This is a genomic window from Marinobacter sp. DSM 26671 (assembly GCF_900112835.1).
Lineage (GTDB): Bacteria > Pseudomonadota > Gammaproteobacteria > Pseudomonadales > Oleiphilaceae > Marinobacter > Marinobacter flavimaris.
This window is the reverse complement of record NZ_FONF01000013.1, coordinates 1-57,150: the sequence shown is the minus strand read 5'-3', so window position 1 is coordinate 57,150 and position 57,150 is coordinate 1. Positions and strand designations below refer to the sequence as shown.

Genomic DNA, 57,150 nt, shown 5'->3' with positions numbered 1-57,150 from the left:
CCTGCCTACCACGCCAATGCGGATGCCGGGGTAGCGATCTGCACGGTCCTCTTCTTCCCGCTCCTCTTCAGAGGGCAGCAGGATTTCAAGCATGGAGCGGATTCCGCGGTTGTGGGAGGCTGCGATCAGGAACGTGGATTCAAAGCCAAGGCTGTAGAAATCCGACGCGGCGATGTCCGGATCTTGTCCATCGGTCTTGTTCACGACCAGATGCGCCTGCTTGCCCGAGCGGCGCAGACTGTCTGCAATCAGCTCATCGCCTGCAGTAAGGCCGGCCCTGCCGTCCACCAGGAATAGCACGATGTCCGCTTCTTCTACCGCCTGCATTGACTGGCGGGCCATTTCAAGATCAAGGCCCCGCTCGTCACCGGTAAGACCACCGGTGTCTATGACGATGAAGCGCTGCCCCTCGTAGCTGCCCTCACCGTATTTGCGGTCACGGGTAAGCCCCGGAAAGTCCGCAACCAGGGCATCCCTGGAACGGGTCATCTGATTAAATAATGTCGATTTGCCGACGTTAGGGCGTCCGACAAGGGCAATAACTGGGGTCATAATGGGGGATCAATCCTGCGGCTTAACCTGGAATACGGCCATCTTTCCGCTGTTGCCAAAAACCAGCAGGTTACCATTGGCGAGGCGCTGTGCCGGTACGCGGATACCCTCATCGTCGAACTCCAGCTGGCCAACCAGCTTGCCATCCTCACGGTCAATGACATGCAGGTAGCCTTCAAAATCGCCGACCACCAGATAGTCTTCATAAACTATTGGCTGGGTCAGCTGCCGCCAGGCCAGACGATCCTGGGTCCAGACTTCCCGACGATCAGAGCCTCTCAGAGCAACAATGTCGCCATTGGCCGAGGCCAGATAGATCTCGCCGCCACCAATCATCGGGGAATAGAGGCTGGATGCCTTCCGGCTCCAGATCTCCTGCCCGGTACGAATATCAACGAGGGCAAGTTTGCCCTGGTAGCCAACCACCATGACGGCGGTCTCAATGACCAGGGGCTGCCCCGTCACGTCAACCAGCCTTTCAAGCTCGGTGCGCCCCTGAGGCTGGCCCACTTCATACTGCCACATGGGTTGCCCCGAGGCTGCCGCCAGAGCGATCAATTTGCCACTGGCAAAGGAGGCAATGACAACGTCTCCACCGACCAGCGGCGCCGCAGCAGCCCTCATGGACAGAACCGGAACCGTGCCGTCGTACTGCCAGAGTTTCTCACCATCGGTGGCACTGAATCCCAACACCTTGCCGTCCGTCGTATGGGCCACCACCAGGGAGCCGTTGGACTGGGGCGACGACAGTACTTCGGTGGGCAGCGACTGGCGCCACAGCTCGGAGCCGTCCTCACGGGATAGCGCCACCAGATCGGCGTTCTCGGTGGTCAGATAGAGGTTCTGCCCATCGCCACCGAGGCCCGAGAAGATGCGCTCTTCAAATTCAGATTCCCAGACAACCTTGCCGGAATCCGAGGCCACGGCGTAAATCTCACCATTCGCCGATGCGGCGTAGATCAGATCCCCGGTATTCAGAGGTGCCAGGTAGAGAAAATCACCATCATGACCGTCGCCCACGGACATGCTCCAGACTCTCTTGAACTCGGCAGACGTCTCAATCTCGGGAACCGGAACAGGTTGTTCGAACGTATCGGTCGCGCTACAGCCGGAAAGTGCGGCCAGAAGAGCCAGCCCCAGGAGAAGTCCGCGCTTTGAGATGCTGTCGCGGAGAACCGGCATCAGGCATCCTCCCCGACACCGAGGTCTGCCAGTTTCAGCTCCAGAATACCGCTACGACCCTGCTGGCTCTGTTCACGGGCGGCAAGGTAGGCCTCACGTGCGCCCTCCCGGTCACCCTGCGCCAGCAGGATATCGCCACGGAGTTCGGAGTACATGGCATCAAACGCATCGGCATCACCGGCGCCCTCGATGGTGGCCAGAGCAGCCTCGTACTGGCCTGCGGAGAATTGGGCACGAGCCAGACGATTACGGACCACAAGCGCCAGTGCCTCATGCTCTCCGGTTTTTTCCAATGCCCACTTCAGGGAATCAATGGCGGCTTCGGCGTTACCCTCCTGCATCAACTGCTGACGGGCGAGGATCAGGTTACCGTAGACCGCATAGGCGCTATCCGTGTAGTCCTCCCGCAGGGTCTGCGCGACGAAAGCGACGGTCTCGCCGCTGGTTTCATCGGCCTGGTCACTAAAGGCATTGAGGAGGTTGGCAAACTGGTTGGCTGCCTCGGTGCGTTGCTGCGCCTGATGGTTCTGCCAAGCCTGCCAGCCGAACACAATGGCCAGGGCTGCACCAATGCCGATCAGCAGAGAACTGCCGTTTTTCTTCCACCAGTCCTTGATCGCCTGGACCTGTTCTTCTTCGGTGCGCAACTCTGCCATGGGGACTCCTGTTGTCGAATTTTTGCTTTTGTATCAGTAAATTTGGTCAGATTCAGTTGGCCAGCGCCGCTGCCAGAGTGTCCGCAAGCTTGTCCTGGGCGATCTCCGCCTGCGGCTCGTCGGCTCGCAAGGGTTTAAGCCCGGCGGTGCCGTTGGCCACTTCGTTCTCGCCCAGAATCACCGCGTACCTGGCACCACTGCGGTCTGCCTTTTTCATCTGGCTTTTGAAACTGCCACCGCCACAATGGGAAACAATCACACGCTCTGGCAGGGCTGCCCGGAGCTGTTCAGCCAGAACGAGCGCAGGCGCCAATGCGCCCTCGCCCATCGCCGTTACGTAGACATCGGCATTGCTGTTTACGTGCTCAGGAACCAGTTCCAGCGTTTCCAGCAGCAGGATAAGGCGCTCAAGGCCCATTGCAAAGCCCACTGCAAAGGTCGGCTTGCCACCCAGCTGTTCCACCAGGCCATCGTATCGACCACCTGCACACACCGTACCCTGGGCGCCGAGGCTGTCGGTAATCCACTCGAACACCGTCTTGCCGTAGTAATCGAGGCCCCGCACCAGCGCTGGATTCACTGAATAATTCACCCCTGCAGCCTCAAGAAGCGCCTTCAGGCGCTCGAAGTGCTCGCGGGATTCTTCGTCGAGATAGTCGTCAAGGCTGGGCGCGTTTTCGAGGATTTTCCGCGTGGAAGGATCCTTGCTATCCAGAATGCGCAGGGGGTTCGATTCGAGGCGACGCTGGCTATCGGCATCCAGGTCTGCCTTGAACTGACCGAGGTAATCCACGAGGGCGGACCGGTAAACCCGACGGGACTCCGACGTTCCGATGGAATTGATCTCAAGCCGGGTATGCTCGGCAAGCCCAAGCTCTTTCCAGAGCCTTGCCGTCAAGATGAGCAGTTCGGCATCAATGTCCGGACCGTTCATGCCAAAACATTCCACGCCAATCTGATGAAACTGGCGATAGCGGCCTTTTTGCGGACGTTCGTGCCGGAACATCGGGCCGGTGTACCAGAGACGGCGGGTCTGATTGAACAGAAGACCGTGCTCTTCGGCGGCCCGAACACAACCGGCGGTGCCCTCCGGGCGGAGGGTCAGACTGTCACCGTTGCGGTCTTCAAAGGTGTACATTTCCTTTTCGACGATGTCGGTCACTTCACCAATCGAACGCTTGAACAGATCGGTCTGTTCCACAATCGGCATGCGGATTTCCTGGTAGCCATACTGGGCCAGTACTCTGCGAACCGTGGATTCCACAAACTGCCAAACCGGCGTCTGCTCCGGCAGGATATCGTTCATCCCGCGAATTGCCTGAATCTTTGCCAATGTTAACCCTTAACTTTTTCTGGATGGTTATGCCGGGAACTGGAAACAATCAGTTGTCTGACCGGGCAATAATCGAATCTTCCTGTTCCTTGCGCCGTGCCACTTCCTCGCGAATCAGGCGCTCCAGATCATCCGTCAATGTCGCGTTGTCCAGCTTCTGGTTCGGCTTTCCCGCCATGTAGAAGAGGTTCTTGGGGCTCCCGCCGGTAAGTCCGAGATCCGCCACTTTCGCCTCACCCGGACCGTTTACGATGCACCCGATGATCGCCACATCCAGAGAATCGTTTACATCCTCCAGACGAGCTTCCAGATCATTCATGGTCTGGATGACATCGAAATTCTGCCGGGAACAGCTGGGACAGGCGATGAAGTTTATACCGCGACTGCGCAGGCGCAGGCTCTTCAGTATATCGAAGCCCACCTTGATTTCCTGCACGGGGTCCGCTGCAAGCGATACCCGGATGGTGTCACCGATGCCGTCCATCAACAGCATGCCAAGGCCAATGGAGGACTTCACGGTTCCGGATCTCAAACCACCGGCCTCGGTGATGCCAAGGTGCAGGGGCTGCTCAATCTGCTGGGCAATCTTACGGTAGGCATCGACCGTCATAAACACTTCCGACGCTTTCAGGCTAACCTTGAAATCCTGGAAGTCATGACGATCCAGGATATCGATGTGGCGCATGGCGGACTCCACCAGCGCGTCTGCCGTCGGCTCGCCATATTTGCGCTGGAGAGACTTCTCCAGCGAACCGGCGTTCACACCAATGCGAATGGGAATGTTGCCGTCCCGGGCCGCACTGATCACGGCACTGACGCGGTCATCGCGGCCGATATTGCCAGGATTGATCCGGAGACAGTCAACACCCAGTTCTGCTACCCGAAGAGCGATTTTGTAATCGAAGTGGATGTCGGCAACCAACGGCAGGGAAACCTGCTCCCGAATCTTCCCGAACGCCTCAGCGGCGTCCATGGACGGAACGGAAACACGCACTATGTCCGCACCTGTCTCCTGCAATGCCTTGATCTGGCCAACGGTGGCCTCTACGTCACAGGTTTCGGTGTTGGTCATGCTCTGCACCGCAATCGGCGCGTCACCACCCACAGGAACATTGCCCACCATGATCTGGCGGGATTTGCGTCTGATAATCGGGGAATCCTGTTTCATGTCTTACTGACCGATATGGAAAATTTGATCAAATTTCAGATTGTCAGGGTGAATTCTGACCGGTTGTTAACAACCCGGTAGCCACCGATATCCACTGGCTCGCCCTGGAAACGGATGGATTCAACCGCATCGACTGCGCCAATCACAACCCTCAAGGGCGTCGGCCCCTCGATATCAATCAGATCCCCGTTACGCTGGAGCGAATTCACCAGGCGGTTACCGGCTGCGTCACTGATCTGCACCCAACAATCGTCACTGAAGCGAATCTGGAGTCGACCGTTGTCCGAAGCATCCGACAGCCCATTCGGGTCTTCCAGAACCGGCTCGGGGGTCTGGACGACCGCAGGAATCTGATCGGTAACAGGCTCGGTTGCATCAGCCGCGCCATCGTCCGTAGCCAGTGTGTTTTCAGGCAACTGATTTTCACCAACGTCAGTTTCAGGCGCTTGAGCCTCAGTTTCTGTTTCAGACTGCTGCACGGTAGGCGCCTCCGCCTCCATAACTGCCGATTCCGACTCTTCAGCACTGGCAACAAGCACAGGTTCGGAGCGCTCTGGCTCGGCCAACGCAGCCGATTCCTCGGCTTCAGCAGGAGCAGGCTCCTCCGGCACTGATTCCGGTTCTGTCGTCGGCTCGGAAGGCGCCGGGCCCTGTGAAGGAGCCAGAAAGGTGAAAGCAAGGTATCCGGCAATGCCCAGCACCACCAGGAAAAACAGAGCCTTGGCAAGCTGACGTTTACGACGTCTGCGACGTTCGATGTCTACCAGCGGATTGGCTTCCTGCTCCTGTTCCCGCTGTTGCCGAATGGGTTCCAGTTCCTGGTCGAGGTCGGCAATCACTGCATCTGCGTCCAGCCCAACCTGTTTTGCATAAGCCCTGACATACCCTTTCAGAAAGAGTTCACTGTCAATCTGGCTGTAATCTCCCGACTCGATCGCCTGGATTACCGAAGGACGCAAATGCTGCGCTGCTGCGACATCACCGGTACTCAGACCGGTTTTCTCCCGTGCCTTTTGAAGCTGCCGCCCTACGGGCTCCTTCATAGCTGGCTGTGAGTTTTCTTCAGTTGCCATTAGAAATCAGCACCTTATATTGTTGGTATTCGACTGACTCCGGAAATTTGTTTCTGAGTTGAAGCGCAAGGCTCGCCTCCTGGTTTTCATCACTGTAGAAGCGGGCAATGCGGATTCCGGTAAGAAGGCTCTCCGGTGAGTGGACCAGACGCTGATTTCGCTGCATCAATGAAATCAGTCGCGAGTAATAGCGTGCCGCGTCGTCGTAGTCGCCAGTCTCTACGGACACCCGGGAGAGCGCCAGCAGGGAACGTGCATCGCCTCGTGTCAGCTCCACTGCGCGGCGATAGGATGTGGCCGCAGCTTCCAGTTCTCCGAGGCGCTCCTGGGTCATGCCCAGGTTAAAGAAAACCGAGCCGCGATCCTGATAACCGGTATCCCGGGACGCAGCACGGAATTGATCCCGCGCGTCTTCCATCCGGTTCTGGCCGAACAGGAAAGCTCCGTAATAAACCCGCGCCCGTGTGTACCCTGGATCCTCGGAAATAGCCTGTTTGAAATTACGCTCAGCCAGTTCTGGCTCACCCTCGGCGTTATAGACAAGCCCCATCGCAGCCCTGGCGCCCGGGTCATCTGAATCCAGTTTCAATGCCCTGTCGAGGTGATGGCGTGCACGTTCAAGATTGCCCTGCCCAATATAGGCCGTGGCAAGTTTCACATAGTTATCGAGCGCTTCCTGCTGATCTGCTTCCCGTGAAAACCGACTGTCGGTAGTGGTAACGCAACCTGTAACCAGCAGGGTCAGCAACAGGGTGGCCAACACGAATGAACGTCGGTTTGCTGGTGGTGTTATCACGGGTGTCCCCTTCCTCGATTGGGCTGCAAGACGTATCTGGTTCAGGGATTCACCTGCTGAACCTGAATATACCGCTGACTCCGCCGGGTTCTGTCCTCGACCCGCCCGACCAGTTGCCCACAGGCGGCGTCAATGTCATCGCCCCGCGTGGTTCTGATGGTGGTGATGTAGCCAGCTTCGTTAAGAACGTTCTGGAACCGCCGCGTGGCATTCATACTCGGTCTCCGGAAATCGCTCTCCGGAAACGGATTGAAGGGAATCAGGTTGATCTTGCACGGAAGATCCCGCAACAGCACCGCCAGTTCCCGGGCGTGCTCGGGCTGATCGTTCATCCCCTCGATAACGGTGTACTCGATTGTAGCCTTACGCTTGTCTGGCAAACGGGCGAAATACCGCTTGGTGGCCGCAAGCAGCTCTGAGATCGGGTACTTTTTATTCAACGGAACCAGTTTGTTACGCAGTTCATCATTCGGGGCATGCAGGGAAATGGCCAGTGAAACATCGGTAACTTCCGACAGGCGATCCAGCGCGGGCACCACGCCAGAGGTACTGAGGGTCACCCGGCGCTTGGAGATCCCGTACGCCAGATCCTCCATCATGAGGTTCATGGCGTCCACGACATTGTCAAAATTGAGCAGGGGCTCGCCCATGCCCATCATGACCACGTTGGTAATCGGCCGATCGGGGCCCGGCTCAAACGGCATGAAGGCCTTGCGCGCAACCCACACCTGGCCAATGATTTCCGCCGCAGTCAGATTACGGTTAAAGCCCCGCTTGCCGGTGGAGCAGAAGGTGCAGTCCAGGCTGCAACCAATCTGTGAGGAAACGCAGAGTGTGCCGCGTTCGCCATCGGGAATCAGTACCGTCTCCACGCTGTTGCCGTTATCCATGCGCATCACCCACTTGCGGGTGCCGTCTTTGGAGGTTTCGTCGTACACCACCTCAGGACCACGGATCTCGGCAACCTGCTTCAGCTTTTCCCGAAGCGCCTTGCTCATATTGGTCATTTGATCGAAGTCATCGGCGCCACGCTGATGGATCCACTGCAAAACCTGAGTGGCACGGAAACGCTTCTCTCCCAGGGACTCGAAGAAGGCCTCGAGCTTTGCTTTTGGCATTCCCAGGAGATTGGTTTTTTCAGCGGCCGCTGTCATTTCATAACCTCGATCAGATAATCAATTCGGAGGCGACCGGATGATCGCCCCCGATCAACGCAATCAACCCCTCGGGCAGATCTCGTTGTCATTGAAGAAGTAAGCGATTTCGCGCTCGGCAGAAGCCGCGGAATCAGAGCCGTGAACGGCGTTTGCGTCGATGGACGATGCGAAATCAGCGCGGATAGTGCCCGCCTCGGCTTCTTTCGGGTTGGTCGCGCCCATCAGGTCACGGTTTTTAAGGATCGCGCCTTCACCTTCCAGAACCTGCACAACCACCGGACCGGAGGTCATGAATGCAACCAGGTCGTTAAAGAACGGACGCTCTTTGTGCTCTGCGTAAAAGCCTTCTGCCTGCTCCTGGGTGAGGTGCATCATCTTGGCAGCAACGATGTTCAGCCCAGCTTTCTCGAAGCGGCTGTAAATTTCGCCGATCACGTTCTTTGCGACCGCGTCGGGCTTGATAATCGAGAGCGTGCGCTCAGTTGCCATGGTATTTCTCCAGTTTGTGGATGGTTAAAATTCTGGCCTGCGATTATACGCAGTCCGGGGCAAACTTCCTACCGCACTGCGCGGAGGCGACTAACAACATCAACTATTTGCGCGCTGGCAAACGCCACTTCCTCGTTCGTGGTGTAGCGGCCGATGGAAAAGCGCAGCGCACGATGGGCCTGCTGTTCACTCAACCCGATGCCACGAAGCACATATGAGGGCTCTACCGTGGCTGAAGCGCAGGCCGAACCGGAGGATACCGCCAGATCCCGAAGGCCGAGCATGAGGGACTCCGCATCGACGCCTTCAAAGGAAAGATTCATTATGCCCGGGACGCGCCGGGATTCACTGCCGTTGAGAGTGACACCCTCGAGAGGCCGGAGCCCCGAAAGAAACGCCTCCCGCAGGGCTTCCAGCTCCTCCACTTCCTGTTCAAGCGCGGATTGGGCGATCTCGAACGCCTTCCCCATTCCGACAATCTGATGGGTGGGGAGCGTTCCGGAGCGCATTCCTCGCTCATGGCCACCACCATGAATCTGCGCCTCAATACGAACATCTGGCGACCGCCTGACGTACAGGGCGCCGACGCCCTTCGGGCCATAAACCTTGTGGCCGGAAAGCGCCAGCAGATCCACCGGCATGGAGCCAACATCAATTGCCATCTTGCCGGCGGCCTGGGCGGCGTCTACGTGAAAAAGAATGCCTCTCTGGCGCAATTCGGCACCAATGGCGGCAATATCATTGATTGTTCCAAGCTCGTTGTTCACCAACATCAGGCTGACGAGCACGGTATTTTCCTTGAGCGCGTCCAACACCTGATCAAAACCGATGGTTCCGTCGGCTGCCGGCTCCAGCCAGGTGACTTCAGTACCCTGATGCTCCAGCCACTTGCAGGTATCAACAACCGCTTTGTGCTCGATCCTGGAGGTAACGATATGAGCGCCCTGCCGGCCGGCAACCGCCCCTTTGATGGCGAGGTTGTCTGATTCCGTTGCCCCCGAGGTCCAGACAATCTCCCGCGGATCAGCGTGAACGAGACTGGCGACCTTCTTGCGTGCAGCTTCCACTGCGGCTTCTGCCTGCCAACCATAGGCGTGGGTGCGGGATGCCGGATTACCGAATACACCATCCAGCGTGAGGTATTTCATCATTTCATCAGCAACGGCTGGATCAACGGGCGTGGTGGCCGCGTAGTCCATATAAACGGGCTTTTTCATGGATTCCGGAAACTTGTTGGTGTCAGGCCGGCGCCTGATCGGACAGGCGTTCGGTATTGATGGTTTCAGAGCCACTGTCGGACTGGCGGCGATTTTGCCGGTCCGCAACCTGGCGAATTTCATGCTTCCTCATCAGATCTCCGAGACTGATCTCGCTGAGAAACTGATGAATCTGATCACTGAGATCAGACCAGAGGTGGTGGGTCAGACATTTCTCGCCATTCTGGCAATCGCCTTTGTTGCCGCACCGGGTGGTATCCAGCGATTCGCTGACGGCATCAACAACTTCGGCAATGTAGAGATCAGCCGCAGGACGACTGAGCCTGTATCCACCACCGGGACCGCGAATACTGACAACCAGTTTCTGGCGGCGGAGACGGGAGAAAAGCTGCTCCAGGTAGGACAGTGAGATTTCCTGACGCGCCGATATATCGGCCAGACTCACCGGCCCCTGGTCTCCATGCAGAGCCAGATCCAGCATTGCCGTAACGGCATAGCGGCCTTTGGTGGTCAACTTCATAGCGTCAGCCCCATGGCGGGATTGAATCTCAAAAATGCAGAACAGAGTATGAATTGACCAACCATTTCAGTCAAGTATTCAGCGCCGCACCTCTTCGTCGTCTCGCACGCAATCGAAATCCTCCTCGTGGAGCGGTGGCAGTTCGCCATTCTGGTATTCACTGTTCACCTTGCGCAACGCCTTGCACATATTCTCTATGCGGTCATCCACGGCATGCATGTGATCAAGCAACGAGCGCATGGCCCGTGCGACGGGGTCCGGCATTTCTTCTGTAACGCCGTATGCATCGAAGCCCATTCGCTCTTCCATCTCCTTGCGGCGGGCATCGTCTTCGCCCTGGCGTTTGACAATAACGCGGCCAGGGATACCTACAACGGTTGCTCCCTCTGGCACTGCCTTGGTAACCACCGAGTTTGAACCAATCTTGGCACCCTCGCCTACTTCAAAAGGCCCCAGAATCTTGGCGCCGGCACCAACCACCACACTGTTGCCAATCGTGGGATGCCGCTTACCCTTGTTCCAGCTGGTTCCGCCCAGCGTAACGCCCTGATAGAGGGTTACGTCGTCGCCAATCACCGTAGTCTCACCAATAACAACACCCATGCCGTGGTCGATGAAGAAGCGACGACCAATGGTTGCACCCGGATGAATCTCAATGCCGGTAAGCCAACGGGCGATCGTCGAAATGGTCCTCGCAAGCCATTTCAATCCCAAACTCCACAACCAATGGGAAAACCGATGGAAAAGCAGTGCGTGCAAACCGGGATAGTTGGTGAGCACTTCAAAGGTATTCCTGGCGGCGGGGTCCCGATGGAACACGCTGTTAATGTCTTCCCGCAAACGCTCAAACATGGCCATTGTCCTGTTCCGTCGCCGCAGTATCGGCCTCGGTTGATTTGCTGTTGTTCCGTGTGCCCGACGCTTTCTGCACAGCGGTGAGGATGCCCCGGAGGATATTGATCTCCATCTGATCAAGTCTGGCTCGCTGGAACAGCCGCCGCAAGCGCGTCATAAGCTGCCTGGGGTTCTCCCGCCGATGGAAATCAACATCGATAAGCACCTGCTCAAGATGCCCGAAGAAGCCCTCAACATCGTGGACTTTCGCCGGCGGCACATCCCATCCTTCGTCCCCGGGCCGGGTCATCGACTTTAAGTATGGGCTTCCCTCACCGCATTCAAGGCTTCGGAGGTAATACATCCGCAATTCATAGCACATGACCTGCACCGCCATGGCCAGGTTGAGAGAGCTGTAATCGGGATTGGAGGGAATATGAATATGATAATGACAACGCTGCAGCTCATCGTTGCTGAGACCATGGTTCTCCCTGCCGAACACCATGGCCACCGGGCCACTGCCGGCGTGCTCTGCGGCCGCGGCCGCAGCCTCGGGCGGGGCGCACACCGGCCAGGGGACTTTTCTGCCCCGGGCACTGGTACCCATTACCAGAACGCAGTCGGCAAGCGCCTCATCGAGCGAAGACACCACGTGGGCGCTATCAAGCACATCTGAAGCCCCCGCCGCACGGGCGTATGAAGCCTCGTCCGGAAACGAAGACGGGTTGACCAGCCACAGGTTGCCGAGCCCCATATTTTTCATGGCACGGGCGACTGCGCCGATATTGCCTGAATGGGATGTCTCAACCAGAACGATCCGGATCTGATCCTGGAATGTTTCCGTCCCTTCCTGTGGAAGTGCGCTTTTATGCATTGTTAGCAGGCCCAAGGTTATTGATCAGGGCGGCAATGATAGCAGAAAGCAAAGGCACCCTGCCCCTCCGGAGTACCCGTAACCTCTGGTTATTCGTGCTATTGCTGAGTCAAAAAACATACAAGCGGGGTGATCTTTTGCTATGATACCCGGCCTTCACACACCCGGATAATGAACACTCAGATGCAACCAGCTATTAAAATGGCCCTGCGCGTCGCGCGTCAGGGGTCTGATTATCTGAAAGCCCATTTCGAGCGCCAGGAACCTACCGGCAAGGACGACTCAGAACGCCGTCGTCAGCTGGAACGGGTTGAGCAATCTATTTATGACAATTTTGCCGAACAGCTCGAAAAAGCCTACAAGGACCACAGCATCGCGCCCCTGAACGAAGCGGATGCCGGAACCAGCGAAAAGAGCTGGCATATTTTCCCTGTCCTGGGCCGTGAAAATTTCCTGCGGGGCATTCCGGAGTTCGCTCTGGCCCTGTCCCAGAAAAAGAATAACCGAACTGAAAACCTGCTGCTGGTTAACCCCGTTACCGGCGAGGAATACTCGGCCAGCCGAGGCCATGGTGCGGCGCTCAACAGCCGCCGCGTGCGCGCTTCGGAAATCAAGCTTCCGGAGAAAGCCGCCATCGCTACCAACCTGCTGGACCAGGCTCGAAAGAGCGAGGATCCGATGCTCTGGGGCGAAATGGCCGCTGTACTGGCCAGGGATTCCGGTATGTTCCGTACCTCCGGCTGCGTGGTGCTGGATATCGCCCGTGTGTCCGCCGGATTGATGGACGCAGCCATCATCTTCCGTCCGGAAGCAGCCGAGCTGGATCTTGGCGTCACTCTGGCCATGGAATCCGGTGCCCTGACCGGTGATTTCTCGGGCAATCCGTCCACCGGGAACGCCCGCCAGCTGGTGGTTGCAAACCCGAAGCTGTTCCGCGAAGTGCTCAAGGTCCTGCATCCGTTCCGGGGCCGTCTGCCCCGCTGAACTCCCGGGCTCTCTGAGACACAAAAAAACCGCCACATTGTGTGGCGGTTTTTTTATGCCCGGAAATCGGGGAACAACTACGATTACATCCGGTTCAGCCACTCCGGCGGCTGCTCTTCTTCTTCGGCATTTTCCGCGCCTTCTTTTGCCGGCACGATCAGGTCATCTCGAGACACGCCCATCACCATCAGCAGATTCGCAGACACGTATATGGAAGAGTAGGTACCGACGACCACACCAATAATCAGAGCCAGGGCGAAGTTGTTGATTGCCTCACCACCCAGGAAATACAACGCAAAAAGCACGACAAGCGTTGTCCCGGATGTATTGATGGTGCGTGCAATGGTCTGATGAATGGATTCGTTGATGATATCCCAGGGCTCACCCACACGCATTTTGCGGAAGTTCTCCCGGATGCGGTCAGCAACAACGATGGTATCGTTCAAAGAATAACCAATGACCGCAAGCAACGCAGCCAGAACGGTAAGATCGAAGGTCCACTGGAATAACGCAAATACACCCAGAACGATAATGACGTCGTGAGCCAGAGGCACCACCGAGGCAATACCGAATTTGAACTGGAAGCGCATACCCACGTAAATCAGCACCACTGCAAGGGCAATCAGCAATCCGAGGCCACTGTCCTCCTTGAGCTCCTCACCAACCTGGGAACCGACAAACTCGGAGCTTACCAATTCCAGCTCCGCGCCCCCCTCCTCGAGGGTTCGGGTAACTTCAGGTGCCAGCTGATCATTGTCAGCTTCAGCCATGCGCACCAATACCGTGGTGTCAGCCCCGAAGTTCTGAACAGAAAACTGTTCGTAGCCGGCAGCCGTCAGCCTGGAGCGGATTTCATCCAGTTCCGGAGCCTCTGCATATTCAAATTCAACAGAGGTGCCGCCGGTGAAATCCATACCCAGGTTCAAGCCACGGATGGCCAACAGCGCGATAGACACAACGATCAGCGAGATGGAAATTACGGAAGCAATCTTCCGCAAACCCATAAAATCAAACGGTTGCTTTTGATCTTCAGACATTGGCGAGCTTTCCTCCGATCGACAGCTTCTCGACCCTGCGGCCGCCGTAAATAATGTTAACGATGCTCCGGCTGACCATCAGGCCAGAGAACATCGACGTCAGAATCCCGATGCAGAGTGTCACCGCAAACCCTTTCACGGGGCCGGAACCCATTGCGAAAAGAATCACGGCAACCAGCAATGTGGTGATGTTTGCATCAAAGATGGAAACAAAGGCTCGGGAATAACCGGAGTTGATGGCCGTCTGGGGCGGCACGCCCGATTTCAGCTCTTCCTTTATCCTCTCAAAGATAAGCACGTTGGCATCCACCGCCATACCGACGGTCAGAACGATACCGGCGATGCCTGGCAGGGTCAGTGTCGCCGAGAGGATCGACATGCACGCAACGAGCAGCATCAGGTTCAGTGTCAGCGCAATGTTCGCTACCACGCCAAATCCGCGGTAGTAGACAAGCATGTAGAGCAGCACCAGCCCGAAGCCAAGCGCAACGGACATCATGCCGGCGTCTATATTTTTCTGGCCGAGGCTCGGACCAATGGTCCTCTCCTGAACAAAATACATCGGGGCGGCAAGTGCACCGGCGCGCAAGAGCAGCGCCAGTTCTGCGGCTTCCGGAATGGAATCAAGCCCGGTGATCCGGAAACTGCTGCCCAGAGCGGATTGCACTGTGGCAAGGCTGATTATGCCTTTCTCCACAACGCGGTTCTCCACCTCCTGAGGCTCGCCGTCTACCATTCTGGTTTCGGTTTCCGTGCGGTACTCGATGAACAGCACGGCCATCCTGCGGCCAATAGCATTGCGGGTGGCCCGGTTCATCAGGTCGCCACCGACGGAATCCATGGTGATATTGACCTGGGGTTGGCCGTTTTCGTCAAACGCCTGCTGGGCATTGGCCACGTTGTTACCGGTCGCGATCACCTCCTGCTCGAGGCGCGCGGTGCGCTGTGGCTGATCCCGGAAACCAAACTCCTCGGTCTCGCTGCTGGGGGCGTCCTGGCGGGCCTCCATGCGGAACTCAAGGTTCGCGGTTGCACCAAGTACGCGCTTGGCCTGTGCGGTGTCCTGTACGCCAGGCAACTCAACAATAATCCGGTCGGCACCCTGTTGTTGAACGAGGGGCTCAGCAACACCGAGCTCATTCACCCGGTTACGGATCGTTGTGAGGTTCTGCTCCAGAGCATAGTCCTGAATCGCAGTGACCTCAGCCTCGGAGAGCGTCAGGACGAGGAGGAATTCATCACCCTCGGTCTGCTCATCGAGAAGGAATTCGTTGTACTGGTCACGCACCATGTTGAACGCTTCGGTGCGGGAGGCTTCATCACGAAAGCTGAGAACGATCTCGCGGTTATCCTGAACATCTCCGCCACGATAGCGGATCCGCTCTTCCCGCAACTCCCGCTTGATCTGGCCAGACATGGCATCCAGACGCTGGCTGACTGCGGTTTCCATGTCGACTTCCAACAGGAAGTGGACACCGCCACGAAGGTCCAGACCCAGCTTCATCGGGCCGGCACCCAGGCTCTTCAGCCAACCGGGCGTGGAGGCGGCCATATTCAGTGCAACCAGGTATTCGTTTCCAAGAGCAGCCTGCACCAGGGGACGGGCCTGCAATTGGTCTTCAGAGTTGGTGAGACGGATCAGAGCATCCCGATCCTGAAGAGTACTGCTTTTCACCTCGATGCCCCGGCTTTCCAGCACACCAACGGCCCTGTCGAGCACACCGGCATTCACCGCGGTGCTACTGCGGGCGCCGGTAATCTGGATGGCGTAGTCGTCGGGGAAGAGGTTGGGCAAAGCGTAGATAAACCCGATCACGAGCGCGACCAGGATAACCAGGTTTTTCCAAAGCGGATACTTGTTCAGCATGGGATCCCTTGTAGCCGGCCTAGCGGCCAGACTTGGTGTTTCAGCCAGGAAGATTCAAACCGGCCACCAGGGATGGCCGGCTAAATGGCCCCCGCTCAGATGTCCTTGAGCGTGCCCTTCGGCAGCGCCGCAGCAACGGCTACTTTCTGGACCTTGATCTCTACGTTGTCAGCAACTTCCACAACGATGAAATCGTCAGTCACCTTGGTAATTTTGCCGGCAACACCACCAGAGGTCACAACTTCATCACCTTTATTCAGGCCGGACATCAGAGCCTTGTGCTCTTTCGCACGCTTGGACTGCGGGCGCCAGATCAGGAAGTAGAAAATCAGGATGAAGCCGGCGAAAAAGATCACCTGGCCCATAACACCCATTCCCTGAGCAGCCGGGTCCTGCGCCATGGCAAGAGCAGGCATCAGAGCCAAAAGGCCGGCAACGAGCATTTTAATAGCTTTCATTGAATATCTCCGTTGGTTTAGCGAATAGATCAAACATTGCCCAGGGGCGGAACGGTCTCTCCGCGCAGAGCATAGAAGTCGGTTACAAAGTCCGACAATGTACCTGCTTCAATGGCCCCACGCAATCCAGCCATCAGGTTCTGGTAGAACCGGAGGTTGTGGATGGTATTCAGTTGTGAGCCAAGCATTTCTCCACATTTATCCAGATGATGAAGATAACTTCTCGAAAAATTCTTACAGGTATAACAGTCGCAGCGATCGTCCAGCGGCGCGGTGTCATGACGGTGCCGGGCATTGCGGATTTTTACGATCCCGGTTGACGTAAATAGATAGCCATTCCTGGCATTGCGGGTAGGCATTACACAGTCGAACATGTCGACACCGCGACGTACCGCCTCGACGAGATCTTCCGGCCGGCCCACGCCCATCAGGTACCGCGGCTTGTCTTCCGGCATTTTCGGCGGCAAGTGGTCGAGAATCCGGATCATGTCTTCCTTGGGCTCGCCAACCGACAGACCGCCAATGGCGTAGCCATCGAAGCCGATCTCTGTAAGCCCTTCCAGAGAGCGGTCCCTCAGGCCTTCGTACATACCGCCCTGAACGATGCCGAACAACGCCGCAGGATTCCCCTCGTGGGCATCTTTGCTCCGTTGCGCCCATCGCAGCGACAGTTCCATGGAATCTTTTGCCTGACGCTCGGTGGCCGGATAAGGCGTACACTCGTCAAATATCATAACGATGTCCGACCCGAGATCCCGCTGCACCTGGATCGCAATCTCCGGTGACAGCTCCACCGGCGAACCATCTACCGGAGAACGGAAGGTAACCCCGTCCTCGGTGATCTTGCGCATCTCACCCAGACTGAACACCTGGAAACCGCCGGAGTCGGTCAGGATAGGCCCATGCCATTGTGTGAAATCGTGAAGGTCGCCATGGGCCTTGACCACCTCAGTACCGGGCCGAAGCATCAGGTGAAAGGTGTTCCCCAGGATGATCTCTGCCCCGATTTCATGGATATCGCGGGGCAGCATACCCTTCACCGTGCCGTAGGTGCCGACAGGCATGAATGCAGGGGTTTCAACGGTGCCCCGTGGGAACGTCAGGCGGCCACGACGGGCACGCCCATCCTCTCCCAGTTTTTCGAACGACATGAAACAGGTTTGTGTCACAAGGCCTCCCCGGCATTATCGGTACCGGCTTCATTGGATTCCACGGCTGAGCCCAGCAACATGCCACGGCTGGGTTCCTGCCCGGTAATAAACATGGCGTCGCCGTAACTGAAAAAGCGGTAGCGTTCCTTTACCGCTTCCCGGTAGGCCGCCATCACATTGTCATAGCCGGCGAACGCACTGACCAGCATGATCAGGGTGGATTCCGGCAAATGGAAGTTCGTAATCAGGGCATCGACGGTCTGGAAGCGATACCCCGGGTAAATAAAGATATCGGTCTCACCAGTGAACGGCCGCAACCGACCGCCCCGACTGGCAGACTCAAGGGAGCGAACTGACGTGGTGCCTACCGCAACCACGCGCCCTCCCCTTGCGCGGGTCCGCTCGATCGCGTCAACGGCGTCCTGGGGGACATTCACCACCTCGCTGTGCATGGTGTGATCTTCGATTTTGTCCACCCGAACCGGCTGAAAGGTCCCGGCACCCACGTGCAACGTCACAAACGTGCTTTCAATTCCACAGGCGGCCAGTTTTTCAAGCAGACTCTCATCGAAATGCAGCCCCGCCGTCGGTGCAGCAACGGCGCCGGCCTCCCGGGCATAAACGGTCTGGTAACGTTCCCGATCAGTGGATTCGTCCGGTCGATCAACGTAAGGCGGCAGTGGCATATGGCCAATGCGCTCCAGCACGTCGAGCACTGGTTCCTCAGCTTCACACACCAGATGAAACAGCGCTTCTTCCCGGCCCGACATACGCATGCAGGTACCGTCCTCCAGAATAATCTTCTGGCCATCCTTCAAAGCCTTGGAGGCACGAACATGGGCGATGATTTCATGCTCTCCAGTCACCCGCTCAACCAGCACTTCAACCTGGCCACCGGTTTCCTTTTTGCCAAAAAGCCGCGCCGGTATCACCCGTGTGTCGTTGAACACTAACAGGTCGCCGGGCTGAAGCAGGTCAGGAAGTTCACTGAAAATCCGGTGATTGAGCTTTCCGGAGAGACCATCAAGACAAAGTAGCCGGGACGCGCTGCGATCTTTGAGCGGATAGCGGGCGATCAATTCGTCCGGCAGGTCAAAATGAAAATCGGAGACATTCATGGAATGGACTGTTAACGACGCCGAAGGAAAGAAGATGGTAGCGGCGGGCGGACTCGAACCGCCACGGGTTTTACCCCAACGGATTTTGAATCCGTCGTGTCTACCAATTTCACCACGCCGCCATCGGAGAGTGGTGGGGATTATACTGAGCTTAATCGCGAAAGCAATAAGCCAGCGGACACAACTGCCCGCTGGCTCGGATATTTACAATCTGTCGAACAATGACAGTTGCGAAACCTGCGCAAACGACTGCTGAGCCGCCTGCAGCACGAAGCTCTGGAAACTCAGGTTACTGATCGCTTCTGCGTAATCCACATCCTGTAATTGGGACCGGATTTCATTGGTATACACCGAAGAATCCTCAAGGAAGGTCTTGGTCGATTCCACCGCGTTCATCCGGCCACCCAACTCCGTCTGCTTGAGGATAATGCTTTCCTGGGCGTTATCGAGGTTGATCAGGGAATTAGCAATCAGGTCGTCGTACTGGGCCTGCCCATCCGGACTGCTCTTGTCGATGTTGTTCAAACCGGAAATCAGGTTCTCAATGGTGCCGAACACCGACTGTTTTTCGTTGATCTTCAGCGTAAACACATCCCCCGCACCAGGCACAGCATCAGTAATTGTTGCCTCTACACCCGCAACTGTGAACGGCTCGCCGCTCTCGTAAACAAGGGGATCAACCGACAATGGATTTCCTTGGCTATCAAACGCCCTTAACTCCGGTGGATTCGGCGCTCCAACGTCGACGACCTCCACTGTAATATCGTCCGGGAACGAGTTGGGGTAGGCGGCAGCCAGATCTGCCTCGTTAACCAGCTTGACGCCTGTAATAGAAGCGCCCGGCGTGCTCACCGTGCTGTGTTCGCCGGTGATGGCCGCAGGAACTCTTACGAAAATGTCCTTGCCGTTATCGCTGATCGGAACGGTGACACCATCATCAATTTCGAGGACTCGCTGGCCCTCGTCGCCCTGGTAAATCCAACTGCCTGAGGGATCCTGCTCAAAGGCCTTTACCGAGCCCTGGAATCCACTAAAGATGTATTCGCCGGAGGCATCACGGGTATTGGCAATATTGGCGAGCTGCCCCAGGCGTTCCTCCAGCTCCGAAGAAATCGACCGCCGGTCGTTGGCCGACAATGACCCATTACCCGCCTGAACCGTCAGCTCCCGGATCCGCTGAATCACATCGATCGAACTTGAAAGAGCATTTTCTTCCTGTTTCAGACGGTTGTCCGCCAGGTCGACGTTGCGCTGATAGGTTTCAACCCGCGAAAGCTCCTGATCCAGCTTCAGAATGCGCGCCGCAGCGACCGGATCGTCGGAAGGTTTGTTTACCCTCTGGCCAGTCGAGATCTGTTGCTGGGTGTTATTCAGGCTGGTATTGAGCTCCTGGAGCCGATTAATACCGCCTGAAAAAATCTGCTGTGATGAAATTCTGATCATGTCACATCACCTCAACCGTTACCGGAAACTCTGTAACAGGGTATTGAACAAATCCTGGGCTACCGACATTACCTGGGCCGAGGCATTATAGGCGGCCTGATACTGGATCAGGCGCCCGGCTTCCTCATCCAGGTTAACGCCGGATACAGATTCCCGCTGATTGGTCGACTGCTCCAGAAGGGTTTTGCCGGCATCCACATCCAATTGGCTCTGGCGTGTTTTAACACCGATATCCTCAACAAGCCCCGCATAGCCTTCGGAAAAGTTCTGGCTACCACCATTCAGCGTGTTGGCCGTGCCAAGCGCCGCCAGCAGTTCCGCATTCCTGTTGTCCGAAACACCGTTGGAGTTGTAATTGATCTCGAAGGTGTCACCGTCAGCCGGCTGGCCCGTTATCTTGAACTGAAAACCCTGGTACTCGGCACCATCCGCCGGATTGTCGCTGAACAGCTCATTGGCAACGCCCGGCGTGTAGGGCCGGTTTGCCGGACCTATCGGGTTTCCACCGCCGTCCGTAACCGTGAACACCAGGCCGGTTCCCGGATCGTCGAATGTTACGGTAATTGGCCCGTTCGCCAGTTGCCCGGTCGATTGGAACGCGGGCAACAGGGAGTTGGTGAACGGGTTCCTGACGTTAAGCATGGTGCCCTGATCAATCTTGCCGGTTCCGATATTGTCATCGCCGGTGGTAGCACGAACCGGACTTGCGAAAGCCAGATCCTCCTCCCGATTGACCACCAGCCCAATGCTCTCCGCCGCATTCCGGCTTGGTTGAATCAGATATTTGTCTCCGGCATTGAACGTGCCGCCCTCCACCCGGATGTTGAAACCGGGCATGGAAATCTCAGACTGGGGCGGATCGGGCAACCGGCCCTGATTGACGGTTCTTCCAGTACCCTGATCAATCAACTCGTAGCTTCGCCCATCGCCACTGAACTGGAGAGTCCAGCGGCCTGCCGGAAGCGCCGAACTGTCGGTTATCTCGACGGCCAACTGTCCGTTGGTCGAGGGCGCGTTATTTCCGTTGGGGACCACGCGGCTCCGTTGCGCCTCGAGCGAATTGATATCTGTGAAGAACAGCCCACCGAGTTCGCCCTCCAGATCCATCCCGATTTCATGCTGGTGATTCATGGTGTCGGAGAGGGCAATGGCAATCCTGCCAAGCTCATCGAATGCCGGTTTCAGACCTTCGGTATCGAAACGCAGGAGGCCACCCAGCTTGCCGCCGGTGATCTGTTCATCAATATTGAGGAGGCGTCCACCGTTGCTCAGTGTGAACTCCAGACGTGTCGGATCTTCGGCATTTTCCCGGGTGCCGAGGGTCGAAGCGTTACTGCCAACCACCAGGGACAAACCGTTCGACAGAGACACGTTAACCTGGCTACCGTCTGCCGGGCTGACTTTTATGCTAATAAGCTCCGACAGCTGCCGCAGTTTCTCATCCCGCTTATCCAACAATTCATTGGGCATTTGCCCCTGGGCAATGCCGGGTGATTCAGAAATCGCCAGGTTCAGCTCCGCAATGCTTTTCAGCAGGGTATTCGCGTCTTTCACACCCTGCTGCATCTGGGTCTTGATGGATTCCCGCTGCTGGATGAATTCCTGGTTCAGGGCCTGGAAACGGTTTACAACCTGCTGTGCCTCACTCAGGACCAACTGGCGCTGTGGCAAGGAAGTGGGATCTTCCGCGGCATTCTGAAGGCTCGCAAAAAAGTTGTTCAGTGCATTGCTGAGGCCGGTAGATTCACCCCCGAGCAGGTTATCAAGCCTGGTCAGCTCCGAATTAAGGGCCTCCTGCTCTCCGTACAGGGTGCTGTCTTCACGCACCTGTTGAACCAGGTATTCGTTGGCCAGGCGGCGAATGTCCGCCACGTTCACGCCGCTGCCTATGGTGCCGGCACCAGTGCGCTGGCCTTCCTGGGTTTCAAACAGCACTTCCTGGCGGCTGTAACCCGGCGTGTTGGCGTTGGTTATATTGTTGCCAGTGGTGTTCAGTGCGGCCTGTTGACTGAGGATGCCGGTCAGACCAATACCTATGAGCCCTGCCATAAGCTTTACTCCTTCATCCCGTCACTGCCCATGGACAGCGTCATCAGTGAGTCACGGTTCATGATCTGGCGGATCTTGTTGCCGTAGTTGGGGTCGGTTGCATAGCCGGCTTCCTGCAGCTTCTCTGCGAAAACCTCAGGCTGGTCTGCTACCGACAGGACGTCCCGGTATCGGGGGTTGGATTCCAGGAAAGAGACATAATCCCGGAAGCTGGATTCGTAATCCCTGTAGGCCCGGAAGTTGGCCTGCTCTTTCATGGGCAGCCCTTCCCGATATTCCGTGGTGGTAATGGAGACCGCATCACCCTGCCAGCGGCTGTCGGCCTTGATGCCGAAGAGGTTAAAACTGGGCTCGCCCTGCTCCCCACGGATCATATGCCGGCCCCAGCCTGTTTCCAGGGCCGCCTGGGCTACCATCAGTTTCGGGTCTATTCCCGAGTCCCGGGCAATCCGTTCGGCCACCGGCAGCAGCTCTGCCACGAAATGCTCCGGAGATTCGAATTGATGCGGCAAGTCCGAGGGTGTCGACGTCACTGCTGAAGGCGCTTTCTGTGCAAAAGACGTTACCTCCCGAACCCGCTCGGGTAGCTCGGCATTCAGGGCGGGCAGGCTTCGGTCGTAATCCGCAAGGCTCGCCTTGTGGCCAGCGAGCCTGCCTCCTTCATCGTTCATGCCGGGAATCTGTTTGCTCAACTGCCGGACCAGTGCCTCCGCAAGGCCACTGCCCTTGCCCCCAGCCATGGTCAGACTCATCTGGCTGTCGAACATATCCCGGTAGAGCTCGGACTGATTGCTCTTCAGGTAGTTGCCCTCAGCAAAGACATCACCGGCCTTGCGCATGGACTTCAACATTTCAGACAGGAACAGACTCTCGAACTGGCGCGCCACCTCTCGAAGAGCGGACTCCTTATCAGTGCGAGCCTGGGCCTTCAACGCATTAAGACCGTTGAAGTCGGTGTAAACCTGGGCCTGTTGAACCTTGTAGTCCTGCATCACGCCACCTAGATAACGATCAGTTCGGCGCGCAGTGCACCGGCCTGTTTCAAGGCTTCAAGTACCGCCATGACATCACCCGGCGCCGCACCCACCTGATTCACGGCCTGAACGATCTCGTTCAGGGTGACGGCGGGGCCGAACTTGAACATCCGTGCCGGCTCCTCGGTAATGGCAATCTGGGAATCCTGCTCAATGGCGGTGTCTCCACCGGCAAAGGGATTCGGCTGCTCCACGTTGGGGTTTTCCTGAATGGTCACCGTCAGATTGCCGTGAGTAACGGCTGCTGCACTGACCTGAACATTCTGGCCAACCACGATGGTGCCGGTGCGGCTGTTGATGACCACTTTCGCGGCATCCTGAGCCGGATCAACCTCGATGTTTTCGAGAATCGACAGAAAGCTGACCCGTTGGGAAGGGTCTCGCGGTGCGCGGACGGAAATCGACGTGGCGTCGTGGGCATAAGCCATATCCGGGCCGAGACGATCATTAACAGCCTCGACCACCCTGCGAGCCGTTGTGAAATCCGGGCGCAACAGATGGAAGGTGATGGTGTCGCCCTGATTGAATGGCGAAGCCACCTCCCGCTCAATCGTGGCACCATTGGGAATCCGCCCAACGCTGGGAACGTTCACGGTGATTCGAGAACCGTCCTGCCCCTGTGCGCCGAAGCCACCCACCACCAGACTGCCCTGAGCCATGGCATAGACCTGTCCATCAGCACCTTTCAGTGACGTCATCAGCAAGGTTCCGCCGCGCAGACTGTCGGCGTTGCCGATGGACGACACAGTGATGTCGATTTCCTGCCCCGCTTTGGCGAAGGGCGGCAATGTCGCACTCACCGTAACGGCCGCGACATTGGCGAGATTCGGGTTGACGCCTTCCGGAAGCGTCACGCCAAACTGGTTCATCATGTTCCTGAAGGTCTGATTGGTAAACGGCGCCTTGTCACCGGTTCCATCAAGACCAACCACCAGGCCATACCCCACCAACTGGTTGTTGCGGACACCCTTGATTCGGGAAAGATCCTTCAGGCGATCCGCCAATACCGGGGCGGAAACCACAGCCAGGGCAAGAACCCAGACAATGACACGGCGCAAGCTCATAGCGGCCACCACTCACTGTTGAAGAAGCGAGCCAGCCAGCCCATCTGGTTTGCCTGGTCAAAATCACCAGTGCCTCCATAGGCGAACCGGGCGTCCGCAATGCGATTGGATGCCACCGTGTTATCAGGCTGGATATCCTGGGGGCGAACCAGACCCGTCAGGCGGATGTATTCATCACCATTGGTCAACGACAGCCATTTCTCGCCACGAATACGAAGAACACCATTAGGCAATACTTCGGTCACCGTAACCGTGATGCTGCCGGCGAGGCTGTTGCTCTGATCTGCTTCTGCCGCGCCCTGGAAATCCCGCTCGTGGTTGAACGACGTGTTTATCCCAAAGTTGTCCTTGCCCAGAATGGTCGGGTTCGGCAAGGTCGTTTCATTGTCCTTGGTGATGCTGGTCTCGGCATTTTTGCTGGCGCTGGTGGATTCCTGCAGATTCACGGTCAGCACATCACCCACGTTCAACGCCACGGTATCGCCGTAGAAGTTGTAGTTTCGGGAGACCTGGTAAATAGACCCCGAAGCGCTATCACGCTGCATCATGGCCTGGGGGCGAACCGGCGCAAACTCCGGGTCATCCGGAACTGCCCGCGGGCGACTCATCGCTGTGCACCCCTGCAACAGGATCAGAAGCATCACAATCACCAGAGTGCTGGCGCTTCGCACTGTCCTATGGGTTGTCATCAGTTTCATGACCTCACCTCTGGCCGCATTAGCCGATGTTCTGAGTGATGAACTGGAGCATCTGGTCGGTTGTGGAAACCACTTTCGAGTTCATCTCGTAGGCACGCTGGGTGGTAATCATGTTCACCAGCTCCTCCACCACCTCAACGTTGGACGACTCCACGGAGCCCTGCTCGATACTGCCGAGTCCGGCCAGCCCGGGTTCACCTTCGGCAGGATCGCCACTCGCGTTGGTCGCCTTGAACAGGTTGTTGCCGATGGCCTGCAGGCCCTGGGGGTTGATGAAATCCACCAACGTAATCTGGCCCAGGTTTACCGGTGCTGCCTGATCGTCCGTTACCGCCGTCACGGTGCCATCTTTACCAATGGTGATATTGGTGGCGTTCTCCGGCACGTTGATGGCGGGCTCCAGAGGGTAGCCATCCGGGTTCACCACATCGCCATCAGCGTTGAGCTGGAACTGGCCGTCGCGGGTGTAAGCGATCTGGCCATCAGGCAACTGCACCTGCAGGAAGCCACGGCCATTGATGGCCATGTCCAGGGGCTGCTCGGTAATCTGCAGGTTGCCCTGGGAAAATTGCTTGGCCGTACCCACAACCCGCACACCGGTGCCCAACTGCAGGCCAGAAGGCAGTTCCGAGTTCTGGGTTGTCAGACCACCCGGCTGCCGGTTGATCTGGTACAGAAGATCCTGAAACACGGCTCTGTCCCGCTTGAAGCCAGTGGTGTTGACGTTCGCCAGGTTGTTGGAAATGGTGGACATGTTGGTGTCCTGAGCGCTCAACCCGGTCTTGCTGACCCATAGTGCTGGATGCATGCTGCTTACTCCTTGCCGGGGGCTGTCAGGCGGCCATTTTTTGCCGCTTCAGGCCCGCCAGGCCAATGTGTTCAGTCGTTACTTAAAGGTTCTGCAACAGCCGTGCCGTTGCTTCGGAATTCTCGTTCGCAGTGGTCATTACCTTCACCTGCATCTCGTATTGCCGGGACAGCTGGAGGTTGGAGATCATCTCTTCCACCGCGTTCACGTTGGAGCTTTCAAGGAATCCTGAGGCAACCCGCTGGTTTGCATCCGGTGGCTCGGGCCCATCCAGAGCCTGATCCGGCTTTCGGCGCATGTGTCCGTCAAGACCTTTCTCGAGGGCTTCCGGCGGCGGGCTGACCAGCTTCAGCCGGTCCACTTCAACCAGCTGGTCCGGTGGCCCACCGACAGGAACAATTGAGACAGTGCCATCGGCGCCAATCTCGACATTGTCAAAAGGAGGCAGCGCGACCGGCCCACCGTTACCAAGCACCAGTTCGCCATTGGCAAGCCGCACCAGGCCGTTGACATCCACCTGGAGACTGCCACTACGGGTGAAGACTTCCTCGCCCTGATCGTTCTGAATGGCAAGCCATCCCTCACCTTCCACAGCCACATCCAGTTTGCGCCCGGTTTCCATCAATGCCCCGGCGGACAGGTCCGTGCCAGGCCTCTCTGTCATGGCATAGGCACGAGTCGGGTGGTGTTCCCCGTAGACAGGCATACTGCGGGCCTGGGCGAAGTCTTTTTTGAAGCCGGTGGTACTGACGTTCGCCAGGTTATTGGCATGGGCCTGCTGGGCCAGCATATTCTGCTTGGCGCCAGACATACCGATGTAGAGGGCTTTGTCCATGGGAAAACTCCTGCCGGAATTTTGACTGTTTCCAGTCTTCCTGCAGGAGTCATGCCATTTTCGCTAAAATGCGGGATTAACGGAGGTTGATGATGGTCTGGGTGACCGCATCGGAGGTTTCAATGGTCTTGGCGTTGGCCTGATAGTTCCGCTGGGCGATGATCAGGTTAACCAGTTCCGCCGACAAGTCCACGTTGGATTCCTCCACCGAGCTGGCCTTGATAGAACCCAGCGTGCCGGTATCCGGGGCACCTATGATCGGCTGACCGGATTCGAACGTTTCCACCCAAGACGTATCGCCTACGGGAGACAGACCGTTGGTGTTATTGAACGAGGCCAACGCGACCTGGCCCAGAGCCTGGGATTGGCCGTTGGTGTATCGGGCAAACAGAACACCTTGATCCGATACGTCCAGACCAGAAAGCCGGCCAGTGGTATAGCCATTCTGCTGTTGGTCGTTCACGCCAAACGCAGCGCCATATTGCGTTGTGCCACTGAGATTGATCACAAAAGCCGATGTTGTCGGTGGCTCAGGAATGGGTGTTACTACCACCTCGCCGGCAGCAGGAGGGCCATCCGCCCCATTTGGCTGGCCGTCGCTGTCTTTGGGTATCCAGTCATCAATAACGATTTCGCCACTGGGGTCGCCATCGATCGACTGAAGAGCACCGTCCTGATCGAATCTTGCAGTGTAGGGAGTCACGTCGGTGCCACCAACAAACTCGCCATCAATCTGGGCATACACCGACCATTCGCTCACCCCGACACCATTGCCTGGGGACGGATTCTTCACAAAGAACTGTGTGAGTTCGTGGGAATTACCCAGGCTGTCGTAGATCGTGGTGGATGTAGCGTGGTTATAGGTACGCTGATCCAGCGGATTGAATTGATTGGTGACGCGGATTGGCGACGCGTTGAACGCAACCTCAAAATCATTGTCAGCGGTGGTTGATGTGATTCCCGCCACCGACCGGTCCGCAGTCACGTTCACATCACCTTCGACGGTGCCGGTATCGCCGTTGCCATTGCCATCGGCAAAGGTAAAGTCGAGCGTCTCACCCTGGTTATGAATCACTCGCAGAACATCGCTGCCCCCGCCTCCGGTGACAATCGAAGCGGAAATTGCGGTCTCGCTGGAGTTGTTGATTGAATCAACCAGATCCTGCAGGGAATTGATATTTGACGTGTCCAAGGTCAGCGGCGATCCATTGATATCGAGGCTGAATGAAAACGAACTGGCGCCAGAGATGAAGGCGTCATCAAGAGCCGGCGTGCCGTCAAAAGTCGCCGTCGTTGTGGCCGAAGCACTCAATCCAGGCGCATCGTTGATAGTGGAGGCCGCTTCACGGGCACTGGCTGCAGGGTCAATATTCACGTTGAAGGCAGGCGAGCCGTCCGAATACTGCACATCAAAGCTCTCGCCCTGTATGGAAGCAAGAGTGAGAGGCCCGACATCCCAAACACGGGTTTCCAGCACGGACTCCCTGGAATCAAGATTCAGATCGGAGTCGAGGTTTGTCGTCCTTCTCGGAGCCAGGTTGTCTGTTGCAATCTGCAAATCTCCCCGGATGCCAGACAAGTTGCCGTCCTCGTCCGCGGTGTATCCCTGTACCCGCATATTCTGGTTGTTCGTTACATAGCCTTCCTTATCAATGCCGAACTGTCCTGCGCGGGAATAACGAATCTCGCCGCCGTTGTTCAGGATAAAGAAACCATCGCCGGCAATCGCCATGTCCAGGCCATTGTCAGTGAAGCTGATGTTGCCCTGCCCAAAAGACTGCTTAACGTCCTGAACCCGGACACCGTCGCCGATCGGGTTGGTGCCTGCGCTCAGGAAACCGCTGGCGTATAGATCGCCAAACTGGGCCTTGCTGCCCTTGAAACCAACGGTACTGGCGTTGGCAATGTTGTTGCCGGTGACGTCCAGATCCACCGATGCCGCGCGAAGGCCACTCAAACCCGTATTAAATCCCATGGTTCACCCCTTGGTGTTTCACCGGTATCAGTTAATTTGTTTTACATCAGACAGGGCGATGGAGCCCATGCCTGCAAGATTCAGGGTAATGGAGCCACCCTGGCCCAGGGACACGCTGTCAACATTGGCACTTACCATCGTACCCAACTGCTGCGGCCCATCCGGGTAGGAAGCCTCGGCCACAATCCGGTAGGCGCCCGGCGGCAAGGGATTGCCGTTGCCGTCCTGGCCATCCCAGCGGAACGAGGTCACCCCTGCCGGACTACTACCCATGTCGATCTGGCGAACCCGCTCACCATTCTGACCCTGAATCGAAAGCCGAAGGCCACCGGTCGATGCCGGCACTTCAACGGTGCCGCTGATCTCACCGTCCGCACCCAGAACCCCGATCTGGGAAGGGGCAAGCACGGTTTTGCCGACCATGGCAGAGGCCTGCAGCGCCTGGCTGGAACGGAACTGACCCACCACATCCTCAACCGTACCGGAAAGGTTCTGCATTTCCTCCAGCGAGCTGAACTGGGCCAGTTGGGAGATGAATTCACCGTTGTCCTGGGGTTCCAGCGGGTTCTGGTTCTTCAGCTGGGCCAGCATCAGTTCCATGAACTCGTTCCGACCCAACTCGCTGGTGCCCTGGCCGCCATTCTGTTGCTTCAGCTGGTACTGGCTCAGAACATCCGACGCGTCTGTTGCATTTACTGCAGTCATGTTGTGCTCCTCACCCTGTTACTGCTGACCGAGAGTCAGAATGCGCTGCATCATGGACTTGGCTGTGTTCATGACATCCACATTCATCTGGAAACTTCTGGACGACGACATCATGTCCGCCATCTCTTCAACCACATTCACATTGGGGTAGTAGACGTAGCCGTCCTCGTTGGCCGCCGGGTGATGGGGCTCGTAGCGCATCTGCAGCTCCGCATCACTTTCGACAATACCGTCAACCCTCACGCCGGCGCCCGGCCCCTCATCGGCAGCCATGGGCAAGCCTCCCTGCCCGGGATTCATCAGAGACTGCTGAATCGCCGAGAAAACCGGCTTCCTGGCGCGATAGGTTTCCCCCGTGCTGGAACTTGCCGTTTCTGCATTGGCAATGTTGGACGCGGTTGTATTCAGCCGCAGTGATTGCGCGGTCATGCCGGAACCGGCGATGTCAAAAATGCTGCCCAGTGACATGAAAATTCTCCTTCGCTAATCCTGTGACTGCGGCTTATTCGCCCTTGAGGGCTTTGGTCAAACCGCTGAACTTGCTGTTCAAAAACTGGAAGCTGGCCTGGAAATCCATGGCGTTGCGCATAAACCGGGTCTGCTCCTGCTGGGCGTCTACCGTATTGCCGTCAACCGACGGCTGATGGGGAACCCGATACATCAAATCGCTTTCCGACGCCGATGGCGAGGTATCCATGTGCGCGTCATGGGTTTTGGCCATCTGGAATCCGCTGACCTGCTCCTGGGCCTTCTGCATCATGGCCTGGAAATCCAGATCCCGCGCCTTGAAACCCGGGGTGTCGGCGTTTGCCAGGTTGTTTGCCAGAACTTCGGCGCGTTTAACACGCGCTTCAACCGCGTGTTGATGAATGCCCAGAGCCGAATCAAACGTAATTGCCATGTTGCCTCCCGAAAACTGCACTGGTATGCCGAGCTGTTTTTGCCGGCTGTGCTCTTTGACAGGACTAAAGCAAGCTGAATGCCAGATTTATGGTCAGGTGTTAATTTGTCAGGAAACCCAGTGTTGGCAGGCCCTGCAGAGAATCCGAGTAGCGGTTACGGGAAAGGAGAAAGGAAAAGGGCAAGAAAAAGCGGCAAGCTGCTTCCCCCGGCAGAAGCCGGGGGTATTCAACAAGGTCTCAGGGCCAATGACTCACAAACTCGTCCACCGCCGGTCTGGGCACAGACGGCTTGGATGCCGAGACCGTACCGGTGTAGAGAAAGCCAACAATCTGTTCATGCTCTTCCAGGCCCAACCCCTGGTGAACCGAGGAGTGGTAGGCAACGCCGCCTGTTCTCCACATCACGCCGAAACCGGCATCCTGAAGGGCAAGCTCAACAAAACTCATGCCGGCAGCTGCCGACATGACCTGCTCGATTTCCGGTACTTTGGGATGCGTCCTCGGCGACGCGATACCAACTATGACCATGGGTGCGCGAAGGGGGGCACGCCGGAGCTTCTCGATTTCTTTCTCATCGCTGTTATTGGCACAGGTGGACGCAAACAGCTCTCCCAGGGCTTCAAGGCCTTTACCCTCGATCACCAGATAGCGCCAGGGCCTGAGCAGTGCATGGTCCGGTGCACGCGCCGCGCAGGAAAAGGCCCTTTCGAGGGTTGTCGAATCCGGCGCGGGTGATTCCAGCCTCGGTTCAGAGGAGCGGTTCAGGAGGAAATCGGTAACTGCGGTCATATCTGCTCGCTGTTTAAAGACTGTTGAAATATAGGTACGAACACAATTCATGGCTGTGAATTGTGGGTTCTACGTAATGCTGTTAACCTTTAGTCGTAGTCGGGTCTACCAACAATTATAAATGACGCGGTCGTACAACGTTGAGTGGCAACACAATGAGCAACCAGCAAACCTTCAATAACTTTTCCGAATTTTATCCGTACTACCTCGAAGAGCACAGCGACGTCACCTGTCGCCGTTTGCATTTCGCTGGAAGTCTCCTGGTCCTGATAGTCGCCGTATGGGCTCTGGCTTCGGGCAAGCTGTTGTGGCTTCTGGCCTTGCCGGTCATAGGCTATGGCTTTGCGTGGGTTGGTCATTTCAAGTTTGAAAAAAATCGCCCCGCTACCTTCAAATATCCACTGTACAGCCTTATGGGTGACTGGGTCATGTTCCGCGACATGCTCATTGGCAGGATCCGTTTCTGAAATGATGAGTGCCCCGGCAGACCTGCGTAATGCCAGTAGCTCAGCTGGCAGAGCCCTCTCGTCCGAGGCGGCGGGCAACCCGATCGCCATTCCCCCGATGCCCGATTACAATGGCCGGGTACTGGCATACACCTCAACCGCCGCCATTATCGTAACCGGCGTTCTCCAGGGCGCCTTTCCGCAATGGCTTCTCTGGCTGGTTGCCGGGGCCCTCACCTGGCCCCACATCGCCCATGCCCTGACTCGCCGCACTTTCCTCAGGAATTCGCCACGCATCCGTCAGAAAATGCTGATATTTGATTGCGTGGTTGGTGGCGCTTTCATTGGTTGCATCGGGCTGATCGTCATCCCCTCCCTCGCCGTTGCACTGATGCTGATGTTCAGTTGCCTGATTGTTGGTGGTATCCGTCAGTGGGTCCTGGGCACCGGCTTCATGGCGGCCTCCATTGCGGGGGCGGTTGCGATCGTCGGCCCGGCAGACGGACCACACTCGCCCCTGCTGACCAGCATCGTGTCGATTTTATCCACCGGGCTTTATATTTGCGTTACGGCTTACTATTCCCACCAGCAGGCACGGGCGTTGATGCTGGCAAAGACCCAGATCCAGAACCAGCGGGAGCAGTCCATCGCGCTTTCACACAAACTGTCCAAATATCTCTCGCCTCAAGTCTGGCAGTCGATCTTCACCGGTGAGCGGGACGTGAGACTGGAAACCCAGCGCAAGAAACTGGCGGTGTTTTTCTCTGACATCAAAGGCTTCACCGAATTGTCTGAGGAAATGGAACCCGAAGCACTGACCGAACTGCTGAATCACTACTTCAATGAAATGTCGGAAGTTGCTCTCAAGTATGGCGGCACCATCGACAAGTTCGTTGGTGATTCCATCATGGTGTTCTTTGGCGATCCAACCAGCCGTGGCCAGAGGGAGGACGCATTTGCCTGTGTCTCCATGGCCATCGAGATGCGCAAGCATATGAAAATCATGCGGCAGAAATGGCGCAGCCAGGGCATCAAGACCCCGCTGGAAATCCGCATGGGAATAAGCACCGGTTATACAACGGTTGGTAACTTTGGCGCCGAGAACCGGATGGATTACACGATTATCGGCAAGGAAGTAAACCTGGCCAGCCGGCTTGAGTCCCTGGCGGAGCCGGGCGAAATCCTCGTTTCCTACGAAACCTTCGCGCTGATCAAGGACAAGATCATGTGCAGAGACAAGGGCGAGATTACCGTGAAGGGCTTTGTCAAGCCGGTGCCAATTTACGAAGTGGTCGACTTCCGGCGCGACATGGGGCCCAACCGAAGCTTCCTGGAACACGAACATAGCGGCTTCGCCATGTATCTCGATTCGGACAAGATCACCGAGAAAGAGCGGCAGGCCATCCTGACCGCTCTGGAAGATGCTGCAGATCGCCTGCGGCGGGAAGAGGATGTTTCCTGAGGCGCTTCCCTGCGCTCAAACAGAATCCTGCTACTGACGTATCAACCTTGGGCCGGCATCCCCGCCGGTTTCCGTGCTTCGCCACGGATTTATATCCAGCCCGCCCCGCCGTGTATACCGGGCAACCACGGTAAGCGACTCCGGGTTGCACCGCCCCATCAGATCGGTAAACACGGTTTCCACGCAATGCTCGTGGAAATCCTGTTTCTGCCGGAAGCCCACCACGTAACGCAACAAACCGCCCCGATCGATTTTCGGTCCGGTGTAGCTTATGAGGAGTGTCGCCCAGTCAGGCTGACCGGTTACCGGGCAGTTGCTCTTCAGCAGATGGGAGCAGAGCCGTTCTGTCACCACCTCCCCACTCGCTGAAAGCGCCTCAGGCGCGTATTCAAAAACCACTTCGCTGACCGGCTCGTCATCAATGAGCTCGAAGCCCTCCGGCCGGCCAATCGCTTCACCGGATTCGTCGACGCTCAACAGATTCACCTGAACAGCACCGCCGCAGGCGCTGGAAAGATCCTGGGTAATCACCTCCGCGACCTGCTCCCGAGAAGAGTAGACCGCCTGGTTCAACGAGTTCAGGTACAGCTTGAGCGATTTGGACTCAATGATTGCGGGCGAGGCCGCCGGAAAAACAATCTCCGCCCAGGCCACTTCCGGCACGCCGCTTGGACGCAGCCAGGAGATTTCCCAGGCCTGCCACAGATCCTCGCCAAACCAAGGCCAACGGCCATCCTCCAGACCAATGCGGCGGCGATTTTCCTCTCTCGCCACCGGGAAAAGCAGCCCAGGATCGTAGCTGTCCGGGTAGTCGCTTGTCTTGCCAAGCGGAGCGTCGTTAAGTGCCATAGTGGTTCCTGAAATCAGTGGCGAATGCCTTTACCACGCGCCAGCATTCTGAGAGCGATGAATGCCAGTACGGAGATGAAAACCAGAATCATACCAAGAGAAACAAACGGATTAACGTCTGACACGCCCAGAATGCCGTACCGGAAGCCGTTGACCATGTAGAGGATAGGGTTGGCCATGGATACGCCCTGCCAGAACCCCGGCAGTAAATCGATGCTGTAGAACACGCCGCCCAGATACGTCAACGGCGTCAATACGAACGTGGGCACAATGGAGATGTCATCAAACTTGGTCGCCAACATGGCGTTGATAAAGCCACCCAGGGCAAACAGTGCCGAAGTCAGAAATACCGTCAGAACCATCATTGGCAAGTTGTGGATGGACAGGCGGGTAAACGCCAGTGACAACAGCGTGACAATCAGCCCGATGCCAAGGCCTCGCGCCATGCCACCTGTCACATAGCCGGCCAGGATCACCCAGTTCGGCACCGGCGACACCAGAAGCTCCTCGATACTGCGCTGGAACTTCATGGAGAAAAATGAAGACACCACATTGGCGTAGGAACTGGTGATCACCGACATCATGATCAGCCCCGGCACAATGAAAGACATGTAGTCGAAGCCGCCCATCTCCCCAATTCGGGAGCCGATGAGGTTGCCGAAAATAATGAAATACAGGGTCATGGTGACCGCGGGCGGCAACAGGGTTTGCGCCCAGATGCGGGTAAACCGCCGTATCTCCCGGACAACGATGGTACTAAAGGCGGTGAAGAGCGCTTGTGGAGTCATGCTGCACCCTCCACGGTTTGAGTTGACTCCGCAGCATTCTCTTCGACCATGCGAATAAACAGTTCCTCCAGCCGGTTGGCCTTGGTCCTCATGCTGACCACTTTGATGCCCAACCGTTCAAGCTCCACGAACACCTGGTTGAGCCCCTGCCCTTTCTGCACTTCCACCTCGAGAGCACCTTCTCCGTCCAATCGAGTCGGGAAACCATTCAGTTCAGGCGCGGCATCAAGGGTCTTCTCGGTGTCCAGAACAAAGGTTTCCAGGCTCAGTTGCTGCAGCAGGGCCTTTTTGCTGGTGTTTTTCAGAATCTTGCCGTGATCAATAATGGCAATATTGCGGCAAAGGGCTTCCGCTTCCTCCAGATAATGGGTCGTCAGGATAATGGTGGTGCCCTGACGATTCATTTCTTCCAGAAAGGTCCACATGGACCGGCGAAGTTCAATATCTACGCCAGCAGTCGGCTCGTCCAGGATCAACAGTTTGGGCTCATGAACCAGGGCCCGGGCAATCATCAGACGACGCTTCATACCTCCGGAGAGCATGCGTGCCGGGGTGTCCCGCTTCTCCCAGAGTCCGAGCTTTTTCAGATACTTTTCAGCCGACGCCGAGGCCTGTTTAAGAGGAATTCCGTAGTAGCCGGCCTGGGTGGTGACAATGTCGAAGACCTTTTCGAACTGGTTGAAGTTGAACTCCTGCGGCACAACACCAAGGTTCAACTTGGCATCCGAGAGATGGGTGTCGGTGTCATATCCGAACACCCGCACCTTTCCCGCTGTTTTGTTTACCAGGGAGCAAACAATGCCCAGGGTGGTCGATTTGCCGGCCCCATTGGGCCCCAGCAAGGCGAAGAAGTCCCCCTCGGCGACGTGCAGATCAATCCCCTTGAGAGCCTTGAAGCCGTCACCATAGGTTTTGGTGAGGCCCTCAATTTCCAGTGCATTGGTCATAACTCATCCCGATTCGGTGAAAAACGGCAATGAACGGCCCTCGCCGCCAGCCAGAATTTAGATTGCTATTTATTGTGACAAAGTCGCTGATTTCAAGGCCCTTATCGGCCGGAGGCATCCCCGGACCAATAACGGAAACTGCGACAGGAATCCCGATATGAGGCAAATCACGCCCCTATAATGCGGTTACAACAATTTACAAAAGAGGCTGCTGCACCCCGGGTGCAGGCGCGCTGAAACGAAGGGAATGTACGTTCAACCATGAGATCCGTTCACCGCACCCGACTTACGTTCACCCTGCTGGGCACACTTGCTCTCTCCGGCTGTCTGGATGACGGCGGAGGCTCCGGCGACGACAGGAGCACCGGCCGAGTCAATTTCAATGGTTTTAACGGTCTTTCCTATCAGACTGCCAGTCAGTCCGGCACCACGAACACAGCGGGAGAATTCCGCTACTACCCCGGCGAAACCCTCACGTTCAGGGTTGGAGACCTGCCGCTGGTTAGCGATGTACCGGCCAGGCAATACGTAACCCTGCTCGAATTTTTCGAGACCACCCGCACAGGGCTGCAAACGCCAATGGTGGATGATGAGGGTTTGAGCACCCACACGCTGACTGAGCAAAACGTTCTGGAGAATACAACGCTGATGAATCTGTCCCGGTTCCTGATGCTCCTGAACTGGAGCCAGAATGTCGCTGAGGGCGACGGTATCGATATCCGCGACCGGGTTATTACGCAGTTGAACGCGGCCCTTCCGGGCCTGACAGCGCCGATTGATTTCAGTGTCAGCGAATCCGAATTCACGGCCAACAACCCGATGTCCCCCGCCAACCAGCTGCTTGCCGCGATCTGTTTTTACCCCGAGGACGATGAACTCTGTGAAGAGCCGCCAACCCAGGAGGAAATCGACAACGCACCGCCACGACCGGAGAATGATGAAGATCGCGATCCTGACATTGAATACAGTGAAGACCTGCAGGCCAAAAAGGACCGAATCGAAAACGCCGTGCGAACCATGGAAGACATCGATTCGGAGGATGCCCAGACCTATCTCACCCGGGAACTCAAGGCGATCAGTACAACCGTCGCAAACCGATATTTCCTGGATGAAGACGTTGCCAGTCATCCGGCCACTGATACAGCTTTGAAGCAGGTTGCGGTTCGGAAAATCTGGGGCGGACTTTCCCTGGCGGAGCTGGAGGCCATCAGCACACGCCCGCAGGATATCCAGATAAATTCAGCCGACTGGCAGAGCGGAGAGGTTGAGTATTTTGTCGCTGGTCCCTCCGGCGGTGAGTCCGAGCTGCTGCTCAGCTTCCGTCCGGAGGATACCTATCGGTGGGTTCGCAAACAGCTGCGAGTGCTTATCCGCTGATCAGGCCCGAGAGGCTCCAGCGTGATTCCACGCCGGTCACGTCGTAATAGGAAGGATCGAGGCCTTCCGTACCGTGCGGCAGACAATCGCGAACCCGCACGGTTTCTGGCGCTTCCTTGCCTTCGTTATATCTGGCCAGATCAATAATTTTGGCTGTTTTCAACGGCCTTGAGGCAGCATCGGTCATTACCATTACCCGCGGCCACAAACGGCGCTCAGGGGAATGGGAAACCACAATACCGCGCTGACCATCGGTCAGCTCGACCAGACTCCCGGTGGGATAGATACCGATCGCCTGGATGAAATTCTCGACCAGGTCCTCCTGGAACTCGATATTGCGCATCTCATAGAGCAGCGTGACCGCTTTTGCCGGTGTCATCGGCTCGGCATGAGACCGGGGCGCTATCAACGATTCGAAAAATTCCGCGATACCGGCAACCTTGGCCAGCAATGGAATCCGATCGCCGCGGACACCCTCCGGAAAGCCGGAACCGTTATGACGTTCCCGATGCCCCTGAACCACACTCAGCACGGCACGGGAGAGCCCGCCGTTTTCAAGCATCCTGACTCCACGGCCAACGTAACTCCGGTAGGTCAGATACTCCTCTGAGCTTAACTGGCCTTCCCGCGCCAGCAACTCGGCAGGCAGCGTGGTCTTGCCCACCTGGGACAGCAGGCAACCCAGGCCCAAATGGTTCAGCAGCCCCTCGTTCAACCCGAGATGGCGTCCACACACCAGGGCCCAGACAGAGGTATTCAATGCATGCCGGTACAGGTAGCTATCGTGGGCACGGGTGCGACTGAGCCACAATAGAGCGTCTGGCTGGCGAACAACGCTACTCACCATTTTGCTGGTGATCGCAGCGATCGGCCGGAGATCGGGCACGCCATCGGCACGAAGTGTCTCGAAAAGCTGATCCAGCGCGCCTTCCATATCGTCAAGCAGGCGCTTTGAGGTTTTCATTTCCTTCTTGAGACTGGTAACGGTTTCATACGTCACTGGCTCGCGAATACTCAGGGGCGGCAACTGGAGTTGCTCCCGCCCACCCCTGCGCTTGCCTTGCAATGTTCCGAAAGCCGGCTTGCTTCCGCCTTTTACCTCTTTGGATTCCCTTGCTTCCGCCACATCGACCAGAACCCATTTGCAGTGGGATACCAGTGCACGAATGTCATCCTGGGACCGGATATGGAAACCCTGAATCGGAAAGGGGGTCTGATGCCATGGCCTGTCCAGATCAGACACGAACATGCCCACTTCCAGATCATGAACTGCGACTTTTTTCTGTTGGACACCCACGGGCCACCTCACACAACAAACTTTTCGATAGCTACCATTCTGACCGAACCGCCGGAAGACACAATTACAATATCGTATCGCCAGGTAACCCAAACGCGACAAAACGTAACGCTAATGTTCAACAGGAAACAAAATGTAGCAACGTGATGGAAGTCACATATCAACGTCAGAAAGTGTCACTCTGCGTCACATACCGATTCATCAAATTCAGGCAATCGGGACCGCATTGAACCCCGCGGCGCCTTCCGGACATAAACCGTGTACGGAACTGATGATGCTCGCAGATAGTCAAGGTTCAGGGCGTCATCACCCTCACCCTCTTCCACGACGGCAGGACTACAGGACACCAGCAACTCCAGTTTCCCTTCTATTTCTGCAATACGGGCATCCGGATCCGCCGGATTGATAGACATGCAGCGGGTTGAGCCGCTTGCCGGCTGGCCCGTCTGCGCCACCAGATCCCGGCCCGCTTCGCCACAGGCACGAATACCCTCGCCGCAGGCACTCGCCTCTTCGTCATCGCGGAGGCGCCAGACACGGTCGCTGCACTGGGTTTCCAGCTTCACGGGCGTGGCTTTATCGCCGGCAAACCACCAACCAGGATACTCCGCGCTTTGCCAGGACAGCCGCACGTGTCTTGGCTCACCGGATGAATTCTCAGCCGGAAACATCGCAAAATGTGAGTAATAGCTCGCACAGCCCGATACGGAAACCAGGACAAGGCTTGCAATAATTGGCTTGTAAGCTCTGGAAAAGACTGAAAAGATCATCTGGCTGTTGCATCCCTGACAGCGGTTGGTTGAACACTGCCATTATCCACGGCAGGGGCATTCAATCCGTCTATCAGTCACCATTTTGATCAAACTGGAGGCCGTACCCGTCGTTGGTTTTGCGCACGACCACCATTTCAAGTATCGGTGCTGGAACAGGTAGCCCCTGCACCTGCACGGTAACTGTGTCGCCGAGGTTTGGCGCAAATGGCTCAGTGTCCACAACGATGAAAACACCGCCGTCGGAGATATCGCGGGTCGAGAATATGAACTCGCCCAGCTCCTCGTGAACCACCTTTACTTTCGCACTCATTGCCGTGCGTATGTGCTCTCTTCGATCGTTCCCATCCATTTGAGGATTCCACTACTTTTTGCATAGTTTTTATAGTCTTCCGAAGCATAACACCATTTTCAGAAAAATATGCCAACGGAGAGATTGACTCTGGAGTCAATGGAAATGAGAATGGTTGGCGTTTTTAAAAACTTGCCGATCCTGGCAAAGGCAAATTAATACCGGAAACACCCGAAAGGATGGGAATATGCGAATGAAACTGGCTGCTACCGCAGCAATCGCCCTCTCTGCCATGCCCATGGCCGCCTCCGCAGATGGCGAGGTCAATATCTACTCATACCGTCAGGCATATCTGCTCGAACCCCTGCTGAACGCTTTTGAACAGGAAACCGGCATCCAGAGCAACGTGGTCTTTGCCAAACAGGGTCTGGCCGAGCGACTGGAGCGCGAGGGTCGCAACAGCCCGGCAGATTTGGTAATGACCGTTGATATTTCCCGCCTCAACGAGCTGGTAGAACGTGATCTCGTTCAGAACGTCGACAACGAGACTCTGGTAGAGAACATTCCGGAAAACCTGCGCCATCCCGAGGGCAAGTGGTTTGCCCTTACCACCCGCGGGCGCCTGATTTTCGTGTCCAAGGACCGCGTGGAAGAAGGTGAGATCACCACCTACGAGCAACTGGCAGACGACAAGTGGAACAACCGTATCTGTACTCGCAGCGGCAAGCACCCATACAACATCGCCCTGTTCTCCTCCATGATCGCACACCATGGTGAAGCCGAAACCGAGAAGTGGCTGGAAGGCCTGAAAGACAATCTGGCCCGCAAACCCCAGGGTGGCGACCGCGACCAGATCAAGGCTATTGCCGAGGGCGTATGCGACGTCTCCATTGGCAACAGCTACTACTATGGCAACATGCTGCAGGATGAGAACCAGCGGCCAATTGCCGAGCAGGTACGGCTTGTATTTCCGAACGCCGAAGGCCGGGGCACTCACGTGAATATCAGTGGTATTTCACTGACCAAGAGCGCGCCTAACCGCGAGAACGCCATCAAACTGATGGAATTCCTGTCTTCACCGAAAGCCCAGCGTATCTACGCCGAGGCAAACACGGAATACCCGGCAAACCCGGAAGTCAAGCCTTCCGGACTGGTTGCCGAGTGGGGTGAGATCAATCCCGACAACCTGTCACTGCAGGAGATTGCAGATAACCGCAACGCCGCAGTCAAACTGGTTGACCGCGTCGATTACGACGGCGAGTAATCGCCAACAGTGAGGGTGGTTTGACCACCCTCACATGCCCTTTGGCGGGCGCTTCCCTCTTCCGGTATGACACCAGTCGTTGCAGGCATCAGGTCAGGTGACTACAATCTGCAGCCTTCAATTGGACAGACTCCACATCCAGGCGCAGGGACACTATGAGCGAGGCCGCAACCAGCGTTAATCCAGGGCTATCCCAGCCCCTGCTGGCTAAGCGTACCTCTCCAAAATGGATGATCAGCGCACTACTGACCACCGCCATCGTCGCCCTTCCGGTTCTCTCCGTTATTTTTCTGGCGTTTTTTCCCGAAGAGAACATCTGGCCACACCTGATCGAAACCACCCTTCCCCGGTACCTGACAACCACGCTCAAACTGATGATTGGGGTGGGCGCCCTTACCCTGGTTATAGGCCTTGCGTCGGCCTGGGCGGTCACCATGTGCGAGTTCCCGGGCCGCAAATTCTTTGAGTGGGCGATGCTGCTACCATTTGCAGTGCCCGCCTACGTTATTGCCTATGTGTACACAAGTCTCCTGGACTACGCTGGCCCCGTTCAGGGTGCCTTGAGAGACCTGTTCGGCTGGAGCAGTGCCGCAGACTACTGGTTCCCGGAAATTCGCAGCCTCGAAGGCGCCACGCTGATGATCGGGCTGGTCTTGTATCCCTACGTTTACCTTCTGGCCCGCGCCGCCTTTCTGGAACAGTCCCCGTCTCTGTTCGCGGTCAGCCGCAGTCTCGGCCACTCCGCGCTGAGCACGTTCTTCAGGGTGGTTCTGCCCATCGCCCGACCGGCGGTAGCCGTCGGCCTTTCCCTGGTGCTGATGGAAACCCTGAACGATTTTGGTACCGTGGACTTCTTTGCCGTCCAGACCCTGACCGCTGGCCTGTTTGATACCTGGATGAACCTCGGCAACCTCGGCGGGGCAGCTCAAATAGCCACCACAATGCTGATCTTCGTGGTGATCCTGGTTACCCTGGAACGGTATTCCCGCAGACGCCAGCAACAGTTCGCAGCGCGGGACAACCGTGAGCCGATCCAGCGCTTCACCATGTCCTTCCCGCGCCAGATGATTTGCGTAGCGGTTTGCGCCTTACCGGTTCTGTTCGGTTTCGTGATTCCCGGTGCAACCCTCGGGCTCTATGCGTGGGAATACTTCGGTGAAAGCTGGAACCCGGATTTTGTCCGAAACACCTTCAACAGCCTTTTCCTCTCTGGCACGGCAGCCCTCACCACTCTGCTGATTGGTGTCACGCTCGCCTACAGCCGCCGACTGCACAACACCCGCAAGATGCAGGTACTGATGCGCCTTTCCAGCCTGGGCTATGCCATGCCCGGCGCCGTGCTGGCTGTTGGTGTGATTGTGCCCCTGGCAGGTTTTGACAACTGGCTGGATAGCCTGATGCGGGACGTATTCGGAATCAGCACGGGCCTGTTACTGAGTGGCTCGGCCTTCGCCCTGGTGTTTGCCTACACCGTGCGATTCCTTGCCGTTTCGGCCGGTAGCGTGGAGAGTGCGTTGCAGAAGATTACCCCGAGCATGGACATGGCGTCCCGCTCTCTGGGCCACACCCCGGGCAACACCCTGGTCAGGGTTCACTTGCCAATGTTGCGAGGCACATTGGTAACAGCGGCCCTGGTGGTTTTCGTCGATTGCATGAAGGAATTGCCGGCCACCCTGATACTCAGGCCGTTCAACTTCGAGACACTGGCGACCTACGTGTACCAGTTCGCCTCTGACGAGCGCCTGTACCACAGCGCCCTGCCCGCCCTGATTATTGTTCTGGCTGGCATCATTCCGATTATTCTGATGAGCCGCTCAATCTCCAACAGCCGGTCAATTGCCTGACCAGCTCAGAACGTTACCCGGGATTTCACATCCTGAACCACGAACCGCCCCTGGAAAACCGCCACAGGATCCCCCTCAGGCATTGTGTTTGGTTCGCCGCAAAAAACCTCTGCCGTCAGATCCAGCCGACCCTTGCCATGCCGGGCCAGACTCTTGCGAAAACGTTCCGGTACCTCCTCACCGGGCAGGCGGCAGATCACATAGAAATCGGAAGACACGGGCTCGAGGTAGTCGATATTCCCGCTCTGCACCACCACATTGCCCTTTAAGCCAAGATCCCATAGTGCCAATTCAGTCAGGCCCCAGGCCGCAGTAACCGCCGCAGAGTACACGCTGCCTCCGAACCCCGTACCCTGGTGGTTCTTGTTGGGTTCCAGCGGCGCACTGAGCAGCAGCGAATGGCCATCCCAGGAATGCAATTGAATCCCCAACGCCCGGGAAAGGGGAATTTCGTCCTGGATACGCTTCTGGAAAAGGGACAACTGGCTCATAACATCCTCCTGATATTCATCCAGTTTAGGCCCGCTTACTCCTTTTCCCTATGCGACTTACGTCGGTTTTTTCCGGCACAAAAAAGCCCGGCAGAGCCGGGCCATAACATCTTCATTTTGAATCGGGCGTTTTACTGCCAGATAACCGGCTGACGCTGTGCATACCAGTTCTCCACTTGCTCCTGATACGCATCCTCAACCACATTGCGCTTGAGCTTCATGGTCGGCGTGAGGAAGCTGTTCTCGATCGACCACTCGTCGCTCATTACGGTGATAAACGCCAGCTGTTCGTGGGGATCCACGGTCTTGTTCACATCGGCAATCAGCTTCTTGAAGCTCTCTTCGATTTCCTTACGGAAGGCTTCATCCGCCATTTTCGGCCGGGACTCCTCGGCCAGCATCACCAGCGCGTGGGGCTGGGTCTGATTGGCACCGGAGACACACACCATCTCGATGGCATCGTGGGACATCAGACGGTTCTCAATGGGTGCAGGCGCAATATACTTGCCCTTGCTGGTCTTGAAGATTTCCTTGATGCGACCGGTGATCTTGAGCCGGCCCATCTCATCAATTTCACCCTTGTCGCCAGTCTTCAGGAAGCCATCCTCGGTGAAGGTCTCCCGGGTTTTCTCTTCGTCCTTGTAGTAGCCCATCATGGTGGCCGGGCTCTTGATCTGGATCTCTCCCTCCGGGCTGATGCGGGTTTCAACCCCCGGCGCGGACTCACCGACGTAACCGGTTCTTGAGCGCCCTGGCTTGCTCATGTGGGAGTAGGCAAAGTTTTCAGACATGCCATAGCCCTCAAGCAACTCGAGACCAAGGTTGCGGTACCAGTCCAGAACGTCGCTCGCCAGGGGGGCCGAGCCACTGCCTGCCAGCTTGACCTTGTCCAGGCCCAGACCCTTCAGGATTTTCTTCTTGATCAGTTTGTTGACCACCGGAATCTTCAGCAGCCGGTCCAGCTTCTTTTTCGGCAGCTTCTGAAGCACACCGTGCTGGAATTTCACCCACAGGCGCGGTACCGAGAGGAACAGAGTTGGCTGGGCACGCTGCAAATCCTGCACGAAAGTATCCAGAGATTCCGCAAAATACAGATGGAAGCCGGCATACAGCGATGCCAGCTCAACAAAGGTGCGTTCGAATACGTGAGCCAGCGGCAGGTACGACAACATGCGCTCCTCGGAGCTCACGCCGAGTACCTCCATGCCCCCCTCTGCCGCATAGGCCATATTGTAAAAGCTGAGCATGACGCCCTTGGGTTTCCCGGTGCTACCGGAGGTGTAAACGATGGTGGCCAGTTCGTCGGCATCACGCTGAACGTTTTCTTCCAGAGGCGGATACTTGGCGACAATATCGTCCCAGGTTTCGAAATCATTGGGAGGGCTCAGCGGGAAGGAGATGCAACGCACGGATTCCGGCACGCCCGGTTTCATCATGTCCCAATCGTCCAGCTTGCCGACAAACACCACCTCGCACTCGGCGTGGTTCAGGATGTAGTTAACGGTGTCGGCATTCAGGGTGGGATACAGCGGAACGGAAATGTGACCGGCCATCCAGATGGCCCAGTCGGTCATGATCCAGTGGGCGCAGTTCTTGGAGATCAGGCCGATGCGGCTCTTCTCAGGGAGGTTCAGCGATTTGAGGTAAGACGCCATGCGCCGCGCCTCATCCACCGCCCGACCCCAGGTGTAGTCGACGGTTTTGCCGTCGCCAATGGGCTGGGTCATGTAAACGGAGTTCGCCTTGGCCTTCTCCCAGTGATAAACCATATCCAGGGGAAGCTTGTTTGTTGTGTCCATGGACCTTCCTTGCAGTTCGTTATTCGAGTTATAGATGACTTATTATTAGACTTTCGTAGGGTATTTCAACATAGTATGAGCGGTCAAAACGTGACACAAGCAAAATAATTTCCAACTGCATCTATTGCAACCCAAACGCCGCCACCGGCAACATCCCCTACCCCTTGAACCCCTTGCCTGTGGTAAACTTCCGCCCCTTCAGATTCGCAACATATCAGTTAACCTACCCGGAGATGGGCATATGGCCAAGACAACCCTGCGCACCCTGTTCGGTGCCACCCTGCTGGCGCTGGCAACACTTGTTCAGGCACAGGAACCCCGCGTTGTAGCCATCACACAGATTGTGGAACACCCGGCACTGGACGCCGTCTACCAGGGCATAAAAGATGAACTCGCCGAGCGCGGCTTCAAAGAGGGCGACAACCTCGAAGTGATGCACGAAAGTGCCCAGGGCAACTCTGCCATTGCTTCCCAGATTGCCCGCAAATTCGTTGGTGAGAGTCCCGACGTGATCGTGGCGATTGCAACGCCTTCCGCGCAAACCGTTGCCGCTGCGGCCCGCAATACACCGGTGATTTTCTCCGCTGTGACCGACCCGCTTGGTGCCAAGCTGGTAAGCAATCTGGAGGCGCCTGGCGCAAACATTACCGGCGTAAGCGACATGCTGCCCATCGACAAACACCTGGACATGCTGCAGCGCGTAATGCCCGATGCCAAACGCATTGGCACGGTGTACAACCCGGGCGAAGCCAATGCCGTTTCCCTGGTGGAACTGCTCGAAGAGCGCCTCGCGGCGCGTGGTCTTGAACTGGTAAAAGGCGCTGCCACCAAAACTTCCGAGGTTCTGGGCGCGGCCCGCTCCCTGGTGGGTAAAGCAGACGCCATCTACCTGACCACAGACAATACCGTGATCAGTGCTGCCGAAGCCGTTATCTCTGTTGGTGAACGCGCCAGTATTCCGGTATTCGCGGCGGACACCGCTACCGTTGAGCGCGGTGCCGTTGCAGCACTCGGGTTTGATTACTACGACCATGGCCGCCAGACCGGCGTGATGGTTGCCCGGGTATTGAATGGCGAGAAACCCGGCGAAATGGCGGTTGAAACCATGGAGAAGCTGGACCTGTTCGTGAACCCGGCCGCCGCAGAGCGCATGGGCATCACCCTGTCAGATGATGTGATCGCAGACGCGAAGAAAGTGATCGACAGCGCCAAGTAATCCCCCTGAACCCAACGGGCGGCCCTCACGAGGGGCTGCCCGTTTTATCATTGGTGATACCCGACCATGCTGAGTAACATCGCTCTTTATGGTGCCATTGAGACCGGACTGATCTACGGCCTGGTCGCCTTCGGCATCTACCTCTCCTTCCGGGTGCTGGATTTCCCGGATCTCACTGTAGATGGCAGCTTTCCCCTCGGTGCTGCCGTTGCCGCCGTACTGATCATTGAAGGCTGGAACCCGTGGTTAGCCACAGGCTGTGCCGTCATGGCCGGCATGGCCGCAGGCGCGGTAACAGCACTGCTGAATGTGAAACTCAACATTCTTAATCTGCTTGCCTCGATCCTGACCATGATTGCGCTCTATTCAGTCAACCTGCGCATCATGGGCCGCCCGAACGTGGCCCTGCTGACCGAAGAAACCGTGCTGACGCCCTGGTACGACCTGGATCTGGCCTACCATCAGGTACCGGTGCTTCTGTTCGTTATTGTGGTCTTTGTTGCCCTTATCCTGCTGTGGCGTTTCATGAAATCCGAAACCGGTCTGGCCATGCGAGCCACTGGCGCCAACGCCAGAATGGCCCGGGCACAGGGCATCGCCACCGGCGCCATGATTGTTCTCGGCGTTGCCGTTTCCAACGGCCTTGTCGGGCTTGCCGGTGCGCTCTTTGCCCAGAGCCAGGGTGCAGCCGATGTCACCATGGGCGTAGGGGTGATCGTCATTGGCCTTGCCTCCCTGATTGGCGGTGAAGCCGTGGTGACTCCCTCGACCGTGGTACGCGCGCTCATCGCGTGCGTGGTGGGCGCAATCATCTACCGACTGGCCATTGCCTTCGCTCTGAATGCGGATTTCCTGGGACTGCAGGCCCAGGATCTGAACCTGATTACCGCGGTTCTGGTTACCCTGGCCATCGTTTTGCCCGGCGTACGTTCATCCATTGCCGGCAAACTTTCCCGTAGCAAGGCCTAAGGAGGCGACATGATCAGTGCAACCGATCTCCGGCTTACCTTTGGCAGGGGCACACCGCTGGAAAACCCGGCCCTTCGGGGTATGAGCCTGACCGTTAACCAGGGTGAGTTCGTCACCGTGATAGGCAGCAACGGCGCCGGCAAATCCACCTTTCTGAATGCCCTCGCCGGCGAAGTGCTGGTAGACAGCGGCCAGATCATCGTGGACAACCTGGACGTCACCAAACTGCCGACCCACAAACGGGCCGGCCGTGTTGCCCGGGTATTCCAGGACCCACTGGCCGGTACCTGCGAGGGCCTCAGCATCGAGGAAAACCTCGCCCTGGCCATCAAACGTGGCCAACGCCGCGGCCTCACCAGCGCCGTGAAGAAGCAGTACATGGAAAAATTCAGGGACAGCCTTTCGTCCCTGAATCTGGGCCTGGAAAAACGTCTTGGCGACAAGATGGGCCTGCTCTCCGGGGGTCAGCGCCAGGCCGTGAGCCTGCTGATGGCGAGCCTAACGCCCTCGAGCATCCTGCTGCTGGACGAACACACGGCCGCGCTGGACCCGAAAACCGCTGCATTCGTGCTGGAACTCACCACCAAGATCATCGAAGAGCAGAAGCTCACGGCACTGATGGTAACCCACAGCATGAAGCAGGCACTGGAAGTCGGCAGCCGCACGGTAATGCTGCACCAGGGCCAGGTGGTATTCGATATCGCAGGCAAAGATCGGGAAGGTCTGGAAGTGAAGGATCTGCTCGGGCTGTTTGAAAAGCAGCGTGGGCTGGAAGTGGACGACGACAGCCTGTTGCTGGGCTGATAAAAAAACGGGGCCAGACTGGCCCCCGTTTCCCCTCCGGGCCCGCTTGTTTTTGTCACTTTTCGACCGGAATCGCACAATTCGCTATTGACACCACATCCTCACAAAACCACAACATGTAGTGGTTTTGAACCTTTAGCCCCAAACCGCTGTTTTAGAAAAAATTTCCCGGATTCAAGTCGGTTTTGATTGATTTTCTTTGCCCCGAAGCGTCTATCAATAGTTGCGTTCTTATTCACAGAACACTATATCCTGTTATACTCGTTTCAGATTCAGCCCATATATAGTGGTTAAAAAGAAAACAGGCCCAAGGCCAATCAGACGATTCTCAAGGGGTATGGCGCCGCCGGTATAAGGACTGGCGCCATCAAAAGAAGACATACCGGAAGACAGAGGGTGGAAATGAACGCTAAGGCACAGGCAGTGGTAACGACAATCCCGATGCAGGAAGCCTCGATCGACATCTGGCACAGCAAATATCAGCTGAAGACCAAGACCGGCGAGCCCGTAGACAAGGACATCAACGCAACCTACGAACGTGTTGCCAAAGCCCTTGCCGAGGTGGAAAACAAATCCGTACGCACCCAGCACATGAAGAACTTCATCTGGGCCCTGCAGAACGGCGCCATTCCCGCCGGCCGGATTACCTCCAATGCGGGTGCCGAAGCACACAAGCCGGCAACCTCCACCATTAACTGCACCGTTTCCGGCACCGTTCAGGACTCCATGAACGACATCCTGGAAAAGAACCACGAAGCCGGCCTTACCCTCAAGGCAGGTTGTGGTATCGGTTATGAATTCTCCACCCTGCGCCCGAAAGGCGCGTATGTGGCCGGCGCCGGGGCAACCACCTCCGGCCCGCTGTCGTTCATGGATATCTTCGATCGCATGTGCTTTACCGTGTCCTCTGCCGGTGGCCGCCGTGGCGCCCAGATGGCCACCTTCGATGTGCACCATCCGGACGTGATCGATTTCATCCAGGCCAAGCGTGAAGACGGTCGCCTGCGCCAGTTCAACCTTTCGCTGCTGATCACCGAAGACTTCATCGAAGCCGTACGCAACGGCGACGACTGGCACCTCTCCTTCCCTGTTACCCAGAAGGAAGTGGAAGACGAAAAGCTGGACCTGAGCGACGAGAGCCAGTTCGTATACCGTGATTTCCCCGAACAGAAAGGCTACGTGGTGAACGGGGAAGGCAAGGTTGCCTGCCGCATCTACCGCACCCTGAAAGCCCAGTTCATCTGGGACACCATCATGACCAGCACCTACGACTACGCCGAGCCGGGATTCATCCTGATCGACAAGGTCAACCAGATGAACAACAACTGGTTCTGCGAAGACATCCGCGCCACCAACCCCTGCGGTGAGCAGCCCCTGCCCCCGTACGGCAGCTGCCTGCTTGGTTCTGTAAACCTGACCATGTTCGTGGACTACCCGTTCACCGACAAGGCCAGCTTTAACTACGAGAAGTACCGCAAGGTTGTGGCCATCTTCACCCGGATGCTGGACAACGTGGTTGAGATCAACGGCCTGCCGCTGGCCGAGCAGCGCCACGAAATCACCTACAAGCGCCGCCACGGTATGGGCATCCTCGGCCTGGGCTCCACCCTCGCCATGCTGCGCATGCCTTACGGTTCTGCAGAATCCGTACAGTTCACCGAAGAAGTCGTTCGTGAGATGGCCGTTGAAGGCTGGCGCCAGTCCCTCGCCCTGGCCGAGGAAAAAGGCGTTGCGCCGATCATGGACGATGAGTTCGAGATTACCCCGAAAATGCTCACCAAGTGCCCGCAGCTATCTGAAGACGGCTACAAACTGGGCGACAAGGTGAAAGGCCGCATCCTGCACGCCAAGTACAGCAAGTACATGCAGGAGATTGCCAAGGTAGAGCCGAAGCTGGTGGAAGAACTGGCCGAGAAAGGCGGTCGCTTTACCCACCATACGTCCATCGCACCGACCGGCACCATCAGCCTGTCACTGGCCAACAACGCCAGTAACGGCATTGAGCCGAGCTTCTCGCACCACTACGCGCGCAACATCATCCGCGAAGGCCGGAAGACCAAAGAGAAAGTCGACGTATTCTCCTTCGAGCTGCTGGCATACCGCCATATGGTAAACCCGGGCGCCATGCCGTTCTCCGATGATGAGGACAAGAAGCTGCCGGCCTACTTCACCACCTCCGACGACGTAACACCGTCGCAGCACGTGGACATCCAGGCCGCCGCCCAGAAGTGGGTAGATTCCTCGATTTCCAAAACCGCGAACGTTCCGACAGACTTCGCTTACCAGGACTTCAAGGACATTTACCTCTACGCCTACGATAAGGGCCTGAAGGGTTGCACCACTTTCCGCTTCAACCCGGAAGCCTTCCAGGGCGTACTGGTTAAGGAAAAAGACCTCGAGAACACAATGTACGAGTTCACCCTGGACGATGGCAGCAAGGTCACTCTCAAGGGCAACGAGCAGGTAGAGTACGACGGCGAAATCCACAACGCCGCCAACCTGTTTGACGCGCTTAAAGAAGGCACCTACGGCAAGTACTGATCCGGGAACCGACACAGGACAACGAACATGACAGTTAAAATCAGCAACAAAATCGTCGGCTACCGCGTAAAGAAGGCCGACCCTGAAGCAGCCGCCGAACATCAGGCACCGGTGCACGCAGAAACCAAGCCCGTTCAGATGAACGAATACATCGAACGGCCGGACTTCCTGCTGGGCACCACCTACAAGATCAAGCCGCCGGTGGCCGAGCACGCGATGTACATCACCATCAACGACATCCTGCTCAACGAAGGCACCGACCACGAGAGCCGGCAGCCGTACGAAGTGTTCATCAACTCCAAGTCGATGGAACACTTCCAGTGGGTTATCGCCCTCACCCGCGTTATCTCTGCGGTATTCCGCAAGGGTGGCGACGTAACCTTCCTGGTGGAAGAGCTGCGCAGCGTGTACGACCCCAACGGCGGCTACTTCAAGAAAGGCGGCGTGTTCATGCCGTCCCTGGTGGCTGAAATCGGCGCCGTGATCGAGAAGCACCTGAAGGCCATCGGCCTGCTGGAAAGCGAGGAAATGAGCGAAACCACCAAGCGCATCCTCGCCGAAAAACGCGCCGAGTTCGAAGCCAGCCACAGCACGGCTACGAACGATGAAAAGGCCAGCGACTTCCCGCCGAACGCCACCATGTGTGGCAAGTGCAGCACCAAGGCGGTCATCGTGATGGACGGTTGTGCGACCTGCCTCTCCTGCGGCGATAGCAAGTGCGGTTGAGGTGATTAACTGCGCTAAGTGACGAGAAGGCCTGGAGTGAAAACTTCGGGCCTTTTTGTTTGGTGGGCCGGAAAAGTGATCGGTTTGATCGAAAAATCGGTGATATTAGGAAAAGCGGTCGTGATGATCGTTTTTATCGAAGCTCCGGGAAAGGCTTGGAATTCAGGACATTGAATCTGAGGCACTTTTGGTTAGAGTCGGAAGTGGTCAGAGCAGATATTTGGTCGGGGAATATGATCATCGCGACCACTATACAAATGTTAAGCACCAAGGGTTGGGGGAATGAAAGCGGGAGCGTTGTTTAATAAAGTTGTGGTTGTCGAATCTCTCCCTGAAGGAGAGATGAAAACAGGTAAGAGCTTGTTCGATGACCAGCTAATGCATATCGGCACTCGGTTTCCTCAGCTTTCCGCTGAATTGATTCAAGTGGAGAATGCTCAAGAGTTTCTAGAATGTTTGGGAAACCTCAGGAAAGAGGTTGTCGAGGATTCTATCGTCCCGGTACTTCACATTGAATGCCATGGCAGTCCCGAAGGCTTGACTATGGCTGACGGAAGCTCTCTCTCTTGGGAAGAGCTTAGATCGGCTCTGATAAAGCTCAATTTGGCAACACGGCTCAATCTCTTGGTTGTCGTTGGTGCATGTAACGGCGCTTACCTCATTGGCACTGCACTGCAAGTAGATGCCGCTCCATTTTTTGCCGTGGTCGGTACAGAAAACGAACTGAATGCGGGACAGCTAAAGGAGGCGTTTGGCAGCTTCTACTCTGAGCTGTTCGATAGCCAAGACGGGGACAGAGCAATGGATGCTATGAATAACAAAATAGGAGATGAGGGAGATAAGTTCAGGTTCTTAGGTGCCAGGGCTCTTTTTGCCTCTGCGTTCAAACGTTATTACAACGACTATTGCAGGGGGAAAGCAAAAAAGAAAAGAATCGAGCACCTCACCAGCCGAGTTCTGCAAAACCCTGAGGTTTCTAAGCACGGAATAAAATGGGCAAGAACCCAAGTGAAGAAAGCTCTATCGAACCCTAGAGACGACTTTGAATTCTTTCAAAAGAGGTTTTTCTTTGTAAATCAACTTCCGGAAATACTTGAACGTCTTCCTTTAAACTACGATGAAGTCATAGGCCAAGAAGATGCTTAACCATCGCATCAACGGGACTGATCTTGCTGCGGGCGTTAGGAATACATGATTCAAGATTCTAGAAACATGAAGGCCCTCAGCGGGGCATCAAAGAGCGCACAGAAAGCCTTTGATGCTGTGGACGACCCCAGTTTTTCAAATGTTCCTGGTGAACAAAAGAAAGCTTGGGCAATGGCCGCAATCATTCATTGTGACATTTGCCGTCAAGTAGTGGCGCTTGACGAATGCAACGTTGAAGGCCTCGCCAGGCTGTTGATTCTAGGAAATATCGTTTCAAAGTTGTTTGAAGCACAGCGGTGGTATTTCGGCCCTGGAAGAACGCTCCTTAAAGATATTGCGAAGAGCAAAGACATTGGGGCCGATCGTTTGGAGGAATACCTCAAAACACTGGGGGCAAAACACAAGGTTGATAGCATACAACGCTACTCAGAGTATCGAAATAAATTGAGCTATCACTACGACGAGAATGCCATTACGTTCCTTCAGTTATTTAGTCGAGAGGATGCAGAAGCCTTTGATGCACTTCTAGTCGGATTTGTTCGGTATGCAGGTGATTGGGCGAAGCTTACGAAATGCCTCATTCAGCAAGGCAAAATTCCTAACAAATACTTTCAGTTCGTTCCGGCCCTGGCGGGCCTCCACCGGACTGGTTTTACGTTGCACTCCAAACCGGCCGCTGAACATTGGCGTTAAAGTTGTAATTAAGGAGTTATCTGAGCATGTCTGATAGCGGAGAGAAGTCGGGTGGTAACAATAGGTGGTGGGAGTTCTATTTTGTACGTTACTTCGTAGGAACAGTCGTTGGTGGCGCAATCATTCTTTTTCTGAATGCGTCGGAATCTTCCAGCCTTCAAAACCTCATCATCCCCGGCGTCACTGATCTGTCAAAGCTCGGTGTGCAACACCTATTTCTTCTCGCAGCCATGGGCTTGGCGTACTGCTACATCTCGAGTGCGCCAATTCTCGTTCTTCACGCAGCACGAGGCGCGTTTTTAACTCACGACACCAAGTTGTTCAATAGGGTATTTTTTGGCGCACTCTCAGTTATCGGGGTAGTTGCAGTCGCTGTTTATACCTTTTGTTCAGAGCTTTATATGCCTTTTTTTTGGGCGACCATTTTATTCGCTCTCCTCATGGCTCTACAGCTCGTACCATTTGGATTATCTCTCCTAAAAAATGGAGAAAAAGCCCATACTTATTACAGACAACTAACTGAAGCGAGGAGCCGTAACACAGAAGAAACGCGACAATATATTGAGTCTTACAAACATCTTCGTGAACATGGCAATGCTTTTTTTATTCTTTTATTCGAATTGGCCCTAGGTATCATATTGGTGTTAGTGCCTGAACCGTTGGTAGCTTTTAATGTGCTGCTTTTCTGGATCATCCCTGCTGCACTGGTATGGCTGATCGGAACCATTCTGGAGGCTAGGTTTGCGAATGAGCCTCCTCAACCCTAACAATTTCAGGCAATCGATCCTCCCGACGTCGCACACCTGTTGCTTACGTCCGAAGCAGGCTAGCCTAGGAATCAAATATGTCGAAGGCCAAGCAGTTGATTTCAGCGGTGCTGGTAGCAATTTTAATTGCACCTGTAGCTGTCTATATTTCAAAGTTCGGCTTTCACATCACTAGTGATCACGCACGCTGGACGGAGCTTGGAAGTGCGATGGCTGGCATATACGCTCCGACTCTTTCCGCTCTTACTCTTTTGGTTTTGGCCAATCAGGTATTTCTACAGCGACAGATTAATGCTCATCATTTTGATCAGGCACTGATCAGTGAGAGTAGGTCTGATATTAATTTGATACTGGCTCGGCTTGATGATGTTCTTTTACGTGAAGAATTTTCGGGTATGACGCTCAAGAAAGTTATTACCGATGAGTATCGTCGAGTCTCAACAGTAGATGAAATAGTCGAAGCAAAAGCGGACGACCTAAATGAGCATTACCCACAAATTTTCGAGCTATGGTCTGCATTCTACCCAATTCTCGCCGGACTAAAGGCCGTTGAGAGCTATCCCTATCACCATAATTATGTCTCAGCTCTCCAAAAAATAACGTATGTGCTGTCTTACAGAACCTGTACTGCACTGGACAATTACCATCGTGCAGTCTGTCGAGAGAGATTAAATTATGATTATCAATTTACTGCTGGGCAGTTTGGTTGATCGGGGCTCTAGCAATCGCAGGCACGGCGACGTCTTTTCCGTTGCGGCGTCGCCTCCACTTCAAAGCCGTGCATGCTAGGGGCGTTAAATTACTATGAAACCAGAAGTTGTACAGTACGCGAAAGAGCGTTACCAGGAAGAGCAACAACGCTTTGACCACATCGAAAGCAAGTGTGGGCGGCTTATGACGTTCGTGACAATGTTGATAACAATCATTACGGGTTTTTTTGCATTTTTCGAAAGCGCAATTTTTAATCCAGTCGGCCTTCTTGGCTGGGCGATACTGGTAGTTTCCATTCTGGCAGTATTTACCTTGATTGTTTCATGGGGACATGCACTGCTTTCACTGAAAATAGGGACAGTTAATGTGGCTCCTAGAAAGCAAGAAAATATTGATTACATGCTCAAAAGCGAGCCGGATCTTATGTTTGAGCATATGATTAAATGCTACATGGATCCCATAAAAAAGTTGGCGCCTAAGATCGATGAGAAAGCACTATATCTGCGCCATGCCTATAATGAGCTTGCTATAGCTGGCTTTCTTTTATCGGGCCTTTTGGTCCTGTCACTCATTAGAGGGTTTGTCGAATGATCACTATTTGCGGAATTGCCTGCGGGCGGCCTGATGAGCCAAGCACAGATGAAGAAGTTATTAAATCTGATCGGCCGAAACCTGACACGAAATAAATTTAACAAAGCGCGGCACTCGGACGGCCTTGTCAGGCCGCCGGTGCGCTCTGCGTTAGGCAAAGGAGATTCACGTGTCACTAGATGAAGACAAGGATACATGTGAAGTTTGTCGTATTGAAACTGCAACGACAATTCCATCTGGTGGTTTCGATGGAATTCACCAAAATTGTCCAAGATGTGGGGAGTTCAAAGTTTCTGGAACAGCCCTCTCAATTATGGGGCAAGGGCTGGGTAAAGAACGCCGCGCTGTGTTGTCCGGATGGGTGAGAAATCAAAACACTCTTGGCTCCATACCTCTCATTACATCAGATAGTTTAAAAACAATTCTCTCCACTCCCGTGCCACCAGTAGCAGAACGAACAGAAATGCTGCTCTTAGAAGCCGAAAAAGGGTTAAGGAATTTAGGAGACACGTTCAACATAAATGAACCTCGGTTTCTTGCGGCTACGTATTCGTCCAGCCCCCAAGATGTAAGCTACCTGCTCCGCATGCTCAGCGAACAAGGGTTGGCAGAAGCACGGGCGATGGGAGGAGAATGTGAAATTCTCCCAAGTGGATATATTCATCTTGACGAATTAAGAGGTAAAGGTTCTGGATCATCATCCGGCTTTGTAGCAATGTCCTTCCAACCTGATTTAAATGAGATCTACTCGGATGGATTTCAAATAGGAATTATGGAGGCGGGATATGACCCCGTGCGGATGGATCGTGTTGAACATATCAACCGAATAGATGACGAAATCATCCGACAAATTAATTCGTCAAAGTTTGTCGTGGCTGATTTTACTGGGCATCGTGGTGGTGTCTATTTCGAAGCTGGGTATGCCATGGGCATTGGCTTGCCGGTATTTTGGACGTGCAAGAAAAGCGACATGGACAAACTACACTTCGATATCAGGCAGTTTAACTGTATTGATTGGGGCTCTTCGAGCGAGTTGGCTACTAGGCTCCAGGTGAGATTGGAAGCAGTTCTGGGTAAAGGGCCTAAGCCAAGAATTGCCTAACAATGCCATAAACTCGGACGTCAAAAAGCTGCGCCGCTCGTTCCTCGCTCTGCAGCTTTTTGCCTCAGGTTATGGCTGGCGTTATGCCCAAGGATTAAGCAATGAATTCGTACGGAACGTTGATATTCTTCTGTGGGAAGATGGGAGCTGGCAAAAGTACGTTGTCTGGCAAAATCGCTCGCGAGCGAGGAGCCGTGCTTATTTCAGAGGATGAATGGCTGGCCGCTCTGTTCCCCGGCGAGATCAATGATTTCAATGATTACATTCGTTACTCATCTCGGCTCAAGCCAGTGCTGAAATCACACGTCGAGCAAGTGCTCTTGGCTGGCACCTCTGTGGTCCTGGACTTTCCTGGCAACACCCGCAAGCAAAGAGCCTGGTTCAAGGATATCTACTCGCAACACGGCATACCTCATGAGCTGTACTATTTGTCGGTAGACGATGAAGTTTGTTTAAAACAGCTGAAACAGCGACAGAAAGAACAACCTGAACGAGCACAGTTCGACACGGAGGAGGTCTTTAGAATGGTGACGGGTTACTTTGAACCGCCTGAAGAGTCGGAGGCATTCAACCTCCAGATTGTTACGGGCTAGTCCGCATAACGAGTGACTGCTGCAGGATCCAACTGCGTCGGCGCTCCGTTTCTATCCAGACAGACCTGGAAATGCCAGCGTGGCGGCTCTGGTTTGAGCCGCCACGCCATTACCCGCTCCTCTCAATCAATCAGACCCATTTTGGCCATCTGGAATGGGAGGAACTTCCTTTCGTTAACCAAAGTCACAACATCGAGCTCATTAATGAGGCTGGGGTTCAAATACCTGTAAGTCCACCGATAATCGAACCCGTTTTCTGCCGCCTCATAGCGATCCAACAAGATACGGACATGCCCAATGCCGGCCATACGGATCGCCATGTAACAGAGAGCGCAAGGCTCTCCTGAAGCAATCAACGTCGCCCCTTTCAAAGAGACGCTATTTTCATTCCGTGAAGCGTCCCTTATCGCCTGTATTTCTGCGTGTGCGGTACAATCCAGATGGTCGGCAACCTGATTTACCCCCTTGCCGACAACGTCTCCATCTTGATTGACGATCACAGCGGAAAACGGCAAACCACCGGCTTTTACATTGCTAATAGCCAGATCAATGGCGCTTTCGCCACAGGTGCGTATTCCGGCGAACGTGACCGGTCATTCCGGGGATCGTGACCGATTTGCACACGGCCATCACGCTGGAGTGAGTTTTGTACTCTGAGCGGTCACGATGGGTCAACCGATTCCGGTTTTTGTGTTTTCGCTTTTCGCAGTGATTCCCCCTTCAGATTGAGTCGGTGAGCGCCGTGTAGGAGCCGATCCAGGATGGCGTCGGCGAGCGTGGCGGAGCCGATGTAGTCGTGCCAGTGTTCGGTTGGTAACTGGCTCGCGATGAGCGTTGAGCCTCGCCCGTGCCGGTCTTCGATTACTTCCATCAGGTCTTGCCGTTGTTGTGCCGTCA

58 protein-coding genes and 1 tRNA gene (1 of these 59 only partly in view) are annotated in these 57,150 nt (G+C 55.9%); 18 read left to right on the top strand and 41 right to left on the bottom strand.

Annotated features, from left to right (window positions below):
- The 13 genes from der to trmJ all read right to left on the bottom strand — a co-directional run.
- On the bottom strand, positions 1–552 hold the 5' portion of the coding sequence (gene der / locus BM035_RS14715; RefSeq protein ID WP_053115020.1) for a ribosome biogenesis GTPase Der. The gene continues 870 nt to the left of window position 1, outside the view; 552 of the gene's 1,422 nt are visible here — the first part of the coding sequence; its start codon is at positions 550–552; its stop codon lies off the left edge, out of view.
- Positions 553–561: 9 nt separating this feature from the next.
- The gene (gene bamB, locus BM035_RS14710) at positions 562–1,734 is read right to left on the bottom strand and encodes an outer membrane protein assembly factor BamB (protein ID WP_092032834.1); all 1,173 of its coding nucleotides are present in this window, start codon (positions 1,732–1,734) and stop codon (positions 562–564) included.
- Positions 1,734–2,390 (bottom strand): YfgM family protein, encoded by a 657-nt coding sequence (locus BM035_RS14705; RefSeq protein WP_064228076.1) that lies wholly within the window; start codon positions 2,388–2,390, stop codon positions 1,734–1,736. Before BM035_RS14705 ends, bamB begins: the two co-directional genes overlap by 1 nt.
- Positions 2,391–2,442: 52 nt before the next feature.
- Entirely contained in the window at positions 2,443–3,723 is a 1,281-nt protein-coding gene (hisS, locus tag BM035_RS14700) for a histidine--tRNA ligase (RefSeq protein WP_075267707.1), read from the bottom strand.
- A gap of 49 nt (positions 3,724–3,772) precedes the next feature.
- The gene (gene ispG / locus BM035_RS14695; RefSeq protein ID WP_092032831.1) at positions 3,773–4,891 is read right to left on the bottom strand and encodes a flavodoxin-dependent (E)-4-hydroxy-3-methylbut-2-enyl-diphosphate synthase; all 1,119 of its coding nucleotides are present in this window, start codon (positions 4,889–4,891) and stop codon (positions 3,773–3,775) included.
- A gap of 35 nt (positions 4,892–4,926) precedes the next feature.
- On the bottom strand, positions 4,927–5,964 hold the full coding sequence (locus tag BM035_RS14690) for a RodZ domain-containing protein (protein ID WP_008174331.1): 1,038 nt from the start codon (positions 5,962–5,964) through the stop codon (positions 4,927–4,929).
- Positions 5,954–6,727, bottom strand: a complete 774-nt coding sequence (gene pilW / locus BM035_RS14685; protein WP_008174329.1) for a type IV pilus biogenesis/stability protein PilW — start codon at positions 6,725–6,727, stop codon at positions 5,954–5,956. The genes BM035_RS14690 and pilW overlap by 11 nt, the downstream gene beginning before the upstream one ends.
- 74 nt (positions 6,728–6,801) lie before the next feature.
- Positions 6,802–7,914: a 23S rRNA (adenine(2503)-C(2))-methyltransferase RlmN gene (rlmN, locus tag BM035_RS14680; RefSeq protein WP_092032828.1), complete on the bottom strand. Its 1,113-nt coding sequence runs from the start codon at positions 7,912–7,914 to the stop codon at positions 6,802–6,804.
- A 63-nt stretch (positions 7,915–7,977) separates the two neighbouring features.
- Positions 7,978–8,406 carry a nucleoside-diphosphate kinase gene (gene ndk, locus BM035_RS14675; RefSeq protein ID WP_008174325.1) on the bottom strand — a complete coding sequence of 143 codons (429 nt, stop codon included), beginning with the start codon at positions 8,404–8,406 and terminating at the stop codon, positions 7,978–7,980.
- A gap of 68 nt (positions 8,407–8,474) precedes the next feature.
- Positions 8,475–9,623 carry an IscS subfamily cysteine desulfurase gene (locus BM035_RS14670; RefSeq protein ID WP_092032826.1) on the bottom strand — a complete coding sequence of 383 codons (1,149 nt, stop codon included), beginning with the start codon at positions 9,621–9,623 and terminating at the stop codon, positions 8,475–8,477.
- A 22-nt stretch (positions 9,624–9,645) separates the two neighbouring features.
- Positions 9,646–10,143, bottom strand: a complete 498-nt coding sequence (iscR, locus tag BM035_RS14665) for a Fe-S cluster assembly transcriptional regulator IscR (RefSeq protein ID WP_008174321.1) — start codon at positions 10,141–10,143, stop codon at positions 9,646–9,648.
- 78 nt (positions 10,144–10,221) lie between these two features.
- Complete coding sequence (gene cysE, locus BM035_RS14660; RefSeq protein ID WP_053115569.1) at positions 10,222–10,995, bottom strand: serine O-acetyltransferase; 774 nt, start codon at positions 10,993–10,995, stop codon at positions 10,222–10,224.
- Positions 10,988–11,851 (bottom strand): tRNA (cytosine(32)/uridine(32)-2'-O)-methyltransferase TrmJ, encoded by an 864-nt coding sequence (gene trmJ / locus BM035_RS14655; RefSeq protein ID WP_092032824.1) that lies wholly within the window; start codon positions 11,849–11,851, stop codon positions 10,988–10,990. The genes cysE and trmJ overlap by 8 nt, the downstream gene beginning before the upstream one ends.
- A gap of 183 nt (positions 11,852–12,034) precedes the next feature.
- Here trmJ and BM035_RS14650 point away from each other — a divergent pair, with 183 nt between their 5' ends.
- The gene (locus tag BM035_RS14650; protein WP_053115017.1) at positions 12,035–12,835 is read left to right on the top strand and encodes an inositol monophosphatase family protein; all 801 of its coding nucleotides are present in this window, start codon (positions 12,035–12,037) and stop codon (positions 12,833–12,835) included.
- Between the two features lie 83 nt (positions 12,836–12,918).
- Here the strand turns inward: BM035_RS14650 and secF are convergent, their stop codons facing one another.
- From secF to BM035_RS14560, 18 genes are all read right to left on the bottom strand, one after another.
- Entirely contained in the window at positions 12,919–13,872 is a 954-nt protein-coding gene (secF, locus tag BM035_RS14645) for a protein translocase subunit SecF (protein WP_053115016.1), read from the bottom strand.
- A complete protein-coding gene (gene secD, locus BM035_RS14640; protein ID WP_092032821.1) occupies positions 13,865–15,739 on the bottom strand; it encodes a protein translocase subunit SecD in 1,875 nt (624 codons plus the stop codon). Before secD ends, secF begins: the two co-directional genes overlap by 8 nt.
- Positions 15,740–15,834: 95 nt before the next feature.
- Positions 15,835–16,197, bottom strand: coding sequence for a preprotein translocase subunit YajC (yajC, locus tag BM035_RS14635; protein ID WP_053115014.1), 363 nt, complete (start codon positions 16,195–16,197; stop codon positions 15,835–15,837).
- A gap of 29 nt (positions 16,198–16,226) precedes the next feature.
- Positions 16,227–17,348 (bottom strand): tRNA guanosine(34) transglycosylase Tgt, encoded by a 1,122-nt coding sequence (gene tgt / locus BM035_RS14630; protein ID WP_053115568.1) that lies wholly within the window; start codon positions 17,346–17,348, stop codon positions 16,227–16,229.
- A 14-nt stretch (positions 17,349–17,362) separates the two neighbouring features.
- Positions 17,363–18,466 (bottom strand): tRNA preQ1(34) S-adenosylmethionine ribosyltransferase-isomerase QueA, encoded by a 1,104-nt coding sequence (queA, locus tag BM035_RS14625; RefSeq protein ID WP_008174307.1) that lies wholly within the window; start codon positions 18,464–18,466, stop codon positions 17,363–17,365.
- Positions 18,467–18,501: 35 nt separating this feature from the next.
- Positions 18,502–18,588, bottom strand: a tRNA-Leu gene (locus BM035_RS14620).
- Positions 18,589–18,670: 82 nt separating this feature from the next.
- The gene (gene flgL / locus BM035_RS14615) at positions 18,671–19,909 is read right to left on the bottom strand and encodes a flagellar hook-associated protein FlgL (protein WP_092032818.1); all 1,239 of its coding nucleotides are present in this window, start codon (positions 19,907–19,909) and stop codon (positions 18,671–18,673) included.
- A gap of 18 nt (positions 19,910–19,927) precedes the next feature.
- A complete protein-coding gene (flgK, locus tag BM035_RS14610) occupies positions 19,928–21,958 on the bottom strand; it encodes a flagellar hook-associated protein FlgK (protein ID WP_092032816.1) in 2,031 nt (676 codons plus the stop codon).
- 5 nt (positions 21,959–21,963) lie between these two features.
- Positions 21,964–22,950 carry a flagellar assembly peptidoglycan hydrolase FlgJ gene (flgJ, locus tag BM035_RS14605; RefSeq protein ID WP_092032813.1) on the bottom strand — a complete coding sequence of 329 codons (987 nt, stop codon included), beginning with the start codon at positions 22,948–22,950 and terminating at the stop codon, positions 21,964–21,966.
- An 8-nt stretch (positions 22,951–22,958) separates the two neighbouring features.
- Positions 22,959–24,056 carry a flagellar basal body P-ring protein FlgI gene (locus tag BM035_RS14600; protein WP_092032810.1) on the bottom strand — a complete coding sequence of 366 codons (1,098 nt, stop codon included), beginning with the start codon at positions 24,054–24,056 and terminating at the stop codon, positions 22,959–22,961.
- Positions 24,053–24,745 (bottom strand): flagellar basal body L-ring protein FlgH, encoded by a 693-nt coding sequence (gene flgH, locus BM035_RS14595; protein WP_373274848.1) that lies wholly within the window; start codon positions 24,743–24,745, stop codon positions 24,053–24,055. Before flgH ends, BM035_RS14600 begins: the two co-directional genes overlap by 4 nt.
- A gap of 28 nt (positions 24,746–24,773) precedes the next feature.
- Positions 24,774–25,562, bottom strand: coding sequence for a flagellar basal-body rod protein FlgG (gene flgG, locus BM035_RS14590; protein ID WP_014576888.1), 789 nt, complete (start codon positions 25,560–25,562; stop codon positions 24,774–24,776).
- 82 nt (positions 25,563–25,644) lie between these two features.
- Positions 25,645–26,397: a flagellar basal body rod protein FlgF gene (locus BM035_RS14585; RefSeq protein ID WP_014576887.1), complete on the bottom strand. Its 753-nt coding sequence runs from the start codon at positions 26,395–26,397 to the stop codon at positions 25,645–25,647.
- Between the two features lie 76 nt (positions 26,398–26,473).
- Complete coding sequence (locus BM035_RS14580; protein ID WP_092032807.1) at positions 26,474–28,372, bottom strand: flagellar hook protein FlgE; 1,899 nt, start codon at positions 28,370–28,372, stop codon at positions 26,474–26,476.
- A 27-nt stretch (positions 28,373–28,399) separates the two neighbouring features.
- Complete coding sequence (locus BM035_RS14575; protein ID WP_008174289.1) at positions 28,400–29,077, bottom strand: flagellar hook assembly protein FlgD; 678 nt, start codon at positions 29,075–29,077, stop codon at positions 28,400–28,402.
- Positions 29,078–29,095: 18 nt separating this feature from the next.
- The gene (flgC, locus tag BM035_RS14570) at positions 29,096–29,545 is read right to left on the bottom strand and encodes a flagellar basal body rod protein FlgC (protein WP_053115005.1); all 450 of its coding nucleotides are present in this window, start codon (positions 29,543–29,545) and stop codon (positions 29,096–29,098) included.
- A 34-nt stretch (positions 29,546–29,579) separates the two neighbouring features.
- Positions 29,580–29,978: a flagellar basal body rod protein FlgB gene (flgB, locus tag BM035_RS14565; protein WP_041645182.1), complete on the bottom strand. Its 399-nt coding sequence runs from the start codon at positions 29,976–29,978 to the stop codon at positions 29,580–29,582.
- A 238-nt stretch (positions 29,979–30,216) separates the two neighbouring features.
- Complete coding sequence (locus BM035_RS14560) at positions 30,217–30,768, bottom strand: nitroreductase family protein (protein WP_014576882.1); 552 nt, start codon at positions 30,766–30,768, stop codon at positions 30,217–30,219.
- Between the two features lie 155 nt (positions 30,769–30,923).
- Here BM035_RS14560 and BM035_RS14555 point away from each other — a divergent pair, with 155 nt between their 5' ends.
- Positions 30,924–31,235, top strand: coding sequence for an Mpo1-like protein (locus BM035_RS14555; RefSeq protein ID WP_053115004.1), 312 nt, complete (start codon positions 30,924–30,926; stop codon positions 31,233–31,235).
- Position 31,236: 1 nt separating this feature from the next.
- A complete protein-coding gene (locus BM035_RS14550) occupies positions 31,237–32,676 on the top strand; it encodes an adenylate/guanylate cyclase domain-containing protein (RefSeq protein WP_053115003.1) in 1,440 nt (479 codons plus the stop codon).
- 30 nt (positions 32,677–32,706) lie between these two features.
- Here the strand turns inward: BM035_RS14550 and queF are convergent, their stop codons facing one another.
- The 3 genes from queF to BM035_RS14535 are packed head-to-tail and all read right to left on the bottom strand — an operon-like array spanning position 32,707 to position 35,260.
- Complete coding sequence (gene queF / locus BM035_RS14545) at positions 32,707–33,525, bottom strand: NADPH-dependent 7-cyano-7-deazaguanine reductase QueF (protein WP_092032804.1); 819 nt, start codon at positions 33,523–33,525, stop codon at positions 32,707–32,709.
- Between the two features lie 14 nt (positions 33,526–33,539).
- Positions 33,540–34,313 (bottom strand): ABC transporter permease, encoded by a 774-nt coding sequence (locus BM035_RS14540; protein WP_092032801.1) that lies wholly within the window; start codon positions 34,311–34,313, stop codon positions 33,540–33,542.
- Complete coding sequence (locus BM035_RS14535) at positions 34,310–35,260, bottom strand: ABC transporter ATP-binding protein (RefSeq protein ID WP_014576877.1); 951 nt, start codon at positions 35,258–35,260, stop codon at positions 34,310–34,312. The genes BM035_RS14540 and BM035_RS14535 overlap by 4 nt, the downstream gene beginning before the upstream one ends.
- Before the next feature lie 261 nt (positions 35,261–35,521).
- Between BM035_RS14535 and BM035_RS14530 the strand changes: the two genes are divergently transcribed.
- Entirely contained in the window at positions 35,522–36,637 is a 1,116-nt protein-coding gene (locus BM035_RS14530; protein WP_092032798.1) for an organic solvent ABC transporter permease, read from the top strand.
- Here the strand turns inward: BM035_RS14530 and BM035_RS14525 are convergent.
- The 3 genes from BM035_RS14525 to BM035_RS14515 form a co-directional block, all read right to left on the bottom strand.
- Positions 36,627–37,934, bottom strand: coding sequence for an HD-GYP domain-containing protein (locus BM035_RS14525; protein ID WP_092032796.1), 1,308 nt, complete (start codon positions 37,932–37,934; stop codon positions 36,627–36,629). The two genes, BM035_RS14530 and BM035_RS14525, sit on opposite strands and share 11 nt — an antisense overlap.
- 176 nt (positions 37,935–38,110) lie before the next feature.
- A complete protein-coding gene (locus BM035_RS14520; protein ID WP_241956240.1) occupies positions 38,111–38,566 on the bottom strand; it encodes a hypothetical protein in 456 nt (151 codons plus the stop codon).
- Between the two features lie 211 nt (positions 38,567–38,777).
- The gene (locus BM035_RS14515; protein WP_008174275.1) at positions 38,778–39,056 is read right to left on the bottom strand and encodes a PilZ domain-containing protein; all 279 of its coding nucleotides are present in this window, start codon (positions 39,054–39,056) and stop codon (positions 38,778–38,780) included.
- 187 nt (positions 39,057–39,243) lie between these two features.
- On the opposite strand from BM035_RS14515, the gene BM035_RS14510 reads away from it, so the two are divergent.
- Both BM035_RS14510 and BM035_RS14505 read left to right on the top strand, forming a co-directional pair.
- Positions 39,244–40,260 carry a Fe(3+) ABC transporter substrate-binding protein gene (locus tag BM035_RS14510; RefSeq protein WP_092032791.1) on the top strand — a complete coding sequence of 339 codons (1,017 nt, stop codon included), beginning with the start codon at positions 39,244–39,246 and terminating at the stop codon, positions 40,258–40,260.
- Between the two features lie 155 nt (positions 40,261–40,415).
- Positions 40,416–42,104 carry an ABC transporter permease gene (locus BM035_RS14505; protein WP_008174273.1) on the top strand — a complete coding sequence of 563 codons (1,689 nt, stop codon included), beginning with the start codon at positions 40,416–40,418 and terminating at the stop codon, positions 42,102–42,104.
- Between the two features lie 5 nt (positions 42,105–42,109).
- Here the strand turns inward: BM035_RS14505 and BM035_RS14500 are convergent, their stop codons facing one another.
- Positions 42,110–42,595, bottom strand: coding sequence for a thioesterase domain-containing protein (locus BM035_RS14500; RefSeq protein WP_008174272.1), 486 nt, complete (start codon positions 42,593–42,595; stop codon positions 42,110–42,112).
- 131 nt (positions 42,596–42,726) lie between these two features.
- A complete protein-coding gene (locus tag BM035_RS14495) occupies positions 42,727–44,394 on the bottom strand; it encodes an AMP-binding protein (RefSeq protein ID WP_041645179.1) in 1,668 nt (555 codons plus the stop codon).
- A gap of 241 nt (positions 44,395–44,635) precedes the next feature.
- Here BM035_RS14495 and BM035_RS14490 point away from each other — a divergent pair, with 241 nt between their 5' ends.
- The 12 genes from BM035_RS14490 (at position 44,636) to BM035_RS14430 (ending at position 56,253) form a co-directional block, all read left to right on the top strand.
- A complete protein-coding gene (locus tag BM035_RS14490; RefSeq protein WP_008174270.1) occupies positions 44,636–45,610 on the top strand; it encodes an ABC transporter substrate-binding protein in 975 nt (324 codons plus the stop codon).
- A gap of 66 nt (positions 45,611–45,676) precedes the next feature.
- Complete coding sequence (locus tag BM035_RS14485) at positions 45,677–46,579, top strand: ABC transporter permease (RefSeq protein ID WP_008174269.1); 903 nt, start codon at positions 45,677–45,679, stop codon at positions 46,577–46,579.
- A 9-nt stretch (positions 46,580–46,588) separates the two neighbouring features.
- A complete protein-coding gene (locus BM035_RS14480) occupies positions 46,589–47,383 on the top strand; it encodes an ABC transporter ATP-binding protein (protein WP_092032790.1) in 795 nt (264 codons plus the stop codon).
- Positions 47,384–47,785: 402 nt separating this feature from the next.
- Positions 47,786–49,924 (top strand): adenosylcobalamin-dependent ribonucleoside-diphosphate reductase, encoded by a 2,139-nt coding sequence (locus tag BM035_RS14475; RefSeq protein WP_092032912.1) that lies wholly within the window; start codon positions 47,786–47,788, stop codon positions 49,922–49,924.
- A gap of 27 nt (positions 49,925–49,951) precedes the next feature.
- A complete protein-coding gene (locus BM035_RS14470) occupies positions 49,952–50,650 on the top strand; it encodes a TSCPD domain-containing protein (protein WP_014576864.1) in 699 nt (232 codons plus the stop codon).
- 282 nt (positions 50,651–50,932) lie between these two features.
- On the top strand, positions 50,933–51,796 hold the full coding sequence (locus tag BM035_RS14465; RefSeq protein WP_092032787.1) for a hypothetical protein: 864 nt from the start codon (positions 50,933–50,935) through the stop codon (positions 51,794–51,796).
- Positions 51,797–51,862: 66 nt separating this feature from the next.
- Positions 51,863–52,489, top strand: coding sequence for a hypothetical protein (locus BM035_RS14460; RefSeq protein ID WP_092032785.1), 627 nt, complete (start codon positions 51,863–51,865; stop codon positions 52,487–52,489).
- Between the two features lie 26 nt (positions 52,490–52,515).
- Positions 52,516–53,256, top strand: a complete 741-nt coding sequence (locus tag BM035_RS14455) for a hypothetical protein (protein ID WP_092032782.1) — start codon at positions 52,516–52,518, stop codon at positions 53,254–53,256.
- 77 nt (positions 53,257–53,333) lie between these two features.
- A complete protein-coding gene (locus tag BM035_RS14450; RefSeq protein ID WP_092032780.1) occupies positions 53,334–53,966 on the top strand; it encodes a hypothetical protein in 633 nt (210 codons plus the stop codon).
- A 94-nt stretch (positions 53,967–54,060) separates the two neighbouring features.
- On the top strand, positions 54,061–54,558 hold the full coding sequence (locus BM035_RS14445; RefSeq protein WP_092032778.1) for a hypothetical protein: 498 nt from the start codon (positions 54,061–54,063) through the stop codon (positions 54,556–54,558).
- 169 nt (positions 54,559–54,727) lie between these two features.
- Positions 54,728–55,660, top strand: a complete 933-nt coding sequence (locus BM035_RS14435) for a hypothetical protein (RefSeq protein ID WP_139216051.1) — start codon at positions 54,728–54,730, stop codon at positions 55,658–55,660.
- A gap of 101 nt (positions 55,661–55,761) precedes the next feature.
- Positions 55,762–56,253 carry an AAA family ATPase gene (locus BM035_RS14430; RefSeq protein WP_092032770.1) on the top strand — a complete coding sequence of 164 codons (492 nt, stop codon included), beginning with the start codon at positions 55,762–55,764 and terminating at the stop codon, positions 56,251–56,253.
- Between the two features lie 122 nt (positions 56,254–56,375).
- Here the strand turns inward: BM035_RS14430 and BM035_RS14425 are convergent, their stop codons facing one another.
- Together BM035_RS14425 and BM035_RS14420 are read right to left on the bottom strand one after the other, a co-directional pair.
- Complete coding sequence (locus BM035_RS14425; protein ID WP_302848265.1) at positions 56,376–56,798, bottom strand: nucleoside deaminase; 423 nt, start codon at positions 56,796–56,798, stop codon at positions 56,376–56,378.
- Between the two features lie 116 nt (positions 56,799–56,914).
- On the bottom strand, positions 56,915–57,150 hold a 236-nt coding region (locus tag BM035_RS14420), incomplete at its 5' end, for an ATP-binding protein (protein WP_217646320.1).

Excerpts from the sequence above, each read along its gene's own strand:
- bamB (WP_092032834.1), bottom strand. The coding sequence starts at position 1,734 with ATGCCGGTTCTCCGCGACAGCATCTCAAAGCGCGGACTTCTCCTGGGG.
- BM035_RS14705 (WP_064228076.1), bottom strand. The coding sequence starts at position 2,390 with ATGGCAGAGTTGCGCACCGAAGAAGAACAGGTCCAGGCGATCAAGGAC.
- ispG (WP_092032831.1), bottom strand. The coding sequence starts at position 4,891 with ATGAAACAGGATTCCCCGATTATCAGACGCAAATCCCGCCAGATCATG.
- BM035_RS14690 (WP_008174331.1), bottom strand. The coding sequence starts at position 5,964 with ATGGCAACTGAAGAAAACTCACAGCCAGCTATGAAGGAGCCCGTAGGG.
- rlmN (WP_092032828.1), bottom strand. The coding sequence starts at position 7,914 with ATGACAGCGGCCGCTGAAAAAACCAATCTCCTGGGAATGCCAAAAGCA.
- ndk (WP_008174325.1), bottom strand. The coding sequence starts at position 8,406 with ATGGCAACTGAGCGCACGCTCTCGATTATCAAGCCCGACGCGGTCGCA.
- BM035_RS14670 (WP_092032826.1), bottom strand. The coding sequence starts at position 9,623 with ATGAAAAAGCCCGTTTATATGGACTACGCGGCCACCACGCCCGTTGAT.
- iscR (WP_008174321.1), bottom strand. The coding sequence starts at position 10,143 with ATGAAGTTGACCACCAAAGGCCGCTATGCCGTTACGGCAATGCTGGAT.
- cysE (WP_053115569.1), bottom strand. The coding sequence starts at position 10,995 with ATGTTTGAGCGTTTGCGGGAAGACATTAACAGCGTGTTCCATCGGGAC.
- trmJ (WP_092032824.1), bottom strand. The coding sequence starts at position 11,851 with ATGCATAAAAGCGCACTTCCACAGGAAGGGACGGAAACATTCCAGGAT.
- BM035_RS14650 (WP_053115017.1), top strand. The coding sequence starts at position 12,035 with ATGCAACCAGCTATTAAAATGGCCCTGCGCGTCGCGCGTCAGGGGTCT.
- secF (WP_053115016.1), bottom strand. The coding sequence starts at position 13,872 with ATGTCTGAAGATCAAAAGCAACCGTTTGATTTTATGGGTTTGCGGAAG.
- secD (WP_092032821.1), bottom strand. The coding sequence starts at position 15,739 with ATGCTGAACAAGTATCCGCTTTGGAAAAACCTGGTTATCCTGGTCGCG.
- yajC (WP_053115014.1), bottom strand. The coding sequence starts at position 16,197 with ATGAAAGCTATTAAAATGCTCGTTGCCGGCCTTTTGGCTCTGATGCCT.
- tgt (WP_053115568.1), bottom strand. The coding sequence starts at position 17,348 with ATGTCGTTCGAAAAACTGGGAGAGGATGGGCGTGCCCGTCGTGGCCGC.
- queA (WP_008174307.1), bottom strand. The coding sequence starts at position 18,466 with ATGAATGTCTCCGATTTTCATTTTGACCTGCCGGACGAATTGATCGCC.
- flgL (WP_092032818.1), bottom strand. The coding sequence starts at position 19,909 with ATGATCAGAATTTCATCACAGCAGATTTTTTCAGGCGGTATTAATCGG.
- flgK (WP_092032816.1), bottom strand. The coding sequence starts at position 21,958 with ATGGCAGGGCTCATAGGTATTGGTCTGACCGGCATCCTCAGTCAACAG.
- flgJ (WP_092032813.1), bottom strand. The coding sequence starts at position 22,950 with ATGCAGGACTACAAGGTTCAACAGGCCCAGGTTTACACCGACTTCAAC.
- BM035_RS14600 (WP_092032810.1), bottom strand. The coding sequence starts at position 24,056 with ATGAGCTTGCGCCGTGTCATTGTCTGGGTTCTTGCCCTGGCTGTGGTT.
- flgH (WP_373274848.1), bottom strand. The coding sequence starts at position 24,745 with ATGACAACCCATAGGACAGTGCGAAGCGCCAGCACTCTGGTGATTGTG.
- flgG (WP_014576888.1), bottom strand. The coding sequence starts at position 25,562 with ATGCATCCAGCACTATGGGTCAGCAAGACCGGGTTGAGCGCTCAGGAC.
- BM035_RS14585 (WP_014576887.1), bottom strand. The coding sequence starts at position 26,397 with ATGGACAAAGCCCTCTACATCGGTATGTCTGGCGCCAAGCAGAATATG.
- BM035_RS14580 (WP_092032807.1), bottom strand. The coding sequence starts at position 28,372 with ATGGGATTTAATACGGGTTTGAGTGGCCTTCGCGCGGCATCGGTGGAT.
- BM035_RS14575 (WP_008174289.1), bottom strand. The coding sequence starts at position 29,077 with ATGACTGCAGTAAATGCAACAGACGCGTCGGATGTTCTGAGCCAGTAC.
- flgC (WP_053115005.1), bottom strand. The coding sequence starts at position 29,545 with ATGTCACTGGGCAGCATTTTTGACATCGCCGGTTCCGGCATGACCGCG.
- flgB (WP_041645182.1), bottom strand. The coding sequence starts at position 29,978 with ATGGCAATTACGTTTGATTCGGCTCTGGGCATTCATCAACACGCGGTT.
- BM035_RS14560 (WP_014576882.1), bottom strand. The coding sequence starts at position 30,768 with ATGACCGCAGTTACCGATTTCCTCCTGAACCGCTCCTCTGAACCGAGG.
- BM035_RS14555 (WP_053115004.1), top strand. The coding sequence starts at position 30,924 with ATGAGCAACCAGCAAACCTTCAATAACTTTTCCGAATTTTATCCGTAC.
- BM035_RS14550 (WP_053115003.1), top strand. The coding sequence starts at position 31,237 with ATGATGAGTGCCCCGGCAGACCTGCGTAATGCCAGTAGCTCAGCTGGC.
- queF (WP_092032804.1), bottom strand. The coding sequence starts at position 33,525 with ATGGCACTTAACGACGCTCCGCTTGGCAAGACAAGCGACTACCCGGAC.
- BM035_RS14540 (WP_092032801.1), bottom strand. The coding sequence starts at position 34,313 with ATGACTCCACAAGCGCTCTTCACCGCCTTTAGTACCATCGTTGTCCGG.
- BM035_RS14535 (WP_014576877.1), bottom strand. The coding sequence starts at position 35,260 with ATGACCAATGCACTGGAAATTGAGGGCCTCACCAAAACCTATGGTGAC.
- BM035_RS14530 (WP_092032798.1), top strand. The coding sequence starts at position 35,522 with ATGAGATCCGTTCACCGCACCCGACTTACGTTCACCCTGCTGGGCACA.
- BM035_RS14515 (WP_008174275.1), bottom strand. The coding sequence starts at position 39,056 with ATGGATGGGAACGATCGAAGAGAGCACATACGCACGGCAATGAGTGCG.
- BM035_RS14510 (WP_092032791.1), top strand. The coding sequence starts at position 39,244 with ATGCGAATGAAACTGGCTGCTACCGCAGCAATCGCCCTCTCTGCCATG.
- BM035_RS14505 (WP_008174273.1), top strand. The coding sequence starts at position 40,416 with ATGAGCGAGGCCGCAACCAGCGTTAATCCAGGGCTATCCCAGCCCCTG.
- BM035_RS14500 (WP_008174272.1), bottom strand. The coding sequence starts at position 42,595 with ATGAGCCAGTTGTCCCTTTTCCAGAAGCGTATCCAGGACGAAATTCCC.
- BM035_RS14495 (WP_041645179.1), bottom strand. The coding sequence starts at position 44,394 with ATGGACACAACAAACAAGCTTCCCCTGGATATGGTTTATCACTGGGAG.
- BM035_RS14490 (WP_008174270.1), top strand. The coding sequence starts at position 44,636 with ATGGCCAAGACAACCCTGCGCACCCTGTTCGGTGCCACCCTGCTGGCG.
- BM035_RS14485 (WP_008174269.1), top strand. The coding sequence starts at position 45,677 with ATGCTGAGTAACATCGCTCTTTATGGTGCCATTGAGACCGGACTGATC.
- BM035_RS14480 (WP_092032790.1), top strand. The coding sequence starts at position 46,589 with ATGATCAGTGCAACCGATCTCCGGCTTACCTTTGGCAGGGGCACACCG.
- BM035_RS14475 (WP_092032912.1), top strand. The coding sequence starts at position 47,786 with ATGAACGCTAAGGCACAGGCAGTGGTAACGACAATCCCGATGCAGGAA.
- BM035_RS14470 (WP_014576864.1), top strand. The coding sequence starts at position 49,952 with ATGACAGTTAAAATCAGCAACAAAATCGTCGGCTACCGCGTAAAGAAG.
- BM035_RS14465 (WP_092032787.1), top strand. The coding sequence starts at position 50,933 with ATGAAAGCGGGAGCGTTGTTTAATAAAGTTGTGGTTGTCGAATCTCTC.
- BM035_RS14460 (WP_092032785.1), top strand. The coding sequence starts at position 51,863 with ATGAAGGCCCTCAGCGGGGCATCAAAGAGCGCACAGAAAGCCTTTGAT.
- BM035_RS14455 (WP_092032782.1), top strand. The coding sequence starts at position 52,516 with ATGTCTGATAGCGGAGAGAAGTCGGGTGGTAACAATAGGTGGTGGGAG.
- BM035_RS14450 (WP_092032780.1), top strand. The coding sequence starts at position 53,334 with ATGTCGAAGGCCAAGCAGTTGATTTCAGCGGTGCTGGTAGCAATTTTA.
- BM035_RS14445 (WP_092032778.1), top strand. The coding sequence starts at position 54,061 with ATGAAACCAGAAGTTGTACAGTACGCGAAAGAGCGTTACCAGGAAGAG.
- BM035_RS14430 (WP_092032770.1), top strand. The coding sequence starts at position 55,762 with ATGAATTCGTACGGAACGTTGATATTCTTCTGTGGGAAGATGGGAGCT.